This window comes from Pseudomonas sp. GT1P32, from assembly GCF_054897805.1.
In genome coordinates this window covers 6,374,233-6,431,903 of sequence record NZ_CM142704.1, presented here as the reverse complement: position 1 = coordinate 6,431,903, position 57,671 = coordinate 6,374,233, and the positions used below count along the sequence as shown (strand labels likewise).

Here is a 57,671-nt window from a genome sequence, read left to right as displayed (position 1 = left end):
CCGTTGAGGCGCAAGTCCCAGACATCGACCGGGGTGAATGTCCGCGCCGGGCCGGTGTGGCCGTCGAATTCGCCGGCGATCAGGCGCAGGCTGCCGGCCTCATCCTTGAGCGGGATGCTCGGAATGTCACCGTCGAGAATCGTCTGGTACCCGGCGTCGGCCATTTTGTCTTTGGCCGGCAGGTTGACCCACAGCTGGACCATTTCCAGGGTGCCGCCGGTTTTGGCGAAGCCTTCGGAGTGGAATTCTTCGTGGAGAATCCCCGAGGCGGCGGTCATCCATTGCACATCGCCCGGGCCGATCTTGCCGCCGCTGCCGGTGGAGTCGCGGTGCTCCAGTTCGCCCTTATAAACGATAGTCACGGTTTCGAAACCGCGGTGCGGATGCTGACCAACGCCACGACGCTCGGTGGTCGGGGTGAATTCAGCAGGGCCGGCGTGATCCAGCAGCAAAAACGGGCTGATGTGTTTGCCCAGGTTGTCGTAGGAAAACAGCGTACGAACCGGAAAACCGTCGCCGACCCAATGGGTCCGTGGGCTGGTGTAGATGCCGATGATGTTTTTCATGCTGCCTCCGAAATTTGTGGTTTGACGCGATGGACAAAGCTTAAAACCGAACCCTTTGGTGCGCTAGACTGCAAAAATCAGCCTTAGCGTTCTATATGGAGAACGATGGTGGAAGACCTCAACACCCTCTACTACTTCACCCAAGTGGTGGAACATCAGGGTTTCGCTGCAGCCGGACGGGCGCTGGACATGCCGAAATCGAAGCTCAGCCGACGCATCGCCGAGCTCGAAGAACGCCTCGGTGTGCGTCTGCTGCACCGCACCAGCCGGCATTGTTCGCTGACCGAAATTGGCCAGGCCTATTACCAGCGCTGCCTGGCCATGCGCGTGGAAGCGGAAAGCGCCGCCGAACTGATCGAACGCAACCGCTCCGAACCGCAAGGCCTGGTGCGCATCAGTTGCCCGACCGCGCTGCTCAACTCCTGGGTCGGGCCGATGCTGACCCGCTACATGCTCAAATACCCGTTGGTGGAGTTGTTCATCGAGAGCACCAACCGCCGGGTCGACCTGATCCACGAGGGTTACGACATCGCCCTGCGCGTACGCTTTCCGCCGCTGGAAAACACCGACATGGTGATGAAGGTGCTGGGCAACAGTACCCAAAGTCTGGTGGGCAGTCCGGCCTTCGCCGAGCGCTTGTCGACGCCCGCCTCCCCGGCCGACCTCAGCGGTTTGCCCAGCGTGCATTGGGGCGCGGCGCAGCGTGAATATCAGTGGGAATTGTTCGGTGCAAACGGCGCCAGCGCGCTGATTCGACACGCACCGCGCATGGTCACCGATGACTTGCTGGCCTTGCGTCACGCGGTGCTCGCGGGGATTGGCGTCGCGCACCTGCCCAGCGTGGTGGTGCGCGATGACATTGCCGCCGGACGCCTCGTCGAACTGGTGCCGGGCTGGGCGCCCAAGTGCGGGATCGTCCATGCGATCTTCCCTTCTCGTCGAGGGTTGCTGCCGTCGGTGCGGACGTTGATCGACTTTCTCGGTGAGGAATTCAGCTACTCCGATATTGCTTGAGAAACGCGACACGCGGGGCTGGCGGAGTTTTTATTTCGGACATAATATTAGCGAAGATTACAACCATAATATCTGCGCCCGTCCGAGGACACTGAACATGCAAAGCCCCAACCGAGAAGCCACCCTCGCCCAATGGATTGCTCAGGAAGACGCCATCCGCGCACGTCTGGCCGGGCCCGGCAGCCTGTCGCTGGCCGAAGTCAGCGCGCTGTCGCCGGCCGAGTTCTTCGAGGGCATCGGCAACGGTGAACTGCCCTCGCCGCCGATTGGCACGTTGATGGATTTCATCCCTATCGAATGGTCGGCCGGGCTGTTCATCTTCCAGGGCTCGCCGGATTCACGGCACTACAACCCGCTGGGCAGCGTGCATGGTGGCTATGCGGCGACCTTGCTGGATTCATGCATGGGCTGCGCGATTCATACGCAGCTGAAAAAGGGCCAGGGGTATACGACGCTGGATCTGCGCATCAGCTATGTCCGCGCGTTGACCGGCGCCAGCGGACCGGTGCGTGCCGAGGGCAAGATTGTGCACCTGGGACGTTCGACGGCGCTGGCCGAGGGGCGGATTTATGATGTGGATGGGCGGTTGTATGCGACGGGGTCGACCACCTGCATGATTCTTGAGGCTCGGGGGTAAGATCCGAAACCGAGGCGCGGCCTTCGCGGGCAAGCCTCGCTCCTACAAGAACATCACACGCCCCTGTAGGAGCGAGCGGTGCGGCGATCCGACTTGCCCGCGAAGGGGCCAGACCGGACACCATCAATTTCGCAGACATCCCACCATTCATGACTTGCGGTAAACATTGCTTTGCCCATCCAGCGGTTTTTCTCAAGGATGCAGGCACGGATACTCGTGCCCATTCCCACTGCAACCCCTGGAGTCATTGATGTCTATTCCCGCATTCGGTCTTGGTACGTTTCGCTTGCAAGGCCAGGTGGTCATTGATTCGGTGAGCACTGGCCTGGAACTGGGCTACCGCGCCATCGATACCGCGCAAATCTACGAGAACGAAGCCGAGGTCGGCGAGGCCATCGCGGCCAGCGGCATTGCCCGTGAAGAGCTGTTCATCACCAGCAAGATCTGGGTCGCCAACTTCGCCAAGGACCGCTTGATCGACAGCCTCAAAGAGAGCCTGCAAAAACTGCAGACCGACTACCTCGACCTGACGCTGATCCACTGGCCATCGCCGGAAAACCAGGTGCCGGTCGAAGAATTCATGGGCGCGTTGCTCGAAGCCAAAAAACTCGGATTGACCCGGCAGATCGGCGTCTCCAACTTCACCGTCGACCTGATGAAGCAAGCCATCGCCGCCATCGGTGCCGAGCACATCGCCACCAACCAGATCGAATTGCACCCTTACCTGCAAAACCGCAAGGTCGTCGAGTTCGCACAGAGCCAGGGTATCCAGATCACCTCCTACATGACCCTGGCGTACGGCGAAGTGCTGAAAGACCCGGTCATCCAGCAGATTGCCGAGCGCCTGCAAGCAACGCCTGCGCAAGTCACCCTGGCCTGGGCCATGCAATCGGGTTACGCGGTGATCCCGTCGTCCACCAAACGCGCCAACCTGGAAAGCAACCTCAAGGCCTGCGCCCTGACCCTCAGCGACGCCGACATGGCGCTGATCGCCGGCCTTGAACGCGCCCACCGCCTGACCAGTCCCAAAGGCATCGCGCCGAACTGGGATTAAGCGTCGCCCTGCGCCAGGCGTTGGTCGAGGCGCGTCATGGCCTGCTGCAACTGATCGACGGCTTCGTCGATCAGCCCCGCACGGCCATCACCGCAGGCACGCTCGAGGTCCTCGCAGCATTCGATCAGACTGACCGCCCGCACCATCAGCGCCCCGCCCTTGATGCGGTGCGCCAACTTACGCAGGGCATGCTGTTCGCCACTGGCATGGGCCTTGAGCAACTCGTCCCGATCCGTGCGATTGGTCGCGGCCAGGTCACTCAACAGTTGATTGATCAGCTCGTAGTCCTCGCCGACGTAGCGCTCCAGACCGCTCAAGTCGAAGTCGGCGGTTGAGGGTGTTTCGAGGGGCGGCACCGGTGATCCATCGGCAAACCTGGACGCCAACCAGGCGCCCAGATCCGCCAGGCGGATCGGTTTGAACAGGCAGTCGTCCATCCCCGCTTCCAGGCAACGGGCCTTCTCCTCTGGCTGCGCATTGGCGGTGAACCCAAGAATCAGGATCGGTTGCAATCCCTGAGCCCGCTCTTCATCGCGGAGGGCCCCGGCCAACTCATAGCCGCTGAGCACCGGCATGTTGCAGTCGGTAATCAGCACATCAAACTCATACTCGCGCCACCGATCAAGACCTTGCTGGCCATCCTCGGCGTCCATCACCCGGTGGCCCAGATAGCTCAGCTGCCGTGAAAGCAGCAATCGATTGGCCGGGTAATCATCGACCACCAGAATGGTCAGCGGCCGGGTCTGCGCCTGTTCCTCACGGCCAGGTAACTCGCTGGACGGCAACGGTTGCAACGCAGGCAGATCCAGGCAGACATCAATCCGCGTGCCCTTCCCCAACACGCTGGCAAGCTGCAATTGACCGCCCATCATTTCGCACAACGTGCGGCTGATCACCAGCCCCAGACCTGAGCCGTTTCGACCTGATTGCTGGCTGTTTTGCGCCTGCACAAACGGGCTGAACAGTCGCTGCCGATCGATCTCGCTGATACCGATGCCCGTGTCTTCAATGCGCACGGAGACCGCCAGTTGCCCGGCCGCACGGGGCTCGACCCGCAGCGCCAGGCGCACTTCACCTTCTTCGGTGAACTTGATCGCGTTGCTCAGCAGATTGGACAGCACCTGCTTGAAGCGCGTGGGGTCGATCAATACGTCGGCGTCGCTGTGCTCGCCCAGGTCGACGCGCCACTCCAGGTTCTTCTGCCGGGCCAGGCCTTCAAACACCCGGCACACCGATTCGACCAGCGTGCGCAGGTTGGCCCGTTCCGGCGTCAGGGACAAATGCCCGGATTCGATGCGGGCGATGTCCAGGATGTCGCCAATCAACGCCAGTAATTGCTTCCCGGCATTGGCCGCCACCTCGATTGCCGACCGGTCGGTGACGCCTTCATCCGCTCGCATCAGCGCCAATTCGAGCATGCCAAGCAGCGCATTCATCGGCGTGCGGATCTCATGGCTCATGGTCGCCAGAAATGTGGTCTTGGCACGGTTCGCCTCATCCGCCGCGTCCTTGGCGTCCTGCAGTTGTCTGAGCAATTGCTGACGCAGGCGGATCTGCCGGCGCTGCCAGGCGATCCAGGCCAGCGCCAGCAACAGCAAGACGCCGGCACCGACAAAGGCCTGGAGAATGTCCTGCCGGTGACGCAGCCAGAAGCTCTGTTCAACCATCAGGTCATTGCGCCAATAACCGGTCATTTCATCGATTTCTTCAGGGGAGATACTCAGCAGCGCCTTGTCCAGGATCGAATGCAGCTCAACGGCCTCACGACTGGTCGCCAGGGTGCTGCGGGCCGGATCGGTGCCGACGGTGCTGGTCACTTGCAGGCGGTTGCGGTATTGCCGGGAAATCATGATCCGGGCGCCGATCAACGAGTTGATGGCGCCGTCCGTCCTGCCCTCGGCGACCATTTCCATCCCGTCCGCGGTCAACGGCGCAGTGACCAGTTCGACCTGCGGGAAATGCTGGCGAATGAATTCGCCGGCACTGTTGCCCTGGGTGATGGCCAGTTTTTTGCCCGCCATCTCATCCAGTGTCCGCGGACTGTCGGATGCGATGCGGGTCACCAGCACATTCGGGCTGGTCAGAAACGGCCGGGTAAATCGCAGTTCTGTTTCACGCTCAATGCTGGGGCTGATCCCGGCGACCACGTCAACACGACCGCTCCTGATCCACTCGAACAATTCGGCCACTGACCGGGTTGGCTGAATGTCGAATTTCAAACCTGTACGCAAACTGATTTTCGCCAGCACATCGATGCTGATGCCCCGGTAATTGCCCCCGTCATCGACAAACGAAATCGGCATGAGGTTTTGATTGATCGCCACTCGTACACGTGGATGATCATCGAGCCAGCGTTGCTCGGCGACACTGAAGTGCAGGGCTTGCGTGCCGGCAATGGAAGCCCCGCTGCCGCCCCATCGCCGCAGGATATTCATTCGTTCATTGGTCGGGATCGCCGCCAGCGCCCGGTTGACGATGCGTTGCAACTGGAGGTTGTCGAGGTTCATCGCAAACGCGAAACGCCCGGACTCCATACGGGAAAAATCCGCCAGTTGAACGTTGTTGAGGTAATTTTTGCTGATCAGGTGATTGACGCTGATGGCGTCCCCCAGATAGGCGTCCGACTGACCAAACGCAACGGCGCCCACCGCGCCCAGCGTCGAAGGGAACAGCTGCACATTCGCCTTGGGATAAAAGGCCTGCACTTGCTGCTCGGGCAAATAGTGGTACAGCATCGCCAGCCGTTTACCGGCAAGGTCCGGGTCCAGTGGCAGGGATGAATCGGTGCGCGTGACCAGCACCGGTTGATCATCGGCATAGGCACTGGACATCCGCAGTTTTGGATCCTCGACCTCATAACGGTTGGCCGTTCCCAGCAGGTCAGCCGCGCCGTCCTTGATCGCCCGCACCGCCTCGTCCCGCGATGCGTAGCGCTGAACATCGATCTCAACGTTCAATAGCTGTTTGAGCAGCCCGGCATAGTCAGCCGTCAGCCCTTCGTAGTCGGTGCCGGTGGTGGTGATGTCGAAGGGCGGATAATCCGGCGCCGAGACGGCCAGCACCAACCGGCCTTTCTGCCGCAGCACACGCGAATCGGCATCCGACAGTTTGACGTCGTAGCCGTCCACGCTGGATCGTCCGAGCAGGGTCAGTGATTGCGGCTGGGCGCAGGCAGTCGATACCCACAAACAGACCGGAAGTACGAGGTATATCAGCCAACGCAATTGCCGAGAGGTACTCACTCAAATCAGACCGTTACGCTGGGCGGTCTCTCTCAAGTGAACCTTGGATTCCACATTGAGTTTTTCCGTCAAACGGGTTTTGTAGGTGCTGATGGTCTTGTGGCTCAGGTTCAAGAGTTTGGCGATTTCCTTGTTGCTTAATCCCTCGGCCAGGTACCGGAATATGGTCAGTTCACGGTCGGAGAGCTTGTCGATCCTCTCCATCTCGCTGAGTTGCACTGTGCTCAACGACACCGAACTCGATGGCAGCTCGGCGAAATAGGTGTAACCGGCCATCACCGCCAGCACTGCCTCGTGCAAATGCTTCAAGTCTTTGGCCTTGGAAACATAAGCCCTGGCGCTGGCACGCATGCAGCGGTCCTGATAAAACCGGGGATCTTGCCCGGTGAAAACCAGTACTCGACATCGCTCGTCACTGGCCTGAATGCGGGCCAACACTTCCAGCCCGCCGAGACGGGGCATCATCAGATCCAGCACCACCAGATCGGGTTGATGCTTACGGATCGCTGAAAAGACCTCGTTGCCGTTGGATACCTTATGAATCAGTTTGAATCCCAGCTGTGTAAGCAGCATCGTGACTGCAGCGCACACCACCGGATGATCGTCTGCTATTACCGCTGACTTCATGGCAACTCCCCGTGCAAATACAAGACGATTGGGTAATGAATGCCCATGGGCCAGACCCAGGTTAGACGCAGCAGCTGCGCGAAGACTCTTGCATGGAAAAACGCGCCCGACTACCTGACAGAAATGACAGTGCCGACGAACGGTAGCTGAGGATCAACGGTCGCCATCAGCCGTTGAATGCACGCCAGATCGGGCAATGCAGCATCACTCACCTGAACCATTTGCTGCCCGCAAGCCGGGGTCGGCAGCCCGTTATAGATCAAGGCGTGATGAACCTGTGGGTGATCGAGGAAGAAGTCGCGCAGGTCCAGGGCCCCATCCGCCAGCGCGGCATTGATGACCACCAGGTCGAAAGTCACGCCGCCGTACTCGATCAAGGTCAACAGTTCGGCAAGGTTTTGCACGGGGGCCACGCGGTAATAGTCGAGCCGGTTGAACAGGCGCTCGATTCTCATCCGCTGAAAATGCTGCTCGTCGACAATCAGGATACGTAACGCTTTGTTCGACAACCGGGGCCCCCAGGAGGGTTTCAGATTCGTGAGGCCGCAAGGCTACGGAAGAGCCGTTGAGCTTTCTGTAGGACTATTCCTAAAAACCGGGGCGCTACATCCGGTAGAGGGGGGGAAAAAAGACAAAAGATCGCAGCCTGCGGCAGCTCCTACAGGATTGCGGCGTACCTCGGTAGGAGCTGCCGCAGACTGCGATCTTTTACCTCCATACCATTATTCCGTCGTACTCGGACTCCAGAACGCCTGCACCACCAGCGTCGATGTCGAAATCCGGGCCACCAGCGCATCCAGTTCGTCGCCGTCCACGGACGTCGTCGCGAGAGTCGCCTCCACCTCGATTTCATCTGCGCCGAACGCGTGTACATCGACATCGCTCGCCGGGTAATTGCTGCGCTCAAGTTCCGCTTCCAGCAGCGCCAGCACGGCTTTTTGTTGTGAGCGGCGGGCGATCACGTAAACGATGTTGGTGACTTCAGCCGAAATCACATCCAGCGGCTGACGGTTGATGTTGTTGACGATCGGCCGCAGCAAGGTATTGGCCGCCAGTACGAACAGCGTACCGAGCAAGGCCTCCAGGACCAGATCGGCCCCCGCGCAGGCACCGACCGCCGCCGAGGCCCAAAGCGTTGCTGCGGTGTTGAGGCCACGCACGTTGCCCTCTTCGCGCATGATCACCCCGGCACCGAGGAAGCCGATGCCGGAAACCACGTAAGCGACCACCCGCACCGCGCCTTCGGCTCCGCCGAGGCGGTTGGCCATGTCGACGAAAATCGCCGCCCCCACCGCGACCAACACGTTAGTGCGCAGGCCGGCGGTGCGTTGGCGGTATTGGCGCTCGAAGCCGATCAGGCCACCGAGGATGAAGGCCGCGCTGAGGCTGACCAGGGTGTCGACCAGGGAGGTCAGGTTGATGTTGTTGAGTGCTTGCATGATGAATCCTTTGAAAAACACACGATCCCTGTAGGAGTGAGCCTGCTCGCGATGACGATCTGACATTCACGTGGATAGTGATCATCAGACCGCTATCGCGAGCAGGCTCACTCCTACATCTGGCAGGATTACTGCCAGCCGAACCGGCGGATGTAGAAGCCCTTCACCGCCTGGGTGAGCGCCATGTACGCCAGCAGAATCACCGGCAAAAACACAAAGTACAGCGACGGCAGTGCCTGCAATTTGAAGTAGTGCGCCAAGGGTCCCATCGGCAGGAAAATCCCCACGGCCATGATGATTCCGGTCATCACCAGCAGCGGCATGGCGGCGCGGCTTTGCAGGAACGGAATCTTCGGCGTGCGAATCATGTGCACGATCAGCGTCTGGGTCAGCAGCCCGACCACGAACCAGCCGGACTGGAACAGGGTCTGGTGGTCCGGGGTATTGGCGTCGAACACGTACCACATCAAGGCAAACGTGGTGATGTCGAAGATCGAACTGATCGGGCCGAAGAACAGCATGAAGCGCCCGACATCCGCCGGTTGCCAGCGCTGCGGTTGCTTGAGCATTTCTTCATCGACGTTATCGAACGGAATGGCGATCTGCGAAATGTCGTAGAGCAGGTTCTGCACCAGCAGGTGCATCGGCAGCATCGGCAGGAACGGGATGAACGCGCTGGCCACCAGCACCGAGAACACGTTGCCGAAGTTCGAACTCGCGGTCATCTTGATGTACTTGAGCATGTTGGCGAAGGTCCGCCGCCCTTCCAGCACGCCCTCCTCCAGGACCATCAGGCTTTTTTCCAGCAGGATGATGTCCGCCGCTTCCTTGGCGATGTCCACGGCGCTGTCCACCGAAATGCCGATGTCGGCGGTGCGCAGCGCGGGGGCGTCGTTGATGCCATCGCCCATGAACCCGACCACATGGCCGTTGCCCTTGAGCAGACGGACGATGCGTTCCTTGTGCGACGGCGTCAGTTTGGCGAAGACGTTGGTGGTCTCCACCGCCAGCGCCAGTTCAGCATCCGTCATGCGCTCGATGTCGTTGCCCATCAACAGGCCTTGCTGCTCCAGGCCGACTTCGCGGCAGATTTTCGCGGTCACCAGTTCGTTGTCGCCGGTCAGCACTTTCACCGCCACGCCATGCGCGGCCAGCGCTTTCAAGGCCGGTGCGGTGCTTTCCTTCGGCGGATCGAGAAACGCCACGTAACCGATCAGCGTCAGCGCCTGCTCATCCGCCAGGCTGTAAGTCTCGCGCCCCTCGATCATTGGCCGCGCGGCAACCGCCACCACCCGCAACCCCTCCGCATTGAACGAGGCGGTGACCTGACGAATCCGCGTCAGCAGTTCATCGCTCAGTGCTTCATCGCGTTCGCCGTGACGCACCCGAGTGCACACCGCCAGCACCTCTTCCACCGCACCTTTGCAGATCAACAGATGCGGTTGACCGCGCTCGGCAACCACCACCGACATACGCCGCCGGGTGAAGTCGAACGGGATCTCGTCGACTTTGTGAAACGCCGTGCCGACTTTCAGTTCGCGGTGGATTTCGACGTGTTCGAGCACCGCCACGTCCAGCAGGTTTTTCAGGCCGGTCTGGTAGTAGCTGTTGAGGTAGGCCATTTCCAGCACGTCGTCGGAGTCATTGCCCCAGACGTCGACGTTGCGCGCCAGAAAGATTTTGTCCTGAGTCAGGGTGCCGGTCTTGTCCGTGCACAGCACGTCCATGGCGCCGAAGTTCTGGATCGCGTCGAGGCGCTTGACGATGACTTTTTTGCGCGACAGGAACACCGCGCCTTTCGCCAGCGTCGAGGTGACGATCATCGGCAGCATTTCCGGGGTCAGGCCCACGGCAATCGACAGTGCGAACAGCAGCGCTTCGGTCCAGTCGCCTTTGGTGAACCCATTGATGAACAGCACCAGCGGTGCCATGACGAACATGAAGCGGATCAGCAACCAGCTGACTTTGTTGACCCCGGTCTGGAACGACGTCGGCGCGCGATCGGTGGCGCCGACCCGCTGGGCCAGCGCGCCAAAATAGGTGCTGTTGCCCGTGGTCAGAATCACTGCGATCGCCGTGCCGGACACGACGTTGGTGCCCATGAACAGGATGTTGTCCAGATCCAGCGGATTGCTGGTGTCGCTGTCCTGCTGGTGGCGGAATTTTTCCACCGGCATCGATTCGCCGGTCATCGCCGCCTGGCTGACGAACAGGTCCTTGGCGCTGAGCACCCGGCAATCGGCGGGAATCATGTCGCCGGCCGAGAGCACGATCAGATCGCCCGGCACCAGTTGTTTGATGGGGACTTCGGTGCGCAGGGCATCGCGACGCATCACCGTGGCGGTGTTGCTGACCATCGCCTTGAGCGCGTCGGCTGCCTGGTTGGATTTGGTTTCCTGCCAGAAGCGCAGCAAGGTCGAGAGCACCACCATCGAGAAAATCACAATGGCGGCTTTCATGTCCTCGGTCAGCCACGAGATGACCGCGAGCAATGTCAGCAGCAGGTTGAACGGGTTTTTGTAGCAGTGCCACAGGTGAGTCCACCACGGCAGCGGTTGCTCGTGCTCGACTTCGTTGAGGCCGAATTGCACGCGCAGCGCATCGGCTTCGGCTTCGCTCAGACCGTCGGTGTGGCTGCCGAGGTTGTGCAGCAGTTGGCCGGTGTCGCTGTTGGCGGCGCTCACCAGGGTTTGCGCCAAGGTGGGCGGCACCTCGCGGCTGACCGTGGTGTCGGTGAAGGTTTCCAGCAACGCCAGGCGACGGAAGTGTCGGGCGATGTGACGGGTGCGCAGGAATCCGGCAAAGAATTCTTTGAGCAGGTTCAGGTTCATGGCAGTTCCCCCAGGGTCAGCCGGGAAACCTTCCAGCAGGCGTGTCGGTGCACCGCGATGACGACAAAAAGTCGAACATCACGCACGGTTCAGCGTCGATGAGAGGACGTCGGGACACGGACCAGGACTGGCCGCGATCGGGATGCCGCTGCTCGCTATCAGGCGAGACAACGGCACAAAAGGTTGCGCGTTATCTTGCCGGGTTGTTGCCGGTTATCGAAACCGGCCGACTACTGTCACTCGAACAAGTACCCACTGTGGGTCTCCGCTATTGATGAAAACGCGCGAAGCTTACGCCCCGATTTGTGGAGAGTAAACGATGCATTGGCAAGTCGTCGGGGAATTGCGGGGTTCTTCAGGGAGGGTTCAGGATTCGGCATTTGGGGTGTCTTTGAAGACGCCATCGCCAGCAAGCCGGCTCCTACAGGTAATCGCATTCCCCTGTAGGAGCCGGCTTGCCGGCGATGGCGGCGCGACAGACGCCAAAAATCTTAACTGGCAGTCGCCAACAACAAATCCACCACCGAACGGCCATGCCCACGGTGCTTGCCATGGTCATACAAAGACCCGGCAATCTCGTCCGCACGAATCGGCAGGATCGACAGCAACGTGTCGCTCAAACCATGGCTCGCCTGGCAGAAGCCCTGCATGTAGATGCCGGCCTTGCAGCGTTCGTCGGTGATCAGCTTGTAGTTGCGGTCCACCTCGAAATCACCGAGGTATTGCTCCAGCGGAGCCAGCAGTTTGCGGTGCATCTGACGCTCATAACCGGTGGCCAGTACCACCGCGTCGTAATGCCGAACCGTGACTTCGCCGGTGGCGTTGTTGCGCACTGCCAGTTCGATGCCGCGCTCGGTGGCGGTGGCCTTTTCGATGGTGGTCAGGGTACGGAACGCATGACGGGCGATGCCCGAGACTTTCTGGCGATAGAAGATCCCGTAGATGCGTTCGATCAGGTCAATGTCCACCACCGAATAGTTGGTGTTGTGGTACTCGTTGACCAGACGCTCGCGCTCGCTGCTCGCCTGCTGGAACACCAGGTCGGTGAACTCCGGCGAGAACACTTCGTTGACGAACGGGCTGTCGTCCGCCGGCTTCAGCGCCGAGCCGCGCAGGATCATATCGACCTGCACCGACGGGAAGCTGTCGTTCAGATCGATGAAGGCTTCCGCCGCGCTCTGCCCGCCACCGATGATCGCAATGCTCATCGGCTGATTGTTCACGCACGGTTGCTTGGCCATCTGCGCCAGGTACTGCGAATGGTGGAACACCCGACCGTCATCCTTCAGCGCCTTGAACGCTTCGGGAATGCGCGGTGTACCACCGGCGCTGACCACCACCGAACGGGCGGTGCGCACGTGTTGCTGGCCCTGGGTATCGCGGGAGATCACGCGCAACGCTTCGACCTGCTGGTTGTGCAGCACCGGCTCGATGGTCAGCACCTCTTCGCCGTAACGGCTCTGCTCGGCGAATTGCCCGGCGACCCAGCACAGGTAGTCGTTGTATTCCATGCGGCACGGATAGAAGGTGCCGAGGTTGATGAAATCCACCAGACGACCGTGGTGCTTGAGGTAGTTGACGAAGGAATACGGGCTGGTCGGATTGCGCAGGGTCACCAGGTCCTTGAGGAAGGAAATCTGCAATTCGCTCTGGGTCACCAGGGTGTTGCCGTGCCAGCGATAGTCCGCCTGCTTGTCGAGAAACAGTACATCCAGCTCGCCCTGGCTCGGCCCGCGCTCTTGCAGTGCGATGGCCAGCGCCAGGTTCGAAGGGCCGAAACCGACGCCGATCAGGTCGTGAACGATGGGCGATGCAATTGCCTGTGTCATTTCCAGTGTCCTCTGGATGAACCCCTCAACAGTGGGGCGTAAGCCTAAGTGACCTGACCAGCCTTGGGCAGGACAGCAGGTCGTCTGTTGATAGGGAACGAGGACAATGAAACAAAATTTAATATTGTTTTTTTACCAGCCGGAGAAGATCAGTGGGCATCCCACTGGCGCATCCGCACGCGGCAATGCTTCATCGCATTGACGATGTGCTTCTCGACCAGCGCCCGGGAAATCCCCAGGCGTTCGGCGATTTCCGGGTGCGACAGGCCATCGATCTTGCGCAGCAGGAAACTCTCGCGGCACAGCCGTGGCAATTCCGCCAGGGCACGCTGGAGCATTTCCAGGCGCTGGCCGTGGTCGAGGCTGTTGTGCGGGGACGGGGTGAAATAGCGTTCTTCGTTGTCGAGCACTTCCAGCGATTCGACCTGACGCAAGGCATTGCGCCGATGGTCGTCGATCACCAGATTGAGCGCGGTGCGATAAAGGAATGCCCGGGGTTGCTCGATCGGCGTGTCGCTGGAACGTTCCAGAACCCGCACATAAGCGTCATGCACCACATCTTCGGCCACCTGACGGTTGCCCAGCTTGGCGTTGAGGAAACACACCAGCTCGCGATAGTAGTTTTCCAACCATGACTCCCGGCCGCACGGGTGCGGTTTCTATCCTTGAGCCACATCGACGACCGCCGAAATGGGCAGTGGCACGATAGTGGCAGTTCGAGGTGCGTAATTTATAGTAATTCTCATATAGATTTAAAGTATTGCTTCAATTTGCCCGATAAATAGTCTTCGATCTGTTTAATACTCCCTGCTTGCAACCGGCTATTTTATGCACCCGATCCCCTGTAGGAGCCGGCTTGCTGGCGATGGTCGTTAACGATAACGCGTTCTGCCTGAATCAACGCGGCGCACTTTCGTCCATCGCCAGCAAGCCGGCTCCTACAAAGTTTTGTGTTGTGAATACGATCCCCGCCGCTCCCGCAATGTGATTGTGTCGGGTTGTGTCGAGAGCTAAATTCCCCGCCGCTTTCCTCGTATAAAGGACAGCTCCCCGTCTCTGTCGGCTTCCCGACAGCGTTCAACTGTTGCCGGATTTTGTGCGCAGGCTGAGCGACGGGCCGATATCCATTGGCCGGAACCCTGCATGAAACGTCCCCGACACACCCGACGCGCCCTGCTTGTAGCACTTTGTCTGATCCCCGTTATCGCCGTGGCTGCCTGGCAGGTCATCCCGCCCGGCCGAGACAAATTCGCCACCGTACAAGTCAGTCGAGGTGACATCGAAAGCAGCGTCACGGCGCTGGGCACCCTGCAACCTCGACGCTACGTCGACGTCGGCGCGCAGGCGTCCGGGCAGATCCAGAAGATCCATGTGGAAGTCGGTGACGTGATCAAGGAAGGCCAGTTGCTGGTGGAAATCGATCCGTCCACGCAACAGGCCAAACTCGACGCCGGGCGTTTTTCCGTCGAAAACCTCAAGGCGCAACTTGAGGAACAACGGGCGCAGCACGAACTGGCCCGGCAAAAATTCCAGCGCCAGCAGAACCTCAAGGCCGGCGGCGCCACCCGCGAAGAAGACGTGCAAACTGCCCAGGCTGAACTGCGCGCTACCCAGGCGCGCATCGACATGTTCCAGGCGCAGATACGCCAGGCCCAGGCCAGCCTGCGCAGCGATCAGGCCGAACTCGGTTACACGCGAATCTACGCGCCGATGTCCGGCACCGTGGTTGCACTCGACGCCCGGGTCGGCCAGACCCTCAACGCGCAACAGCAAACACCGCTGATCCTGCGCATCGCCAAGTTGTCGCCGATGACAGTCTGGGCCGAAGTCTCGGAAGCCGACATTGGCCACGTCAAACCCGGCATGACAGCGTGGTTCACCACCCTCAGCGGCGGCAAGCGGCGCTGGAGCAGCACCGTGCGGCAAATCCTGCCGGTGCCGCCCAAGCCGTTGGACCAGACCAGCCAGGGCGGTGGCAGCCCGACCAGTTCGAGCAAAAGTGGCAGCGCTCGCGTGGTGCTGTACACCGTGCTGCTCGACGTCGATAACGCCGACAACGCGCTGATGGCGGAAATGACCACACAAGTGTTCTTCGTGTCCGACCAGGCGAAAGACGTGCTCACCGCGCCCATCGCTGCGTTGCAAGGCGGCACCCAACCGAACATCCAGACCGCTCAGGTCGTCGCCAAAAACGGCCGCATAGAGCAACGCGACGTTCGCACCGGCATCAGCGACCGCCTGCGGGTGCAAATCCTCGACGGCTTGCAGGAAGGCGATCACCTGTTGATCGGCCCGGTCGACGGGAGTGGCGGCTAGATGCTGACGCCCCTGATCGACCTGCAGGACATCCGCAAATCCTACGGCGGCGGCGATTCACCGCAAGTCCACGTGCTGCGCGGCATCGACCTGTCGATCCACGCCGGGGAATTCGTGGCGATTGTTGGCGCGTCCGGTTCCGGCAAGTCGACGCTGATGAACATCCTCGGCTGCCTCGACCGCCCGACGTCCGGCGAATACCGCTTCGCCGGGGAGAACGTCGCCGGGCTCGACAGCGATGAACTGGCCTGGCTGCGCCGCGAAGCCTTCGGATTTGTGTTCCAGGGCTATCACCTGATTCCGTCCGGTTCGGCCCAGGAAAACGTCGAGATGCCGGCGATCTATGCCGGCACCCCGGCCGCCGAACGCCACGCCCGCGCTGCCGCCCTGCTCGACCGCCTCGGCCTCGCCTCACGCACCGGCAACCGCCCGCACCAACTCTCCGGTGGCCAGCAACAACGGGTGTCCATCGCCCGCGCCTTGATGAACGGCGGCCACATCATCCTCGCCGACGAACCCACCGGCGCCCTCGACAGCCACAGCGGCGCCGAGGTGATGACGCTGCTGGATGAACTGGCGAGCCAGGGCCACGTGGTGATCCTCATCACCCACGACCGCGAAGTCGCGGCCCGGGCCAAACGCATCATCGAAATCCGCGACGGGCTGATCATCAGCGACAGCGCCCATGACAACCCCGACGTACAAACCTCGGCCAACCCCGGCGCCCTGCAAGCCGTGGATTTGCGCAAGCGCCTGAGCGAAGGCGCAGAGGCTACCGGCGCCTGGAAAGGCGAACTGGTGGACGCCATACACGCGGCCTGGCGGGTGATGTGGATCAACAAGTTTCGCACCGCGCTGACGCTGCTCGGGATCATCATCGGCGTTGCGTCGGTGGTGGTGATGCTGGCCGTCGGCGAAGGCAGCAAGCGCCAGGTGATGGCACAGATGGGCGCGTTCGGCTCGAACATCATTTACCTCAGCGGCTCGGCACCGAACCCGCGAACACCGCTGGGCATCATCACCCTCGATGACGTCGCGGCGGTCGGCAGCCTGCCGCAGGTGACGCGCATCATGCCGGTCAACGGCCAGGAGGCCGGGGTGCGCTTCGGCAACCTCGACCACTCGAGCTACGTCGGCGGCAACGACACCAACTTCCCGGCGATCTTCAATTGGCCGGTGGTGGAAGGCAGTTACTTCACCCAGGACGATGAACGCAACGCGGCGGCCGTCGCAGTGATCGGGCACAAGGTGCGAACCAAATTGCTCAAGGACGTGGCCAACCCGATCGGCCAGTACATCCTGATCGAAAACGTGCCGTTCCAGGTGGTCGGCGTGCTTGCGGAAAAAGGTGCCAGCTCCGGCGACAGCGACAGCGACGACCGCATCGCCATCCCGTATTCCGCCGCGAGTGTACGGCTGTTCGGCACCCACAACCCCGAATACGTGGCCATCGCGGCGGCCGATGCACGCAAGGTCAAAGAGACGGAAATCGCCATCGAGCAGTTGATGTTGCGCCTGCACGACGGCAAAAAGGATTTCGAACTGACCAACAACGCGGCGATGATTCAGGCCGAGGCCCGCACGCAAAATACCCTGTCGCTGATGCTCGGCTCGATCGCCGCTATTTCGCTGTTGGTGGGCGGGATTGGCGTAATGAACATCATGCTCATGACCGTGCGCGAACGCACCCGCGAGATCGGCATCCGCATGGCCACCGGCGCCCGCCAGCGCGACATCCTGCGGCAGTTCCTCACCGAAGCGGTGATGCTCTCGGTGGTCGGCGGCCTCGCCGGCATTGCCCTGGCGCTGATCGTCGGCGGCGTGCTGATTCTCAGCGAAGTGGCCGTCGCGTTCTCTTTGATAGCGGTACTCGGTGCCTTCGGCTGCGCCCTGGTCACCGGTGTTGTCTTCGGCTTCATGCCGGCCCGCAAAGCTGCCCGGCTCGACCCGGTCACGGCCCTTACCAGTGAATGATCGATCTATGAAAGCGCCACTCAGCCTGTTGACCCTCTGCGTGTTGCTCAGCGCGTGCGCCAACCCGGACCCACGCCCGAACAGTGGCCTGCAACCGCCGCCCACCTGGCAGTCGGCACACCATGAAAACGCCTTGATGCAGAACGCCCAGTGGTGGACGCACTTTGGCAGTCCGCAGCTCGACCAACTGATTGAACAGGCCCGCGTCGGCAGTTATGACCTGGCGGCCGCACTGGCCCGGGTGCGTCAAGCCCAGGCCACCACCGTGATCGCCGGCGGTTCGCTGTTGCCGGAAGTGAAGGCCGCGGGGAACGCCAATCGCCAGAAGCTGATGCGCGGCAACGGCTACAGCCAACTGGACGCCGACAACAGCAACAAAGCGGTGGATTACTTCGACGCCAGCCTCAGCGCCAGTTATGAAATCGATTTCTGGGGCGGCCAGCGCGCCTCCCGTGACAGTGCGCAATTCGGCCTGCGAGCCAGTGAGTTCGATCGCGACACGGTTGAGTTGACGCTGCTCAGCGCGGTCGCCAGCACCTACGCGCAAGCGTTGTCATTGCAGGAACAGCACCGTATCGCGCAGCTCAATCTGGCGAATGCGCAGAAGGTTTTGAACCTGGTACAAACCCGCTTCGACTCAGGCTCTGCCACGGCGCTGGAACTGGCCCAGCAAAAAAGCCTGGTGGCCGCGCAACAACGGCAGCTGCCGCTGGTGCAGCAACAAGCTGAAGAAGCACGAATCACCCTCGCCGCCCTCCTCGGCCGTCCGGTTCAGGAACTGAAGCTCGACGATCAGCGCTTCGACCAGCTCAGTTGGCCGGTCATCGGTGCGGGCGTGCCCAGCGAGTTGCTCAACCGTCGCCCGGACATCGCTCGCGCCGAAGCGCAGCTGGCGGCCGCACGCGCCGACGTGACCGTGGCCCGGGCGAAAATGTTGCCCACCGTGACATTGAGTGCCCAGATCGGTTCTGGCGCCGACACGTTCAGCGATGTGCTGCGCAGCCCGTTCTACAACCTCACCGCCGGATTGGTCGCGCCGATTTTCAACAACGGTCGCCTGGGTGCCGAACGTGATAAAGCCACGGCGCACCAGGAAGAGCTGCTGGAAACCTACCGTGGCGCGATCATCAACGGCTTTGCCGACGTGGAAAAAGCCCTGACCGGCATTCGCGGACTGGACGCCCAGCGCCAGTGGCAAAGTGAAGAATTGAATCAGGCGCAAACGGCTTTCGACATTGCGCAAAGCCGCTATCAGGCCGGGGCCGAGGATTTGCTGACGGTGCTGGAGACCCAGCGCACGCTGTATGCCGCGCAGGATTTGAATGTGCAGCTGCGGTTGGCGAGGTTGCAGGCGAGTGTTGCGTTGTACAAGGCGCTTGGGGGTGGGTGGCAGGTTTTGTAATGTGCGGCGTTTGTGAGTCCGCCATCGCGAGCAGGCTCGCTCCCACAATGGAACTGTGCACACAGAACTAATGTGGGAGCGAGCCTGCTCGCGATTGAACGATAACGCGGTAAGCCTGATTAACTGGTCATCGATTTAGCCTTCAAATTCCGCGCATACCAAGGCCGTTGCGGCACCTTGCGGAACAGATCTTCCAACTTCTTCTCGTCTTCACCAAAGGTAATCCGCAGCGCCAGTTTCATGGTTTCCGGGTCCATTTCCACCGACTTGCCCGCCTGCAACCCCGGCGTGGTGTTGCAGCCGTGGGTGCTCGGGCCGAGCCACGGATCGTCGATCTCGACCCAACGACCGGGCGCAAACCACTGCACACCATTGACCTCCAGCCGACTGACTTCCCCCGGATGAAAGCGCTCATGCGCACGAAACCAGTCTTCGAGACGGTCATCGATCCAGCCATGGAAATGCCAGAACACCGGATTCACATGGGAGGAAAACGGGTCGCCAAGAAAGTCGTTTTCCGCCGCGAACCAACGGGCGGAAAAGTCCGCGGTGTCCCGGGCGAACGGCACAGGCTGGCCGTTGGACGGATCACGGGGTACCGACGCCCAGCGCATGTGCAGCCAGTCATGCAGCCCGAGTTCGACCTCGGAACCGAACTGCCCCAAGGTTAATTTCGACAAGTAACGCGGGTCACGGTATCGCGATTCCCAGACCTGAAAATTGCTGTGATAGGTCTCGGCGGTCTTGAGATCGGCGACCCACTGCGAGTATTCGTCATCGTCTTCGGCGCGCCAGGCCGGCGGCAAAGCGGTGCCGTCGTGGTTGTCGAAGTAACGGGCAAAGCCCTGGCGATCACGCACCAGCTCCGGTTGCGGCAACGGAAATTGTTGCCACGACGGCAAGTCTTGCAGGGAGCGCGCGGTGCCGAGCATGTGCCGGTGCATGAAGAAAAAGTCGATGCCCGAGCCATTGCGGTCCTTGCGCGGCCCGCGCGCATCGCGCTCCTTGTCCCGAAGCCCCGGCTGCCAGCCAATGCCGCGCAAGGCGTTGCGCTTGTCTTCGGACAAGGTGTGCCATTTATCGCGGGAGGCATGCCAGAGCTGATGGAACAAGCGGTGCTCGGGCGAAATCAGCCACGCCAACAACGCCGGGCCCAGGCCCGTGCGCTCACGCGCTTCAGGGAACACCTGTTTGACCGCGACGAAACGATTGTCCTGAGCGGTCAGGGCCAACGGACGATCCAGACGCAGCACACGCCCACTCAAGGTGCCGCTGCCGGCATTGCCGAATGCGGCCCAGACTTCGTCCAGCTTGAAGGTGAATTCGTAGTCCGGCGTCCCGGTCGGGGATCGGGAATCGATCAGGCGCCAGCTCAGCTCTTTGTTATCTACGCCCGTCAGATCGCCGAGGACGCGATAGCGAGGCTTCGGTGCGGCACGCAGCGCCTCGAAAGTATCGAGAAAACCGTTGAGCCCACGGCCCTTGTGACCGACGTCGAGCAGCAGTTGCAAACCCTCGCGAGGCAAGCCGTCGAGCCCCGCGTCACGCCCCTCGAAGCGAATGTCCCAGACGCCCTGCAAGGTGTTGGCCAAACGCTGACCGGCCACATCCGCGACGTCGAATGACGCTTCGCCGGGAGTAATGGTCGGGTCCGGTTTTGTCAGTTCGCGATGCCCGTAATACGCCGCAGGCAGGGCGGCACCGGTCAGTGCCAGACCCGCCAGGAACCATCGTCGAGAAATCGTCATTGCCCTACCTGTGTCAGCCATGGAGCAGGCTTTATCCAAGCTAGAACGTTTGTTGCCCCCACAAATTTAGAAGCTTCGCGGGCAAGCCTCGCTCCTAAAGGGTTTGTGCGTTGACCTGTAGGAGCGAGGCTTGCCCGCGAAGAGGCCCTCAGCCTCACTAAATTTTCCAGCCAGCCACTCGTTCTTCCCAGATAGCAAAGGCCCCCGCGCCTGCACCCTCGACGGCGAACCTGACTGAGATGGCAATGACAAAACCTCGTTCGAAAAAGGCTCTTTTCATTGGCCTGCCCCTGGCACTGGCCATCGCTGGCGCGGCAGGGTTTGCGGCCTGGGATTACTGGTTCAACGACAACCCCGGCTACCCGGTCGCGGTGATGAAGCAGGCCGATGAACTGCAAGAACGCATCCTCTCTTTCGACAGCCACATCACCGTGCCCATGGATTTCGGCACCGCCGAAAACGAGGCCGACAAGGACGGCAGCGGCCAGTTCGACCTGGTCAAGACGGCGCGTGGTCGCCTGTCAGGCGCGGCGCTGACCATTTTCGGCTGGCCCGAAATCTGGAACGGCGACAACGCCCCGCACCGCCCGACCGCCGGGTTCATCGACGAAGCCCGTCATGAGCAGGAGACCCGCTACAAAATCATCACCACCCTGGTGCGCGACTTCCCCAATCAGGTGGCCATTGCCTACACCCCGGACGATTTCCGACGCCTGCACGGCGAAGGCAAGTTCGCCGTGTTCATCAGCATGCTCAACGCCTACCCGCTGGGCAACGACGTCAACGCTCTGGATAAGTGGGCCGCGCGCGGAATGCGCATGTTCGGTTTCAGTTACGTGGGCAACAACGCCTGGGCCGATTCGTCCCGGCCGCTGCCATTTTTCAATGATTCCCGTGATGCGCTGGGCGGCCTGTCAGAGCTGGGCAAGCAAGCGGTGCATCGCCTGAACGACCTCGGGGTCATCATCGATGTGTCGCAAATGTCGACCAAAGCGCTTGAGCAAGTCAGCCAATTGAGCCGCGCACCGATGGTCGCCTCGCACTCTGCGCCACGGGCGCTGGTGGACATCCCGCGCAACCTCAGCGACAGCGAAATGCAGCTGATCAAGAACAGTGGCGGCGTGGTGCAGATCGTCGGTTTCCCGACCTACATCAAGCCACTGAGCCAGGGCACCCAGGACAAACTCAACGCCCTGCGTGCGCGTTTCGACCTGCAACCGCTGCAAGGCCTCGAGATGGCGCTGATGCCGGGCGACCCGGTTATCACCGTGTGGTCGGAACAGCGTTTCGGCGAATACGCCAGTCAGCTCTACGGCATTGTCGATGAAGAACCCAAGGCCACCCTCAAGGATTACGGCGACGCCATCGACTACGCAGTGAAAAAAATCGGCATCGATCACGTCGGCATCAGCTCCGACTTCAACGACGGTGGCGGCCTGAACGGCTGGAAAGACGTCAGCGAGGCACGCAACGTGACCGCCGAGCTGATCAGCCGCGGTTACAGCGAAGCCGACATCGCCAAGCTCTGGGGCGGCAATTTTCTGCGGGTCTGGGATCAGGTGCAGAAGTCCTCCAGACCCGTCGCCAAACACTGACATTCACTTTGCCAAGCGAACCGAATTCATGACCAACCGTCGTACATTCCTCAAGCAGGCCGGCATTGTCGCGGCCGCCATTCCCCTGGGTTCAGCGGTCAGCCTGCCGGCACTGGCCGCCACGCCGGCGCCGCTGCCCAAAGACAAATGGGCGCAGTTTCGCCAGCTGTTCAATCAGGATCCCGATTACCTGCATTTCGCCAACTTCCTGGTGACCTCACACCCACGTCCCGTGCGCGAAGCCATCGAGATGCACCGCGCTAACCTCGACCGCAACCCCGGCCTGGCGATGGACTGGCATCGCGGCGAAACCGAACGCCGCGAAGAAGACGTGCGTGTGTGGGCGGGCCGTTACTTGAAAGCCAAGCCTTCGCAGATCGCCCTGACCGGCAGCACCACCGAAGGCCTGGCGATGATTTACGCCGGCATTCATGTGCGTCCGGATCAGGAAATCCTGACCAGCGAACATGAGCACTACGCCGCCAACAGCGTGTTTGAATTCCGCACCCAAAAGGACGGTACGAAGGTCCGTAAAATCAAATTGTTCGAAGACCCGTCCAAGGTTTCAACGAAAGAAATACTGGCCTCGATTGCCCGCAACATTCGCCCTGAGACTCGCGTGCTCGGTATGACCTGGGTGCATTCCGGCAGCGGTGTGAAGCTGCCCATCGGCGAGATCGGCAAACTGGTCGCCGAGAAAAACCGCGACCGCGAGGACAAGGATCGCATCCTTTATGTGGTCGATGGCGTCCACGGTTTCGGCGTGGAAAACCTCGATTTCCCGGACATGCATTGCGACTACTTCATTGCCAGCACCCACAAATGGATGTTCGGCCCGCGAGGCACCGGGATCATCTGCGCGCGCTCCGATGAAATGAAGGACCTCACGCCGACCATCCCGACGTTCTCCGAAGCGACCACGTTTTCCACGGTCATGACGTACGGCGGCTATCACTCGTTTGAACACCGCTGGGCGCTGACCGAAGCGTTCAAATTGCATCTGGACCTGGGCAAGGCCGAGGTTCAGGCACGCATCCATGAAATCAACAACTACCTGAAAAAGCGCTTGCAGGAGCACCCGTCGGTGGAGCTCGTCACGCCGTTGTCGCCCGAGTATTCCGCCGGCTTCACGTTCTTCCGGATCAAGAACCGCGACTGCGAAGAAGTCGCCAATTTCCTGATGGACCAGCGCGTGGTCTGCGATGCCGTCGACCGCGATGTCGGCCCGATCATTCGCCTGTCGCCGGGCCTGCTCAACACCGAGGCGCACATCGATCGCGTCATGACGCTGTTGGCCAGCAAGCTCTGAAACACCGATTTCCTTTAGCGAGAATGCATATGAAAAACATCCTGCACAGACTCGGGTTGTCGCTCCCACAACTGGGGACGCTGACCATCCTGGCATTGCTCGGCGCCGCGTTGCCCGGCGCTGCCCAGGCCACTACTGCGCCGCTGCCGGGCAAGGTGTTCAAGGATTGCCGCAACTGCCCGGAAATGGTGGTGCTGCCCGCCGGCACCTTCACCATGGGCACGCCGGAAGGTGAAGTCGGTCGCGAACCCGATGAAGGCCCGATGCACGAAGTGACATTCGCCAAGCCGTTCGCCATGAGCCGTTACCAGATCACCGCCGGCGAATGGGACCAGTACCTCAAAGAAACCGGGATCACTATTCCCGACGGCGACACCCGTCCCGGCCGCGAGTGCATCAACAGCAAGCCGCGTTATCCACAAAGCCCGCGTCAGCCGGCGGTGTGCATGAACTTTGCCGAGGTCAGCGCGTATGTCGCGTGGCTGTCGCTCAAGACCGGCCAGCACTACCACATCGTCAGCGAGGCTCAGCGCGAATACGCCGCCCGCGCCGGTTCAACGGGGCCGTTCCCGTTCCCGTTCGATGAGGGCACCGAGTACAGCATCGCCACCCATGCCAATACGTACGGGCCAACCGACGGCTACAGCTACACCTCCCCGGCCGGCAGCTACCCGCCGAACGCCTTCGGCATGTATGACATGCACGGCAACGTCTACGAGTGGATCGCCGACTGCGAACACAGCGATTACGTAGGCGCCCCCACCGACGGCAGCGCGTGGGTCGAACCCAACTGTGAAGCCTTGCAGATTCGCGGCAATGACTGGGGCGAAGCGCCGGTGTTCTCGCGTTCCGGCAACCGCAACAACATCTACCCGCAGACCCGTGGCGACTGGATCGGTTTCCGCGTCGTACGCGAACTTCCGTCCAAAGGCTGACACCCCTTCCCCCCGGCCGCCGCCAGTCGGCGGCCGTCTAAATTAAACGCCTGACCACACGTTCTACTGGGTATCTGCCTCACGACCCAAGGAACCCTTTCCTCATGACCCAGCCTACGCGCGGTGCAATTCAAGAATTGTTCACCCTCCTGAAACCGTTCCGGCTGGTGGTCAGCCTGTCGATCATTCTGGGCATGGTGGGCGGTCTGAGCGTGACGGTGCTGCTGGCCACGATCAACAATGCTCTGCATTCGGAAAGCGGCCTGACCCAAGGCGTGGTCGCACTGTTCGGCGGCCTTTGCCTGTTGGCGCTGGCGAGTTCGATCTGCTCGGACATCGGCACCAACTACGTCGGCCAGCACATCATCGCCAAGCTGCGCAAAGAGCTGGGGGAAAAGGTGCTGTCGGCGCCCATCGAACAGATCGAACGCTATCGCAGCCACCGACTGATCCCGGTGCTGACCCATGACGTCGACACCATCAGCGACTTCGCGTTTGCCTTCGCGCCGCTGGCCATTTCCCTGACCGTGACCCTCGGCTGCATGGGCTACCTGGCCCTGTTGTCGTGGCCGATGTTCCTGATGATGGTGCTGGCGATCGCCATCGGCACCGGCATCCAGTTCTACGCACAGGGCAAGGGCATCAAGGGCTTCATGGCCGCCCGTGACGCCGAAGACGAATTGCAAAAGCACTACAACGCCATCGCCGGCGGCGCCAAGGAGCTGCGCATTCACCGTCCGCGCCGCCAGCGCATGTTCACCTCGGGCATTCAGGGCACGGCGGATTTCATCTGCAACACCCAAGTGCGCTCGATCAATACCTTCGTGATCGCCAAGACTCTGGGGTCGATGCTGTTCTTCGTGGTCATCGGTCTCGCGCTCGCCCTGCAGTCGTTCTGGCCCAGCGCCGACAAGTCGGTGATGAGCGGTTTCGTCCTGGTGCTGCTGTACATGAAAGGCCCCATCGAGCATCTGGTCGGCACCTTGCCGGTGGTCAGCCGGGCGCGGATTGCCTTCCGCCGCATCGCCGAACTGTCGAGCCGGTTTTCCTCGCCCGAGCCGCACTTGCTGCTCAACGACACCGGCAAAAAACCGGCTGTGGTCAACAGTCTGCAACTGGACAACGTCAGCTATGCCTTCCCGGCTGCACCGGGCAGCGAAGCGTTCCGCCTGGGGCCGGTGAACCTGACCATCGAACAGGGCGACATCATTTTCATCGTCGGCGAAAACGGCTGCGGCAAGACCACGCTGATCAAGTTGCTGCTGGGGCTATATGCACCGCAGCAAGGCGCAATCCTGCTCAACGGCGAAGGTGTCGATGCGCAGAACCGTGACGACTATCGCCAACTGTTCACCACGATTTTTGCCGACTACTACCTGTTCGATGACGTGGTGCAGGGCGATCAGCACATTCCCGAAGACGCCAACAAATACCTGCAACGCCTGGAAATCGCGCACAAGGTCAGCGTCAAGGACGGCAGTTTCACCACCACCGACCTGTCCACCGGCCAGCGTAAACGCCTGGCACTGGTCAATGCCTGGCTGGAAGAACGCCCGGTGCTGGTGTTTGACGAATGGGCGGCCGACCAGGACCCGACCTTCCGCCGGATCTTCTACACCGAGCTGCTTCCGGACCTGAAGCGCCTGGGCAAAACCATCATCGTCATCTCCCACGACGACCGCTATTTCGACATGGCCGATCAACTGGTGCGCATGGAATCGGGCCGCGTGGTGACGGAACGGGCGACCGCCTGAGCACCGTTGAATCCATATACCTCGACGATTTCCGGAGTTTGTTTTCCGGTTTCGTCGGGGTGATGCGTCTAATAATAATTATCATTAACTAAAAAAATCTGCACACCTTAGGAGCGATTTGAGCAATGCAAAGCCCTACCCTGTCCCGCGCGCCGTTGGCTCTGGCCATCGCGCCGCAAAAGAAATTCCGAACAGTCGTACCGGGTGCGTTGCTGACCCTGTTGCTGCTGGGCACCTCTCAGGTCCAGGCAGCGCCGGTGAACGTCAACGTGCCTGCGCAATCGCTGGCCAGCGCGCTGCAGCAACTGGGTCAACAGACCGACCTGCAGATTCTGTACAGCCAGGACATGGTCAACGGCCTCAAGTCCACGGCGGTTTCCGGCAATCTGGAGCCGGAACAGGCATTGAATACGTTGCTGCTGGGGAGCGGCATTACGTTTCAACTGACTGGCAACACCGTTTCGCTGATTCCGGTCGCGGGTAACTCCAGTGCGCTGCAACTGGGTGCGACCGCCATTTCCGGCGTGGCGCCGGGGCCTACCACCGAAGGTACGCATTCCTACACCTCCGAAGAAGTCAGCATCGGCAAGGGCAACATCAAGCTCAAGGATATTCCGCAGTCAGTGTCCGTCGTCACGCGCCAGCGCATGGACGACCAGAACATGAACAGCCTGCAAGACGCGATGCGCCAGGTCACCGGCGTCACCATCAAGACGTACAACTCCGGTTCCAGCCTGAACGACGTCTACATGCGCGGCTTCCTCGTCGACCAGGTGCAGGTTGACGGCGTATCGCAACCGACCGGCCAGGGCGACATGGGCACCAGCTTCGACCTCGCGATGTACGATCGTGTCGAAGTGCTGCGCGGCCCATCCGGCCTGTATCAAGGCGCTGGCGAACCCGGCGGCACCATCAACGTGGTGCGCAAGCGCGCCCTGAACAAATTCGCCCTCGGCGGCGAGCTGGGCGCAGGTTCCTATGACCACTACCGCTCGATGGTAGACGTCACCGGTCCGTTGAACGATCAGGGCACCGTGCGCGGTCGCTTCATCACCGCTTACGAGAACAACAAATCCTTCGTCGACTCCGCCCAGAACGAACGCCCGATGGTGTACGGTCGCCTGGAATTCGACCTCGACCCATCCACCACCCTGTCGGTCGGCGGCGCCTACCAGCAGAACCACTCCACCCCGGCGTTCGGCTTGCCGGCCTTTGCCGACGGCAAGTTGCTGGACGTGCCGCGCTCGACGTTCGTCGATGCCAAGTGGAACACCCTGAACGAGAAAGTCTGGGAGTCCTTCGCCGAGGTCGATCACGCGCTGGACAACGGCGGTCAGTTCAAGACCACCGTCACCTACCGCGACGCGGAAACGCCACAGCGTAACTTCACCTGGGCCGACGGTGCCGTCGATCCGGCTACCGGTGACAGCTGGGCCGTGGCGTACGACTACTACACCCACATCAAAACCATCGGCGTCGACAGTTTCGTCACCACGCCGTTCGAATTCGCGGATCGCAGACACGAGTTCACCGTGGGCGCCGAGTACCAGCACCTGGACAGGGATTTCACCTACGGCGGCGGCGAGTACTTCCCGATCAACGTCTACAACCCGGGCAGCATCGACATTCCCCACAACGACTATGTGCACAACAACGGTAACTGGTCCAAATCCGATCAGTACGGCCTCTACACCCGTGCCAAGTTCAACGTCACCGACTGGCTCGATGTCATCGGCGGCAGCCGCGTGACCTGGTACGAAAGCGACGCGAAGAACGCCAACACCTTCTTCAACAATTTCGGCGAAGCCCACACCAGTATCAACCGCAAGGTTGTGCCTTACGGCGCCATCATCGGCAAGATCACCCCGGAACTGTCGGCCTACTTCAGCTACACCGGCGTGTTCAAACCACAGAGCGAAATCGGAACAGACGGCGAGCCGGTCGGCCCGCGCAAAGGCAAGCAGTACGAGATCGGCCTCAAGCGCGAGTTCTATGACGGTCGCCTGAACGCCAGCATCGCCGCCTTCCGCATCTACGATGAAAACCGCGCCGAATACGACAACACCTCCGGAGCCTACATGACCGAAGGCAAGGCACGTAGCGAGGGTTGGGAAACCGAGCTGAGCGGCAATCTGACCGAGAATTGGAGCATCGTCACCGGTTACGCCTACACATCGACCAAGTTCCTGGACGGCGATAAGGCCAACAAAGGCAAGACCTTCAGCACCATTACGCCTAGGCACAACTTCAACCTGTGGACCAAGTACGAGTTCACCGACGGTCCGCTCAAGGACTTCAGCGTCGGCGGTGGCGTGCGTGCGGTCAGTGACACCTACTACCAGCGTGACGTGAAGTTCCAACAAGGCGGCTATGCCATCACCACGGCGCAGGTCGGCTACAAGTTCAACGAAAACCTGTCGTCGACATTGACCGCCAACAACCTGTTCGACCGCAAGTACTACGATCGAGTGGATGCTTCGTGGGGGACAAACTTCTACGGCGATCCGCGGAACTTGACGTTGACGTTGCGGGCTAACTATTGATTGTTGGGGTAGGTAATTGCTAAATACCACTGGGCCGCTTGCGGCCCAGTTTTGGTTTTGGGGGGTGACTGATTAGAGTGGAGCAAATTCGCATACCTGGTTGGTCGCCAAGATGACACCAGCCGCCATAAAAAAATGCGATAAGCCGTGTTTTTCTGTGAATGGATTAAACGTCGGTAATGAACTGACCGAGGGAGGACAACTTGAACGTTTTTAGTTTGAAATCAGATCCTGACAACCCCCTGCCGCTGACGGAGCAGGGCTACAACCAGAAAACCCGCCGAGATTACCCCTATGTGCAAGAGATAAACGGGCAAATCAAACCGTTTGCACTGTGTCCAGCTTGTAAAAACCCGATACTTTTAGTTAACCGAACAGTCCCGACCACTCAAGCCCAGATCCTGTACGCAAAGCATACGGGCTACGACGTGAAAGGCTTGGCCAATCATGTCGAAGCCGAGTATCTGGACTGTGAGCTTGCGAACCCAGCGAAATTTGACAATCAGGCTAGACGCACTAACGGGAAGCGCAACAATGCCGTACGGGATGCTATGCGGCATCACCTGGATCTTGTCATTCAGACCTTGGAATCCACTATTGGCATTAAATTCACCGATGATGTTATCAACGCAATGGTGAGTGACTTTGCCGGCAATCGTGGCTACGAGTACCAGGCAATCACGCTTTTTAACCTTCCCTTCGGCTTTGCATACATGACCGAGGCTAAGGATTTATATGGTTGCAAAGTAAAAGATGAGATAGCCAAGTCAATTGATGAAAAATCTCAAGGGTTTTCCTTTAAGAAATATTTTGAGAATTACACGGTGACACGCATTCCGAATAGAACTGGCACCAACCTGCGCCTGTATTTCAATCAACACAAAACGGGTGAGCTGCCAGGAAAGGATTCGATCCAAATGGTTGTGATTGAAAAGGGTCCCGCCGTCGACCAAGCCAAAGAGCTATACAAAGCAACCGTTGAGTTCGATGGTGCAAAATTCTATAACTTTTATCGACGAAAAGAGCGGTTACGGCGGATTGCTGAAGTTATCTAGAAGACTCCGACGTTAACTGTCCTATCGGGATACACCAAAACGGTGACAGACTTGTTTACAGAGAATATAGATCTGTCACCTTTAGCCACATATCAGCCATCACCTGATAATGCGGGACATTCGGTCGTGGATCATCGAGCGAAGCTTGCACTTTGGCACGAAACCAAAGGTCGTAACTGGCAGCCTGCTCTTCGGTTTCGAACTCTGAAACAATGGGGGAAAGTTCGGCACTCATAGTCAGCTCCGGTGCTCAATATTCAGCAGCCTAATGGGTATGCGGCTGGCTGCCCAGCTGGGTGCAGGCCATTCGCTTCAATACCCTGCCTAGTAGAAATCGTAGTAAAGCACCCACTCCCCCGTACTTTTGCTCTTCCAGAACATCAGGCTCCCGCAATCCACCACGTTCAGGTTTATTTTCGTGTCGGAGGAAATCTGGAACACGAACTCAAAATCATCACCAAGGTCCACGCCGGACTGGCAGAACGAGGGGTAGCCGCCAATCTTGTGTTCGTAGGTATGAGTCACGAGGTCTGAGTAGCTTTCTATCTCGCCCGTCCGCTGAAGGTTGCAAATTTCCTCTTCAAGGTCCGCCGGTGCGCCACCGCCATCCCACAGTGGAAAGTCCTCTGCGACCCGTTCGGCCAGCAACGGAAAGGGCTTGAGGTATGAGCCTGCTACCGGCAGCTCTTTGCGGACAAGTACATCGTCAAATCCGTACTCCCTGATCAGCCAGTTGTTCCCCATCGGGTCCAGTGCTTCCGGCAAGGGATTGGAAACAAACAAGGTAAGGACGCGAACGCCGTCCAGTGCCGGACTGTTAAACGGCAAGCTGGGGAGGTGGAATTGTGCAAAGGGATGCAGTTCAACTCCGGCGTCGTTTCTCGGGACGCCTTCATCCGGGCGAAACAGGAATACGTTTCCAAGCCAGCTTTCGTCATTCCCATGGGTAGGACGAAATCCGCCGGCGATGAATTTTGTGGCGGGCCTGGCCAAGCGTGTTTTGATTTCCTGGATGTTCATACCGGTACATCACTCCATTGCCAACTGCAGGGAGCCACAACGCTATACGTCGAACGTCCGAGCGCCAACCCTAAAAAGATGTCGGAAATTTCCCCAGAGTTTTCGCGTTTTACCTTGGGTGTAGGAACCCGGTGAATGGCGCGGTAGGCGGTCAGTCAGACCGCGTTATCGTTTATCGCCAGCAAGCCGGCTCCTACAGGGATTGCGTAGGTTGTAGGAGCCGGCTTGCTGCGGGCGGCGTTCCGACGATGCAGGCGACGCGGTTTGTCTGATTCACCGCGGTGGGGCCATCGCCGGCAAGCCGGCTCCTACAGATCACGATTAACCCAGGCTTTCAGTGATCTGCGCCGCCAGTTGTTCCAGCATTGCCGGCACTTCCTGAACCATCTCCCCCATCCGTGCGAAGTCGTGGGTCATGCCGGCCTTTACGTCGAGCACCACGGGTTGTCCGGCGGCACGCAATTTTTCGGCCCAGGCCAGGCCTTCATCCAGCAGCGGATCGTATTCGGCCAGCCACAGTAAGGTCGGTGTCAGCCCTTGCAGGGCTTCGGCGAACAATGGTGAAAAGCGCCAGTCGCGGCGATCATCGGCACTGCGTTGATACTGCTGATAGAACCATTCCAGCGTGGTCGCTTCCAGCAGGTAGCCTTCGGCGAAACGTGCAAGCGACGGGCGTTTTTCCACGGCGTCGATCACCGGGTACAACAACACTTGCAGCCGTGGCGTGAGCAGCCAGGCCTGTGGGTCCTGGGCGATAGCAATCGACAAGGAAGCCACCAGGCTGCCGCCGACGCTATCCCCTGCCAATGCGATACGTGCCGGGTCCAACCCGAGGGCTCCGGCGCCGGTGGTGGCGAGCCAACGCGTCACGTCTTCGGCATCCTCGTAGGCGACAGGAAAACGGTGCTCCGGGGCCAGTCGATAATCCGCCGACAGCACCGCAAAACCACCCGCCAGCGCCAGTCGGCGGCACAGGGTGCCGTGGGAATCGAGGCTGCCGACCACGTAACCGCCGCCATGAAAATACAGCAGCACCGGGCGCTCCTGCGTGCCCAGTGATGGGCGAGCATAGAGGCGAGCATTGAGCAGATGGCCGTCGCGGGCCGGAATGCTGACCGCAGTCACGGTCAGCGCGCCCATCGGTGCGGCGTCAAGCAGCTGCGAGGTTTGTTCGAATTGCTGGCGCGCTTCGGTCGGGCTCAGCTCGTGCATGGGCAGGCTTTTGCCGGTGAGGCGGCCGAACTCGGCCAGCTCTAGAAAACCTTCGATGTCCGGGTGCAGTGCCATGGGCGGTGGTCTCCAAAAAAATAAAAAGCTCGCCCTATAAACGAACCGTGAGGGCCGTTCATTAGGGCGAGCTTGTTTTGGCGCGGTAAAACCTTAGTCCTGCGCCACCACCTCGCGACCGAGTGCCGTCACCACGGCGCTCAGGCATTCATCCCGTTGCAGGATATCGAAGTGGCTGGCGGTGACGGTTTGCACTTTGCGCAGCCGTGGTTGCTGGCGCTCCAGCGTCGCGCGTTCGGCCGTCGGGTTGCCATCCGCCCACCAGCAGCACAGTTCGGCGCGCGGCAGCGGCAAGGTTTCGACCTGCCGCGACAACGCCTTCAAGCGCGTGCTGACCATGAACGTCTGCGCCAACTCATCGGCACCGAGCAATGCGTAACCGCTGGCCTGCTCGCCTTCGGTGTCGATCACCGTGCGAATGATCCGCGCGACAGCGTCCTGATCACCCGTGGTTTCGACACTCAACGCCTGGGCAATGGCATCGCTGTCCATGCTCAAGGTGGCACCGAGGAACTCGCTCAGGTCCGCGCGCCACTCATCAACACTGGCAACGGCATTGGCCTGGGTCGGCACAAAGCTGTCTACCAGGCCGACGAATGCCACACGCTGGCCCTGCTGTTCAAGCAGGTCGCCGACCATCAACGCCAGCGCCCCGCCCAACGACCAGCCCAGCAAGTGATACGGGCCTTGCGGTTGCTTGCGGCGGATCGCTTCGACGTAGTCCGCAGCCATTTGCTGCAGCGAAGTGTCGTGCCACTGGCGGTCGAGCAGCATGCGGCATTGCACGCCATACACCGTGCGCTGGCCTTCCAGTCGACGGGCCAGCGGTTCGTAGTCGAACACCGTGCCGAACCCGGCGTGCAGGCAGAACAGCGCCGGCTGATCGTCCACTGGCTGGTTCAACAGCAACAGCGGTTCCGGGCTCTGTTTGAGCGGTTGCTCATCGACACCGGACAACCCGGCGATGGTCGGTTTGGCCATCATGTCGCGCAGTTTCAACTGGAAGTCCGGCTGATTCAGCGCCCGCACCTTCGAGATCACTTTGAGGGTGCGCAGCGAGTCGCCGCCCAACTCGAAGAAGTTGTCGGTGATGCCGACCTTGTCGACGCCCAGCACTTGCTGCCAGATCTCGGCCAGCGCCCATTCCAGCGGCGTGCGTGGGGCCACGTAGTCGCGGCCCTCGAAGGTCGGGTCGGGCAAGGCCTTGCGGTCGAGCTTGCCGTTTGGTGTCAGCGGGAAACGCGGCAACACCACGACCTGCGTCGGCACCATGTAATCCGGCAGGCTTTCACGCAGGGCTGCCTGGCAACGCAGGCCCAGGCCGTCGTCTTCAGCCGCGACCACATAGCCGATCAGTTGCGGCCCCTGCCCGCCGTCACGCACCACCACCAGCGCGTCGTTGACCCCGACGTGCTCGCGCAGACGGGCTTCGATTTCGCCCAGTTCGATGCGGAAGCCGCGCACTTTGACCTGATGGTCGATGCGCCCCACGTAATCGAACACGCCATCCTCGCGGCGACGCACCAGGTCACCGGTGCGGTACAAACGGCCGCCGTCACTGCTGAACGGGTCGGCGACGAAGCGCTCGGCGGTTTGCCACGGGTGACGGTGGTAGCCACGCGCAACGCCACGACCGCCGATGTACAGTTCGCCGACCATGCCCACCGGCAACGGATTGAGGTCCATGTCCAGCACATGCAGGCTGCGGGTGCCGACGCGGCGGCCAATCGGCGCATACATCGCCTCGCAGTGACCGTCGGCAGCGATTTTCCACAGCAGCGGCGTGACCACGGTTTCCGTCGGGCCGTAACCGTTCACCAGGTATTGCGGTTTGAGCGTGTGCTTGACCCGTTCGAACGTGGCGTCCGGCACCGCATCGCCACCGAAGCAATAGATGCGCACCGGCGGTGGATGGCCGCCCTGCAACTCGGCGTGTTCGGCCAGTTGCAGCAAGTACGCCGGCGGGAAGCAGGCGACGGTGATGCGTTGACGGTGCAACACCGCCAGGGTCTGTTCGGCGGTCCACAAGGTGTTGTCACGCACCACCAAAGTCGAGCCGCTGATCAACGCGGTGATCCAGCGTTCATGGGCACCGTCGAAGGCGAACGACATGAAATGCAGTTCACGGTTGCCCGGGTCCATTTCGTACAACTCGGCAATCGCCTGCACGTGCATGCTCAACGGCCCGTGGGCCACGGCCACGCTTTTCGGTTTACCGGTCGAGCCCGAGGTGTAAATCAGGTAGGCCAGTTGCTCGGCGTGTACGTTGTTTTGCGGCGCCGTCACCTCGACGTCGAGGTTCAAGCGATCCACGGCGACCATCGGCGTGCCCGGATTGAGTTGCGCCGTGTCACGCAAACGCTCCTGGGTCAGCAGCAAACGCATGTCGCTGTCGGCCATCATGTAGCGCAGGCGTTCCTTCGGATATTGCGGGTCCAGCGGCACATAAGCGGCGCCGCACTTCATCACCGCCAGCAGCGAAACCACCAGCTCCAGCGAGCGTTCCATGAACACGCCGATCACGTCTTCGGCCTGCACGCCCTGCTCCAGCAGGTGCACCGCAAGTGCGTCGGAACGCCGATCCAGCTCGGCATAACTCAAGTGTTCGGCGTCGCGGTCGGCGTAGCTGAGCACCAACGCGGTGTGCTCCGGTTGCAGCCGCGCACGCTCGCGGATCAGCTCGTGCACCGGCCGTTCGTGGTCGTCGGCCAGCGTCGGCAGCTCGCCGTCCAGTTGCCGGCCTTGGTCCAGCGTCAGCAAACCGATCTCGCCCACGGCGCGCCCGGCGTTGTCGCACAGGCGTTGCATCAGGCTTTCCATGTGGCTGCGCAGCACTTCGACGGTGGCGAGGTCGAACTGATCGCGCTGGTGCATGTACTCGATGCGCAACCCTTCATCGAGGCTGACCATCAAGTCCATGGCGAAGCTGGTCAGGCCGAAGTCGGAGACGTCTTCGAAGCGCAGGGAATCGCCGTTCCACTCGCGCAACGTGCGGTCCACCGGCTGGTTTTCGAAAACGATGATGCTGTCGAACAGCGACTGCCCGCCCTGCCCGGCCCAGCGTTGAATGTCGCTGAGCGGGGTTTGCTGGAAGTCGCGGATGTCGAGGTTATAGGCCTGGATCTCGCGCAGCCAGTCACCGACGCTCGCTTCGGTCGGCACGCTGTTGACCACCGGCAAGGTGTTGATGAACAGCCCGAGCATGTTCTCCGAACCGTTGAGGGTTTCCGGTCGGCCCGACACCGTGGCGCCGAACGTCACCGTGCGCTGGCCGGTGTAGCGCTGCAACAGCAGCAGCCACGCGGCTTGCACCAGGGTGTTGAGCGTGACTTGCTGTTGCTGGGCAAACGCCTGCAAACGTGCGGTCTGCTGCGCATTCAGGTGCGTATAGATCGCGTGATAACCCGCTTGCGGCGCCTTCACCGGTAATGCGCGGGCCAGGTGCGTGGCGCCTTCGAGGGCGTTGAGTCTGGCTTTCCAGAACGCTTCGCTGACCTCGGCGACTTGCTGGCCGAGCCAGTCGATGTAGTCGCGATACGCGGCCACCGGTTCCTGCGCGTCGCCACTGTAATGACGCAGCACTTCACCGATCAGGCGCGACACACTCCAGCCGTCCATGAGGATGTGGTGATAGGTCCAGATCAGGCGATAGCGGTCGTCTTCCAGACGCACCAGCAGCAGGCGCAACAACGGCGCACGATTCAGCGAGAAGCCACGTTCACGTTCATCGGCGGCCAATTGGCGCACACGCTCGGGCTGGTTATCCAGACCGCGCCAGTCCAGCTCGGTCAGCAGCGTCGGCGCATTGCGCAACACCACTTGCAGCGGCTCCTTGTCGCCCTCCCACAGGAATGCGGTGCGCAGGATCGCGTGACGCTGCGCGGCGTCGGCCCAGGCTTCGCGGAAACGCGGACCGTCAACGCCACGCACGCCCACTTCGATCTGGTTGACGTACAGCCCCGAGTCGCCGTCCTGCACCGAGTGGAACAGCATGCCCTGCTGCATCGGCGACAGTGGATAAACGTCGTCCACCTCGTCTGCCGTCAATGCCAGCGCCTGATATTGCGCTTCGCTCAGCTCGATCTTCAGCGCCGGCACAGCAACTACCGGCGCGGCTTCCTCGGTTTCCACAGCCTGGGCGACGGTCGCCAGTTCGGCGATGGTCGGGTGGCTGAACACGTGTTTCGGCGAAATGCTCAGACCGGCCTTGCGTGCACGGCTGACCGCCTGGATCGACACGATGGAGTCGCCGCCCAGTTCGAAGAAGTTGTCCTGAATGCCGACCGGCACTTCGAACAGCGCCTGCCAGACCTCTTGCAGCGTCGCCTCCACGGCATTGCGCGGCGCGACGTATTGACGAACCTGCTGATCAGGTTGCGGCAACGCGCGGCGATCAAGCTTGCCGTTCGGCGTCACGGGCAGTTGCTCAAGCAACATCACATGGCTCGGTTGCATGTGCTCGGGCAGCGCGTTGCGCAGGTGCTGTTTGAGCGCATCGAGCACCAACGACTGGCCGACCACGTAAGCCACCAGTTGCTTGGACTTGCCGACATCCAGCGCGATCACCACCGCCTCGCGCACCTGTGGATGCTCCAGCAGGCACGCTTCGATTTCACCCAGTTCGATGCGCAAGCCACGGATCTTCACTTGATGGTCGATGCGGCCGACGTATTCGATCACGCCGTCATCGCGATAACGCGCCAGGTCGCCGGTGCGATACAGCCGCTCGCCCTGTGCGCCGAACGGGCTGGCGACAAAACGCTCCGCCGTCAGGTCTGGACGGCGATGGTAACCCCGCGCCAGACCGATGCCGCCCAAGTACAGCTCACCGACGCAACCCACCACTTGCGGTTGCAGGCTGTCGTCGAGAATGTAGGTCACCAGGTTGGCAATCGGGTAGCCGATCGGCACGCTGATCGAGCCGTCATCGACGCACGTCCAGTGGGTCACGTCGATGGCGGCTTCGGTCGGCCCGTACAGGTTGTACAAACCGACGCCGGGCAGCACGCGGAACAGGCTGTTCTGCAAATCCGCCGACAGCGCTTCGCCGCTGCACATGATCTGCCGCAGGCTGGCGCAACGCTCAAAGCCTTCGCCCTGAACAAATGCTTGCAACATCGACGGCACGAAATGCAGGGTGCTGACCTGATATTGCTCGATCAAACGCACCAGCTGCGCCGGGTCGCGATGGGCGCCCGGTTCGGCCACCGCAAGTCGCGCACCGACCATCAGCGGCCAGAAGAACTCCCACACCGACACGTCAAAACTGAACGGAGTCTTTTGCAGCACGGTGTCGCGACCGTCCAGCGGGTATGCGCCCTGCATCCACTCGATGCGGTTGAACAACGCATCGTGACGGTTGGCCGCGCCCTTCGGTTTACCGGTGGAGCCGGAGGTGTAAATCATGTAGGCCAGCGACTGCAACTCGACCACGCACGGCAGGTTTTCCTCGCTCAAGCCTTGGACCAGTCGAGCGCTGTCGTCCAGGCAGATCGCCGTGGTCCCGGCGGGAATCGGCAATTGCGCCAGCAGATGACGCTGGGTCAGCAGCACGTGCACGCCGCTGTCCTCGAACATGTGTTCCAGGCGCTCGCGCGGGTAATCCGGGTCCAGCGGCACATAGGCGCCACCGGCCTTCATGATCGCGAGCAGACCGATCACCAGTTCCAGCGAACGCTCGGCGGCAATCCCCACCAGCACTTCGGCGCCGACACCTTGGGCGCGCAGGTAGTGCGCCAGTCGGTTGGCCTGCTGGTTGAGTTGGCGATACGTCAGGCTCTGACCGGCAAACACCAACGCCTGGGCGTCCGGGGTTTTCAGCACCTGGGCTTCGAAGCACAGGTGGACCGGACGCACGTCGGGCCAGGTCACGGCGGTGTCGTTGAAGCCTTGCACTTGTTGCTCGGTCTGCGCAGCGTCGAGCAGGCTCAGGCGGCCCAAGGCTTGTTGCGGCTCGCGCACCATGGCATCGAGCAACGCCACCAGACGCTTGCTCAGGCCGTCGATGGCCTCGGCGGTAAACAGTGTCGTGTCGTAATTGAAGCGCAGGTCCAGGCACTCGCCCAGCTCGGCGGCGATGGCCAGCGGGAAACTGGTCTGATCGTGATTGCTGATACCGGAGAACTTCAGCGCACTCGGATTACCACCCTCCAGCGCCTCGGCGACCGGGTAGTTTTCGAACACCAGCAGCGTGTCGAACAGCGACTCGCCCGAGTGCCCGGCCCAACGTTGCACATCGGCCAGCGGCGTGTATTCGACATCGCGCAATTTGAGGTTGAGCGCCTGCACCTCGTCCACCCACTGGCTGACCGTGCGCTCGGGATGCGGCGTGGCGATCACCGGCAAGGTGTTGATGAACAGGCCGATTTGCTGCTCGATCCCCTGCAACTCGCTCGGACGACCCGACACCGTGGCGCCGAACGCGACGGTGCGCTGGCCGGTGTAGCGCTGCAACAGCAACAGCCACGCCGCTTGCAGCAAGGTGTTCGGCGTCACGCGGGCCTGACGGGCAAAGCCGCTCAGGCGTTCGGTGGCCGCCCGGTCCAGGCTCAGGTGAACGGTGCGATGACCGTCGCCCTGCCCTGCGACCGGTCCCGGCATCGCACCGGCCAAACGGGTCGGCTCGTTGAACGCCTGCAACTGCTCCAGCCAGAACGCTTCGCACGCAGCGCGATCACGCCCGCCCAGCCACGTCATGTAATCACGATAACGACCGCCGCTCGCCACCGGCATCACACCGGAGTAACGCTGCAACACTTCGCCGAACAGCTGCGAGGTGCTCCAGCCGTCCAGCAGAATGTGGTGGTTGGTGAAGATCAGGTGATGGGTGTCGTGCGAGGTCTGCACTAGGGTCAGGCGCAGCAACGGCGCGACTGTCAGGTCGAAACCGCGCAGGCGATCGTCTTCGGCCAGACGTTCCAGGGCGTGTGCCTGATCCGCTTCATTGCGCCAATCAAGCACGGTCACAGGCAGCGTGGCGTTGGCCAGAATCACTTGCAGCGGACGCGAGCCATTGCTCTCGCTGAAGAACGCGGCGCGCAACACTTCATGGTTTTCCAGCGTCTGTTGCCAGGCGCTGCGGAACGCCTCGACCTCGATGCCCTGCACGTCCACGCGCATTTGCGGGATGTAGGCGCCGGCATCCGGGGCGAACAGGCTGTGGAACAACATGCCTTCCTGCATCGGCGACAGCGGGAAGATGTTTTCGATCTCACGCGCCGCCAGCGGCAGTGCATCGAGTTGCGCCTGATCGACGCTGACCAGCGGCACGTCACTCGGCGTCAGGCCACCGGCACCGCTGAGGCAATGTTCGATCAGTTGTTGCAGCTCAGCGGCATAGGCCTCGGCCAGACGCTGCACGGTGTGCTCGGCAAAGACTTCGCGGCTGAAGGTCCAGCTCAGGCGCAGTTGCCCGGCGTAGACCTGACCGTTAATGCTCAGGCCACGGTCCAGCGAAGCCGAAGCGCCCTGCTCGGAGCCGCCGCTTTCACCGGCCGGGCGCCACGGTGCCTGCTCATCGAAACTGGCATCGAACTGGCCCATGTAGTTGAACGTGATCTGCGGCTGCGGCAAATCCTCAAGACCGGCCTGCGCCAGATACCGCAGGATGCCGAAACCAATGCCTTTGTCCGGCACGGCGCGCAGCTGTTCCTTGACCGCCTTGATGCTCCCGGCCAGATCGGCGGCCGGGGTCAACTTGACCGGGAATATTGAGGTGAACCAACCCACGGTGCGGGTCAGGTCGATGTCGTCGAACAGGTCTTCACGACCATGGCCTTCCAGTTTGACCAGGGTCGATGGCTGGCCGGTCCAGTCGCCCAGCACCCGCGCCAACGCCGTCAGCAACAGGTCGTTGACCTGTGTGCGGTACGCCGCTGGCGCGTCTTGCAGCAGTTGGCGGGTGAAGGTGCTGTCGAGCACGGTTTCCACGCTCACGGCGTGTTGGCTGGCGAGGCTGCCTTGCGGATTATCGGCGGGCAGGTCCACCACCACGTCGTGGTATTGGCGCTGCCAGTAAGCCGCTTGGCTCGCCAGTTCGGGACTTTGCGCATGGGTTTGCAAACGCGCCGCCCACGCTTGATAGGCGCTGGATTTGGCCGGCAGGCGCAGGGGTTGAGCCTGACGCGCCTGGTCGTAGGCCGTTTGCAAATCTTCGAGCAACAGACGCCAGGACACACCGTCCACCACCAAATGATGCACCACCAGCAGCAAGCGCTGACCGCCCGCGCCCATGTCCACCAGCAAGGCGCGCAGCAGCGGACCGTCGTGCAAATTCAGGCTGGCCTGTGCGGCGTTGCAGTGATCCAGCAACTCGTCGGCATTCGCAGCCTGACGCTGCCACAGCAATTCGGCGCTGTTCCAGTGCTCGGCCTGAGCCTGTTGCCACAGGCCATTCACTTGATGCAAACGCAGGCGCAGCGCGTCGTGATGGTCCAGCAGCGCGGCCAATGCCTGTTGCAGGCACGCGCTGTCCAGCGGCTCGCGAAGTTCCAGCAGCACCGATTGGTTCCAGTGGTCCCGGGCTTCAATGGCCTGCTCGAAAAACCAGTGCTGGATCGGTGTCAGCAGCACGTCGCCGCGCACCGGGCCCTGATCGATGACCAGACCGGCGCTGCGCTGCGCGACCTTCGCCAGACTCTGCACGGTCTGGTGTTGAAACAGGTCGCGAGGGGTGATGCGTATCCCGGCCTGACGCGCACGGCTGACCACCTGAATCGAGATGATCGAATCGCCGCCCAGTTCGAAGAAGTTGTCGTCGATCCCCACACGCTCAAGCTTGAGCACGTCTTGCCAGATCGCCGCCAACTCGGCTTGCAGGTCGTCCACCGGCGCCGTGTAAACCTCCTGCGCCAGGGCAGCATCAGGCTTGGGCAACGCGTTGCGGTCGAGCTTGCCGTTGCTGGTCAGCGGCCACTGGTCGAGCTTGAGCAAATGCGCCGGCACCATGTAATCCGGCAGACCGGCCTGCAAATGTTCACGCAGCGACTGACGCAAATCGGCGACGTCCTGGGTGACGGTGAACCAGGCGACCAATTGCTGACTGCCATTGATCTCGGGCGCCAGCACCAGCGCTTGTTCAATGGCCGGGTGACTTTGCAGACGGTCCTGGATTTCCCCCAGCTCAATGCGGAAGCCACGAATCTTCACTTGATGGTCGATACGCCCGGCGTACTCGATGCTGCCATCGGCGCAATAGCGCGCCAGATCGCCGGTGCGATACAGACGTGCACCCGCCTCGGCGGCGAACAGGTCCGGGACAAACCGCGTGGCGGTCAGATCGGCGCGCTGGTGATAACCCCGCGCCAGACCTGCGCCGCCAACGTACAGCTCGCCGACGCAGCCCTTGGCCACCGGGTTCAGGCGTGGGTCGAGCACGTACCAGCGCAGGTCGGCAATCGGCTCGCCCAGCGGCGAACTGTTGACCCCGTCGAGATCGGCGCGGGACAACGGCCGGTACGTCACATGCACCGTGGTTTCGGTGATGCCGTACATGTTGATCAGCAACGGCTGCTGCTCGGCGAACGCGTCGTACCACGGACGCAGGCTCGCGACGTCCAGCGCCTCGCCGCCAAACACCACATAACGCAGGGCCATGCCCTGGGCATTGGCGCAGGCAAACGGCATCAACTGACGGAACGCCGACGGGGTCTGGTTGAGCACCGTGACCTGCTCATCACACAGCAGGCGGGCGAACTCTTCCGGGGAACGGCTGATGGCGTGCGGCACCACCACCAGCTTGCCACCGTAGAACAAGGCGCCAAAGATTTCCCAGACGGAGAAGTCGAAGGCGTAGGAATGGAACAGGCTCCAGACATCGTCCGCGTTGAAACCGAACCAGTGTTCGGTGGCGCTGAACAGACGGGTCAGGTTGCTGTGCGGCAACAAGGTGCCTTTGGGTTTGCCGGTGGAACCGGAGGTGTAGATGACGTACGCCAGGTTTTCCGGACGGGTCAGGTTCGGCAGGTTCTCGACGGACGCCTCATTCAGCCAGTCACTGGCGTGGTCGAGGCAAATCACTTCGATGCCTTCGGACAACGGCAGACGCGGCAGCAGCGCGGAATCGGTCAGCAGCAAGCGCGTGCCGCTGTCGGCCAGCATGTAGGCCAGACGATCCTGCGGATATTCCGGGTCCAGCGGCACGTAGGCGCCGCCAGCCTTGAGGATCGCCAGCACGCTGACGATCATTTCCAGCGACCGCTCCAGCGCGATCCCCACCAACACGTCCGGCCCGACGCCGCGTTCGCGCAGACGCTGGGCGATGCAGTTGGCCTGTTGGTTCAGTTGCGCGTAGCTGAGGGTCGCGCCGTCGCAGGTCACCGCGATGTTGTGTGGGTGCGCGGCGGCCTGGGCTTCGATCAGTTGATGCGCGCACAGCGTGTTCGTGGCCTGCGAAGCGGCGCTTCGGTTCCAGTCCAGCAAGGTGGCGTGCTGCTCGTTTGAGGAAAGCATGCTCAGGTCCGCCAAGGCGACCGAGCCGTCGGCGCAGATGGCTTGCAACAGATTCAGCCAATGCTGGCCGAGACGCTCGACGGTTGAAGCGTCGAACAATTCGGTGGCATAGACGAACGAGGCGTGGATGCCGTCGTCGCTCTCCACGGTGTCGAGCATCAGCTCGAACTTGGTGGTTTTTTCGTCCCAGATCAGCGGCTCGACGCTCAGGCCCGGCAAGTCCCAGCGCTGTTCGCCGCCAGCATCGCGCTGGTGGTTGAACATCACCTGGAACAACGGCGTGTGGCTCAGGCTGCGTTCGACATCCAGCCCATCGACCAACTGCTCAAAAGGCAAATCCTGATGCGCCTGCGCGCCCAGTGCCGCCATCTTGACCTCGGCCAGCAATTGCAAAAATGGCTGGTCGGCATGGGGTTGGGTACGCAGCACCTGAGTGTTGACGAAAAAGCCCAGCAGGTTTTCCACATCCTGACGGGTACGGTTGGCAATCGGCACGCCGACGCGAATGTCCTGCTCGCCGCTGTAGCGATGCAACAGGGTTTGCAACGAGGCCATCAGCACCATGAACAGCGTGCAGCCTTCGCGACGGGCGAGATCTTTCAGAGCAGACGCCAGGGACGCCGGCACATTCAGCTCGACGCTGGCGCCCTGCTGGCTCGGGATCGCCGGGCGACGGCGGTCGGTCGGCAGGTTCAGCAGCGGGTGCTCGCGACCCAGTTGTTCACGCCAGTAAGCAAGCTGACGCTCGGCCTCGCCGGCCTCCAGCCACAAGCGCTGCCAGCGCGCAAAATCGGCGTACTGAATGCCCAACTCCGGAAGTTGCGGCGCTTGCCCGGCGCTGAGTTGCGCGTAGAGCTGGGTGAATTCCTGCAACAGAATCGGCAACGAGCCGCCGTCGGTGACGATGTGATGGAACGTCAGCACCAGCACATGCTGCTGCGCGTCGAGGCGGATCAACCGGCAGCGCATCAGCGGACCGTGCTGCAAGTCGAATGGCTGCTCGGCGTTGAGGGCGATCTGGCGATGCAGTTCGGCCTCGTCGGCGGCGTTGGCCTCGACCAGCGGCGCGTCCATCTGCGGGTGGATTTTTTGCAGCGCCTGCTGCTCATCGAACACGAAGGTGGTGCGCAGCACTTCATGACGCTGCACCAGCGCAGCGAGGGTTTGCGCCAGCGCGGCGCGGTTGAGTTCACCGCTCAGGCGAAAGGCACCGGTCAGGTTGTACGCGGTCGCCTGCGGCTGCATCTGCCACAAAAACCACAAGCGCTGCTGCGCGTACGACGCCGGCAACGTGTCGACCGCCGGGTCCCTTGGCGGGATCGGCAGCAGCTCAAGGGTCAGGCCTTGCGCGTGCATCTTTTCTTGCAAGGCACGCCGCGCGTCCAGGCTCAAGCCGCAGAAACGCTGGGCCAGGGTCATCATTCTGTCCGGTGCAGCACTCATCGCGTGTGTTCCTCATCCACTTCGTCGAACAACGCTTCCAGCGCGTCTACATCGTTTTCTTTGTGTTCACTGTGCTGACGGAACTGCTCGATTTCCGCCGCCAGGCGCTCCAGGGTGTCGCCTTCGAAGAACAGCTTCAGCGGGATCGCCAGGTTCAGTTCTTCCTGAATCCGTGCACGAATCCGCGTCGCCAGCAGCGAGTGGCCGCCCAGCTCGAAGAAACTGTCGTTCACGCCGACACGCTCCACGTGCAGCGCTTCGGCCCAGATCGCCGCCAGGACTTTTTCCAGGTCGGTGCGCGGGGCGACGAAGGCACTGCGGCGCACGTCGAGGTCGAGCAAGGCCTGGCGGTTGAGTTTGCCGTTGGGCATCAGCGGGAAGCGTTCCAGCACCTGCAAGCGCGCAGGTTGCATGTGCTCCGGCAGCGCTTCGCTGAGGTGGCTGCGCAATTCGTTGAGGCGGATGTCGGCGGTGTCGGCCGGGGAAATCACGAAGCCCAGCAGTTGCGGACCGGTCGGCGTTTCACGGGCGATCACGGCGGCGTCTTCGATGCCGGGGGCGCTGCGCATGGCGGATTCGATCTCGCCCAGTTCGATGCGGAAGCCACGGATTTTCACTTGATGATCGACCCGGCCGAGGTACTCCAGCACACCGTCGGCGCGATAACGTGCAAGGTCGCCGGTGCGGTACAGGCGTTGACCGGCCTGCTTCGCAAACAGGTCGGGCACAAAACGTTCGGCGGTCAGCGTGGCACGCTTGAGATAGCCCCGGGCAATGCCGGCGCCGCCAACATACAGCTCACCTTCGACGCCCACGGCCACCGGCGTCAGATCCGGGCCCAGCACGTGAATGCGCATCCCCGGAATCGGCTGGCCAATCGGAATGGTGTCGTCGTCCTGACCTAGCGGCAGTTCCCACGCCGAACACCAGACCGTGCCTTCGGTCGGCCCGTATTCGTTGACCAGCGCCACCTGCGGCAGGGCCTCGCGATGTCGCGCAACCAAGGCGTTGCTGCATGCTTCGCCGGCCACGATCACACAGGCCAGGGCATGGTCGCCGAGGTGTTCGAGAATCTGCGCGTGGTAGGACGGCAAGGTCAGGTAATGGGAAACCTCTTCACGCTGGATCAGCGCCGCCAGCAGCGCCGGGTCCTTGTAGCTGTCTTCGTCCGGCAGGCACAGGGTCGCGCCCTGCCCCAACGCCCAGAAAACCCCGGCCACCGAGCTGTCGAAGGAGAACGACGAGAGCATCAGGAACGCGCGCAAAGGCTGACGATAAAACGTGCTGCGTGCGAGAGTCGAGGCCACCGCGTTGGCGTGACTGATCATCACGCCCTTGGGTTTTCCGGTGGAACCGGAGGTGTAAATCACGTACGCGAGATTGGCACTGTCGCCCAGCGGCACCGGCTGCTCCTGCGATGCGGACCAGACTTCGGCCTGCGGCATCAGCGAAATCACCCGCTCGCCGTGCAACGCTTCCGGCAGCGGCTGGCAGGCCAGCACCTGACGCGCAGCGGCGTCCTGCAACATGAACGCCAGACGCTCGATCGGGTAGTTGGGATCGAGCGGCAAGTAAGCGGCGCCGGCCTTGAGTGTGCCGAGCAGTGCAATGACGATTTCCAACGAGCGCTGGCCGTAGACCGCGACGATTTCATCCGGTGCCACGCCTTGGGCGCGCAGGGTATTGGCGACTTGGTTGGAGCGTGCATCCAGTTCGGCGTAGCTCAGGCGTTGGCCATTGACGCTGACGGCGATGCGCTGCGGATGCAGGCGTGCCTGTTCGCTGAACAGGTCTTGCAGGTAGCAATGCGGCAGTGCTTGCTCGGCGGCCAGCGGGTTGAAGTCTTCGATCAAACGGGTCAGTTGCACCGCGTTGACCTGCGTCGCCTGGCCCAGGGTCAGCTCGGGCGAGGCCAGCAACTGGCGGCTGAACTCGACAAACTGTTCCAGCCACGCCGCCAGCATCGACTCGGGCACCGCGCCGGCCAGGCACGACAGCTGCAAGTGTTCACCCTGAACCCGCAGGCGCAGGACTTCCGGGTTGGCATCGTCCACTTCAATGTTCACGTCGGCATCGGCCTGATACACCAGGCCATAACGCAGCGGCGTCGCGACTTCGGCGCTCAGTTCGAACTCGTTGAGGCAGTCGAGCCAGGACAGCGATTGCTCGACGTTGCCAGCAAACGAGGCCAGCGCTTGCGCCAGGGTTTCGTGGCTGCGGTGATCGAACGCCACTGGCAAACGACGGGCGAAACGCCCGAGGGTCGCTTCGGTCTGCTCGGTGCGCCCCGCCACTTCCCAGCCCATCAGCAACTTTTCCTGATTGTCGATGCGCGCCACAAACGCGCTCCACAGCAACAACGCCACGCGCTGCGCTTCGACGCCCTGAGCCTCGGCCACCCGTTGCACACCGGCCAGCCATGCCGCGTCACCGAGCGTCGCCTGATGGCGAGCCAGCGTCACTTCAACGGCCTTTTCGAAAGGCAGATGATGGGCCTGCGCGAACTGCTGTTGCAGGTTGCGCCAGAACGCGGCGCCTTGATGGCCGATGTCTTCTTCGCGCAGTTCTTCCTGCCACGCGGTGTAATCCAGGTACTGCAAATCTTCCTGATTGTCGGCCAGTGTTTCGCCGCGCAGCAGGCTCGCCAGTTCCACCGACAGAACCCGCAACGACGCTTCATCGAGGCTGCTGGCCGGCGCCAGCAACGTGACGAAATGCTGACCGTCCGTGGTTTCCACGTGCGCCACCACCAGCACCCGACCCGGTGCCTCAGCCAGGGCTTCACGGCTGCGACTCAACGCTTCGGCCAGCGAAGACACACGACCCAGCAACGTCACCGGCAGCTCGTCGCACAGACTTTGCACAGGCCATTTCATGCCCGGCAGGCGACGATAGATCGTGCGCAGTGTTTCATGGCGCTGGCCCAGTTCATCCAGTGCCGCGCGCAATGCCGGCGCCTCCACAGCCTGGGCGACCGGCACGGTCAGGGCGGCGAACAGCGGCTGTCCGCCCAGCTCCTGAGCGCGCAAATAAAAGGCCTGCTGAGCCGAAGTCTGGAAAACGTCTACCGAAGGTTCGAGGGCGGTGGTGTTCATGTCGAGGGTCCTTATTCCTGATCCAGGTCGGCGCTTTTCTGCGCGATGGCCATGGCCGTGAGAATTTTTCTGTAGCCAGTGAATTCGTTGCGCGCATGCACGCTGAGGATGTTGTCCAGCAGGACCACGTCGCCCTTCTCCCAGGCGAACTCGACCATCACGTCGCGGTAGATGCCTTGCAGGTGGCGGATCACGTCATCGGGAATGACCGAGCCGTCGCCGAAGAAGGTGTTTTGCGGCAGGTCCAGCGGGCCGAATTCACGCAGCAGGTTGTCGCGGATGCTGTCCGGCAGGGTCAGCGCGTTGAAGAAGGTGCCGTGGTTGAACCAGATGCGCTCGCCCGTCAGCGGATGGCGCACGATGGCCGGGCCGTTTTGCCGGGTGCGCAGGCGATTGCCCGATTTCCACTCGGCCTGAATGCCGATCTTCGCGCAGTAGGCTTCGACTTCGCCGCGATCTTCGCTCTGGAACACGGTCTGCCATGGCAGCCCCATGCCGTCGCCGTAGTTACGCACGTACATGATGCGTTTACGCTGAAACTCCTCGCGCACGGCCGGGTCGATTCGCGCGAGGATTTCGCGGGTGTCGCCGAACGGGGTTTCGCCGCCGGTGGTCGAGGGCGTGTCGCAGTAGAAGTACAGGTGACGCGGGAACACCGGCGAATAGGAATGCTCGTTGTGCGGGAAAATTTTCTCTGCCGCCGGGTAATCGGTGGAGCTGTAGATTTTGAACTGACCGGTGATCTGGGTCCGTGGCGAGGCGCGGAACAGGTACTCCAGGGCGCCGTCGGAAATCGCCGCCACGCAACGGTTGAATTCAGCGATGTCAGCCACCTGGAAGCCACGGAACAGAATCACCGCGTGATCAAGCAGCTTGCTTTCGATCAGGGCGCGATTCTCTGTCGCCCACTCCACCAGGCTCACACCAGGCACTGCCGGGCGGCACACCAGCGGCATGCTGGCACCGTCGAACATCGGCGCAAAACTCACCAGCCGGGTCGGGTCGGTGGACAGGCTCTTGCGCGCACCGCGGCCGATTTTGGGAATGGACTTGGTGGTTGAAACAGTCATAAACCCCTCCAGAAAATGATGACGGCGGCGCCCGGTTGGCGCCGCCGCAATGAATCAGTCCGCCGCGCCTTGCGTTGCCGGCGTGCCGCGACGACGCTTGATCGCCATGCGCCCGCCCAGCAATGCCTTGCGCTGCTCGTTCAATCGCGCATCGGCACGGCGCTGCACCTCGGTGGCCAGTTCCAGCAGATCGCTGACCATCAGCTCGTCGGCGCGCAACAACGCTTGCAGTACCGCCTCGATTTGTTCGAACAGGCTTTGCAGCGTGCTCGGCAAGTACTGTCCGGCGGGTGTTTCGAAACTCAGGTGAATGTGTTCGGCCTCGTTGTAGAACGCAGCGACCATGCCGATCTCGGCAGCTTGCCGGCCCGACGGGAAGTCCTCGACCAACAAGCCGTCCATGGAGGGCAAGCGACCGACGCCTTCCTGATAGATCAACTTGATGTCGAACAACGGCGAACGCCCGGCCCGACGCGGCAAACGCAACGCCTCCACCAGCCGCTCGAACGGCAGGTCCTGATGGTCCGAAGCCTCCAGAACCGCACGACGACAGGCTTGCAACAGTTGCTCGGCAGCCTGGTCAGCATCGACCTCCACTTGCAGCACTAATTGGTTAACGAAGAAGCCGACCATTTGTTCAAGCTCAACTTGATTTCGGTTGGCGATATCGGTGCCGATGCGCACGCGATTGACCTCGGTGCGCTGGCGCAACACCAGGGTAAAGCCGGCCAATAGCACCATGAACAGCGACAATCCACGCTGTTGGGCGAAGTCGCGCAACTGCTGACTCAAGGTCGAATTCAAGGTGAAATGTTGGCTCGCGCCTTCTTGCGCCTGACGCTGATCGCCGTCGCCCGGCAGCTCCAGCACGGCTTGCGGCTGGCCGAGGCGCACCTGCCAGTAATCGAGCTGACGTTGCAGCTCGCCGCCCTGCTCCAGCCACTGACGCTGCCATTTGGCGAAGTCGGCGTATTGCACGACCTGCTCCGGCAACTGCACGACACCACCCCGGTTCAGGGTCGGGTACAACGTGACGAATTCATTGATCAGTATCCGGAACGACCAGTCATCCGCCGCGATGTGGTGCACCGTCAGCAGCAGCACATGTTCCTGATCCGCGACCTGCAACACCCGCACCCGCAGCAACGGCCCGTTGCGCAAATCGAACGGCCGGGCGACTTCTTCGCGGGCCAACTGCGCGGCTTCGACGTCCGGGGCCGGCAAGTGCCGCAGGTCGCTGATGGCGAAATCCAGCGGCAGTTCGGCGTGTACCCGCTGCCAGGCCTGGCCGTCTTCCTCATAGAACGTGGTGCGCAACACGGCGTGGCGTTGCACCAGGGTTTCGAAGGTTTGCTGCAGCGCCGACAGGTTCAACGCGCTGCGCAACCGCAAGGCGCCGGGCATGTTGTACATCGAGCTGTCGGGTTCGAGGTTCCACAGGAACCACAACCGCTGCTGGGCAAAGGACAACGGCTGGCGTTCGCCGGAGTGGTCCGCCAGCAGCGCCGGGCGTTCGCAGACATTGGCGGCGTGCCGCAGGCCTTGCACCTGAGCCGCGAAATCCTGCAGACGCGGGTGTTCGAACAGGCTGCGCAAACTCACCGACAAGCCCAGACGCTGACGAATCTGCGAAACGATCTGCGTGGCCAGCAACGAATGACCGCCCAACTCGAAGAAGCTGTTTTCGCGATCGACACGGGCAACCTGCAACACCTGCTGCCAGATCTGCGCCAGTTCAATCTCAAGCTCACCTTGCGGCGCGGTGCCGGCCACGGCTTCCCAGACTTCGGGTGCGGGCAGCGCCGCGCGGTCGACTTTGCCGTTGCGGTTGAGCGGCAATGCGCTCATCACCACCAGTTGCGCCGGGAGCATGTAGTCCGGCAGACGCTCGCCCAATACGTGACGCACGGTTTCGGTCAATTGACGGGAGTCGGCGTTCGGCAACACTGGCACGACATAACCGATCAGTTGCTTGCCGCCGACGCCTTCGTGCACCAGCACCGCGGCTTCGCTGATCATCGGCAAGCCTTGCAGGTGCGCTTCCAGTTCACCGAGCTCAACGCGGAAACCGCGAATTTTCACCTGATGGTCGATGCGTCCCAGGTATTCCAGCGCGCCGTCCTCGCGATACCGCGCCAGGTCGCCGCTGCGGTACAAACGTGCGCCCGGCGTGGTGGAAAACGGATCGGCGATAAAGCGTTCTGCGCTGAGCCCCGGACGCTGGTGATAGTGCTGGGCAATGCCGGCATCACCGCCGATGCACAACTCGCCCACGCAACCGGTTGGCAGCAGATGGCCCTCGGTGTCCAGCACGTACAACGCCCGGCCCGGCAAGGCGCGGCCAATCGGCACGCCGATCAGGTTTTGCGTGTCGGCCAAGGTGCACAGGTGAGTGCTGGAGACCACGGTGGCTTCGGTCGGCCCATAGGTGTTGAGCAGGCGTACGTCGCCGAGACCGGCGGCATGCCAGAGCTTCAAGCCTTCCAGCGACATGGCTTCGCCGCCGACATGCACCTGCCGCAACCGACCTTTGTCGCGTTGCGGCTGCGCGGCCCATTCCTGAGCCAGCAAATACCAATAGGCTGCCGGCAAGTCCGCCAGGGTCACGCCCTGCTCGATGATCTGCCGGTACAAGGTGTCGGTGTCCCACAACTCATCGCCGCGCAACACCAGCGCCGCGCCCACGCACAGTGGCGGGTAGCATTGCTCGACAAAGCCGTCGAAGCTGAAGGTGGCGAATTGCAGCACGCGGTCGTCGGCACTGAGTTGCGAATAGTCCGCCGCAATCACGCAAAACTCGCGCAGTGCGGCATGGGCCAGGCACACGCCTTTCGGCCGCCCGGTGGAACCGGAGGTGTAAATCAGGTACGCGAGGTCTTCGGCACAGGCAAGGTTGACCGGGTTGGCCGTGGAGTAGCCGGCCAGCGACGCCGTCGTCAGCGCCAGGCGCGGCAAGCCTTCGGGCAGCGCGACATCGTTCAGCAGCTCCGGTTGCGCCAGCAGCAGGTCCATGCCGCTGTCTTCGATCATGTAGGCCAGGCGTTCGGCCGGGTAGTCCGGGTCCAGCGGCACATAACCGGCGCCGGACTTGAGGATGGCCATGAGGCTGACGATCATCTGCGCATTGCGCCGCACAGACAGGCCGACCCGCTGCCCCGGCGCCACACCGTGTTCGCGCAGGCGATGGGCGAGCTGGTTAGCCTGGGCGTTGAGCTGTGCATAAGTCAGTCGCTCGTCGCCGACGATCACCGCCCATGCATCGGGCGTGCGGGCCGCTTGCTGCTCGAAACGCTGATGCGCCAACAGCGGACTGTCCAGCAGCGGCGCGGCGGGACGCGAACCCAGCAACACCTGGGCTGTTTGCTTGGCGTCCAACAGGCTGACGGCGCCCAGCACTTGCTGCGGCTGTGCAACGAACTGCTCCAGCACATGCAGCAGGTTCGCACTCAAACGATCGATCTGCGCGGCGCTGAACAAGGCCCGGTCGAAACTGAATTCCAGACGCAGGCTGGCGCCGACTTCGATGCCGAGGGTCAGCGGGTAGCTGGTGATTTCGTGATTGCGCAATGCGCCGAAGGTCAGGCCCGCCGGTGCACCTTGCTTCAGCGCTTCGGCCACCGGGAAGTTTTCGAACACCAGCAAACTGTCGAACAGCGCGTTGCCCTGCTGCCCGGCCCAGCCCTGAATGTCGTAGAGCGGCACATGCTCGAACTCGCGCAGGCTCAGGTTCAGCGCTTGCAACTCATTGAGCCATTGGCTGACCGGTTGCGCGGACGACGGCGCGGCGATGATCGGCAAGGTGTTGATGAACAGGCCCAACTGCTGCTCGATACCCGGCAACGGTGCGGATCGCCCGGCAATCGTCGCACCGAACGCCACGCACGATTGACCGGTGTAGCGCTGCAACAACAGGCCCCACGCGCCCTGCAACAAGGTGTTGAGGGTGATTTTCTGCTGCCGGGCAAACTCCGCTAGACGCTGCATCGCGGCGCTTTCGAGCGTCAGGTGATGCTCGCCCATGCCGTGCCCTTCGACCGGCGTCGGCAAGGCTTGCGCCAGCAAGGTCGGGGTTTCGAGTGCGGCCAGCGCCTGTTTCCAGAACTGTTCGCCCGCCGCCGGTGGCTGCTGCTGAATCCAGCCGAGGTAGTCGCGGTATTGCCCCAAAGGTTTGGCCAGTGTCTGCCCGGCGTAATGCTGAATCACCTCGCCGAGCAACTGCGCGTTGCTCCAACCGTCCATGAGGATGTGATGACTGGTGTAGATCAGGTGCCAGGCGTCGCTGCTCTGGCGCACCAGCATCAGGCGGAACAGCGGCGCCGCACTGAGTTCGAAGCCACGGCTGCGCTCTTCGGCGGCCAGTGCATCGAGGTCGATATCGGCCGCTTCGATCACCTGCAATTGCAGATCGATCTGGCGATGAATCACCTGATGCGCAGCTTCCAGGCCCAACCAGTGGAAGCTGCTGCGCAGAATGTCGTGACGGTTGATCGCCGCCTGCCACGCCCGACCGAAGGCCGCCAGTTCCAGCCCCTGAATATCCAGGCGCAGTTGATTGATGTAGGCCTCGGCCTGCGGTTCATACAAGGTGTGGAACAGCATGCCCTGCTGCATCGGCGTCAACGGATAAATGTCTTCAATGGCCGGGGCTGCAACGGGCAAGGCGTCCAGCTGCGCCTGATTGATCCGTGCCAGCGGGAAGTCCGACGGCGTGACCTGGCCCGCCGGCGTGGCGCAGCAGTGTTCGATCAGCGCAGTGAGTTCTTCGGTGTAGGCGTCGGCCAGTTTTTGAACGGTGCTGTCGGCGAACATGTCGCGACTGAAGCCCCATTGCAGCGAGAGTTGACCACCATAGACCTGGCTTTCCAGCGTCAGCCAGTTGGCCAGCGGCGCATCGTCACCCTGGGCCTGACCGCCGCTTTCCGCTGCGGGCACAAACAGCGCGTCTTCATCGAACTGGCGGTCGAACTGGCCAAGGTAGTTGAAGGTGATGCGTGGCGCCGGCAACCCTTGCAACGCGTCACGCTGGGCCGGTTCGCCGAGGTAACGCAGCAGGCCATATCCCAGGCCTTTGTCGGGGATGGCGCGAAGTTGCTCCTTGATCGCCTTGATCGCGTTCGCCGTTTGCGCGTGAGGTTGCAGGCGCACCGGGAACAGGCTGGTGAACCAGCCCACGGTGCGCGTCAGGTCGAGGTCGTCGAACAGGTCTTCACGGCCATGGCCTTCGAGCTGGATCAGCGTCGAGTTGTGCCCGGTCCAACGGCAGATCACCCGCGCCAGTGCGCTCAGCAGCAGGTCGTTGACCTGAGTGCGATAGGCTGCCGGTGCCGTTTGCAGTAATTGCCGCGTCAACCCGGCGTCGAGCTTCGATTCGATTTTGTGGCCGTGGCGATGCTGCAGGCTGCCCAGCGGATTTTCACACGGAAGGTCGCCGGCATCGGCGTGTTGTGCCTGCCAGTACGACAGTTGCTGATCCAGCGTGCGGGCATGCGTTTTCAGGTGTTTGGCCCAGTGTTGATAAGCGCTGGTTTTGCCCGGCAACGTTGCGGCGCTGCCACCCGCCAATTGCGCGTAGGCCTGCTGCAGGTCTTCGAGCAGCACCCGCCAGGACACGCCGTCCACCGTCAGATGATGGACCGCCAGCAGCAGGCGTTGCGAGCCATCGTCGAGGTTGATCAGCAGTGCGCGCAGCAACGGCCCGTCGGCCAGATCGAGACTGCGTTGTGCTTCGTCGCACAGGGCCGTCAACGCCTCGGTCGACGCCGCGCGCCGCTGCCACAGTCCCGCTGCTTCAACCGGCGATCCGTGACGCTGCTGCCAGCCATCGACACTCGCGGTAAACCGCAGGCGCAAGGCATCGTGATGGTTGATCAGCGCCACCAGCGCGGCTTCCAGTGCTTGCGGGTTCAACGCCTCGCGCGGCGTCAACAGCAAGGACTGGTTCCAGTGTTGCGGTTGCGCGACGGCCTGTTCGAAGAAGTAATGTTGCGCCGGGGTCAGCAGCACTTCGCCGCAGACCGGCCCTTGCTCAATGGCACTGCGGTTGTCGAATGCCGCTACCAGCGCCAGGCTACGTACGGTCTGGTACTGAAACAGGTCGCGAGGGCTGAGACGGATGCCGGCCTGACGGGCGCGGCTGACCACTTGAATGGAGATGATCGAATCACCGCCCAGTTCGAAGAAGTTGTCTTCAAGGCCCACACGTTCCCGGCCCAACACGTCCTGCCAGATCTGCGCCAATGCCATCTGCATCGCATCTTGCGGCGCGACGAACGCTTGTTGCGGCGCCGCGTCCGGTTGCGGCAGGGCCTTGCGGTCCAGTTTGCCGTTGGCGGTCACCGGCAAGGCATCCAGTGGCATCAGGTAGGTCGGCACCATGTATTCCGGCAAGCTATTGAGCAGCCAGCCCTTGAGGGTTTCTGGCCACTGCGCCTCGGCGTTTTCCAGCACCAGGTACGCCACCAGATGCTTGCCGCCCTGCACCAGGACCACCGCCTCGCGCACCAGCGGATGCTGCATCAGGCGGGTTTCGATTTCCCCCAGCTCGATACGCAGGCCGCGCAGTTTCACTTGATGGTCGAGGCGACCGAGGTATTCGATCACCCCGTCGGCACGCTGGCGTACGCGGTCGCCGGTGCGGTACAGGCGTGCACCGTCATGGAACGGGCACGGCACAAACCGCTCGGCCGTCAGCCCCGGACGCCGGTGATAACTGCGCGCCAGCCCCGCGCCGCCCAAGTACAACTCCCCCGCCACGCCCGCCGGCACCGGCAGCAACTGCGCGTCCAGCACGTGGGTGCGCAGGTTGGCAATCGGCCGGCCGATGGGCACGCTGTCGGCGCCCTCGTCAACGCACGTCCAGTGGGTCACGTCGATGGCCGCTTCAGTAGGCCCGTACAAGTTGAACAATCCGGCGCCCGGCAACCTGGCGAACACCTGAAGCTGGGCATCCAGCGGCAGGGCTTCACCGCTGCACGCGATGCGCTTGAGGCTGGTGCAGGCTTCAACGCCCGGCTCGTGGATAAACGCCTGAAGCATCGATGGCACGAAGTGCAAGGTGCTGATGCCGAACTCGCCGATGAGTCGAATCAAGCGCGCCGGTTCGCGGTGCGCACCCGGCGGCGCCACCACCAGACGGGCTCCGGTCATCAACGGCCAGAAGAATTCCCAGACCGACACATCAAAACTGAACGGGGTTTTCTGCAACACCGAGTCGCTGCCATCCAGCCCGTACGCCTGTTGCATCCAGCACAAACGGTTGACCAGCGCCGCATGGCTGTTGCCGGCGCCCTTGGGTTTACCGGTGGAACCAGAGGTGTAAATCACATAGGCCAGGTTCAGCGGATTCACCGACACCTGCGGGTAGGTTTCGCTGTAAGCGGCCAGCCAGTCCTCGTCCTGATCCAGTGCGATGACCTTGATGTCCTCGGTCGGCAGCGTGCCAGCCAGGGCACTCTGGGTCAGCAACACAGCAATCGCACTGTCTTCGATCATGTAGGCCAGACGCTCCGCCGGATATTCCGGATCGAGCGGCACATAGGCGCCACCGGCCTTGAGAATCGCCAACAGGCCAATGACCATTTCCAGCGAACGCTCGACGGCGATCCCCACCAACACATCGGGGCCGACACCCTGCTCGCGCAGGTAATGCGCCAATTGACTGGTGCGTGCATCGAGCTGTGCATAAGTCAGCTGACGATCGCCAAACACCAGCGCCGGCGCCTCGGGTGTGCGCAAGGCCTGGGCGTGGATCAGCTCATGAATGCATTGCTCGACGGGATAGGTTTCGGCGGTGCGGTTCCAGTCATGCACCAGCACCTGTTGTTCATCCGCCGCCAGCATCGGCAGCTCGCCGACCCGTTGATGTGTGTCGATCACCATCGCCTGCAACAGCCGCGTCCAGTGCTGCGCCATGCGCGTGATGGTCGGCGCGTCGAACAGGTCGCTGGCATAGGTCAGCGCGGCGTGCAGCTTGCCGCCCTTTTCGTAGGTGTCGAGGGTCAGGTCGAACTGCGTGGTGCGCCCTTTCCACTCGATCGCGCCCAGCACCAGGCCGGAGGCGGTGCTGATGCTGGACATGTCCGCGACCTGCGGCTGGTGGTTGTACATCACCTGGAACAGCGGCGTGTGGCTGAGGCTGCGCTCCAGTTTCAGCGCTTCGACCAGACGCTCGAACGGCAAATCCTGATGGGCCTGGGCACCGAGCGCAGTCTCCTTGATGGCGCGCAGCAGATCGTCAACGCGGGTGTGACCATCGAGCCGGGTGCGCAGCACTTGGGTGTTGACGAAGAAGCCGATCAGGCCTTCGATTTCCGCTCGGTTGCGGTTGGCAATCGGCACGCCGACACGGATGTCGGTCTGCCCGGTGTAGCGATGCAGCAGCGCGTTGAACGCACCGAGCAACAGCATGAACAGGGTGATGTTGTGTTTCTGCGCAGTGGCGCGCAGTTGCTCGGCCAGTTGCGTGTCGACGGCGAATTCGTAGCGTGTGCCGCGATAGCTCGGCATCGCCGGGCGCGAGTGGTCGGTCGGCAATTCGAGCACCGGGTGTTCATCGCCGAGTTGCGCTTGCCAGTATTCGAGTTGGCGCGCCTGCTCGCCCGCCTCCAGCCAGCGGCGTTGCCACAACGCGTAGTCGCTGTACTGGATCGGCAACGGCGCGAGTTGCGGTTGTGCACCGGCCTCGAAGGCGTCGTAGCAGCGGATGAATTCGTCGATCAGCACGTTCATCGACCAGCCATCGGAGACAATGTGGTGCAGAGTCAGCAGCAGGACGTGTTCCTGCTCGGCGAGTTTTAGCAAGGTCACCCGCAGCAGCGGGCCGATGGACAGATCAAAAGGCAGCACCGATTGCTGTTCGGCCGCCTGGGCGACGGCACGTTCGCGCTCCGTTTCCGGCGAGGCGCTGAAGTCCACATGTTTGATGATCAGCGGCGCGCTGGCCGGCACTTGCAGCAAGGTGTCGTCGGCCTGGTGCTGGAACACCGTGCGCAGGGTTTCGTGACGTGCCACGAGGCTGACGAAGGCTTGTTCCAGCGCCGACAGGTTCAGCGTTCCGGTCAAACGCACCGCACCCGGCAGGTTGTAGGCGCCACTTTGCGCGTCCAGTTGCCAGAGAAACCACATGCGTTGCTGGGCATACGACAGCGCCTGGCGATCCTCGGCCTCGACGCCGGCAGGAATGGGGAACCGGGCGAAATCAATGCCTTCCTTTTGCAAGGCCGCAAGGAACATCTGGCGCTTTTCCAGGGGCAACCCGATAAACCGGCGAGCAAGTTTCAAGGAGTCATCAGCATTCATTTCTAAGCATCCGGATCAGTGGCGGGAAGCACAAAGGCACGTCGTCCCTATAAAACGAATGCAGACCGGAAAAATTAGCGAATGAGAATAAGTGTCAGCGGGGAGACAAATCGGGCGTTCCCTTGTAGGAGCCGGCTTGC

The 57,671-nt window shown here is 61.8% G+C and carries 28 protein-coding genes (1 of these 28 running past the window's edge); 12 read left to right on the top strand and 16 right to left on the bottom strand.

Annotation, left to right across the window (positions count from 1 at the left end; translation table 11 throughout):
- Positions 1–566 carry the 5' portion of a pirin family protein gene (locus ACYZUC_RS29350; protein ID WP_461992123.1) on the bottom strand. 301 nt of this gene lie to the left of the window's left edge, so the window shows 566 of its 867 coding nt (coding positions 1–566); it begins with the start codon at positions 564–566; the stop codon falls past the left edge of the window.
- A 105-nt stretch (positions 567–671) separates the two neighbouring features.
- Between ACYZUC_RS29350 and ACYZUC_RS29345 the strand changes: the two genes are divergently transcribed.
- From ACYZUC_RS29345 to dkgB, 3 genes are all read left to right on the top strand, one after another.
- Positions 672–1,580: a LysR substrate-binding domain-containing protein gene (locus ACYZUC_RS29345; protein ID WP_461992121.1), complete on the top strand. Its 909-nt coding sequence runs from the start codon at positions 672–674 to the stop codon at positions 1,578–1,580.
- Between the two features lie 97 nt (positions 1,581–1,677).
- Positions 1,678–2,217: a PaaI family thioesterase gene (locus ACYZUC_RS29340; RefSeq protein ID WP_461992119.1), complete on the top strand. Its 540-nt coding sequence runs from the start codon at positions 1,678–1,680 to the stop codon at positions 2,215–2,217.
- A gap of 250 nt (positions 2,218–2,467) precedes the next feature.
- Entirely contained in the window at positions 2,468–3,271 is an 804-nt protein-coding gene (gene dkgB / locus ACYZUC_RS29335; protein WP_461992118.1) for a 2,5-didehydrogluconate reductase DkgB, read from the top strand.
- Here the strand turns inward: dkgB and ACYZUC_RS29330 are convergent.
- The 7 genes from ACYZUC_RS29330 to ACYZUC_RS29300 all read right to left on the bottom strand — a co-directional run bounded on the left by ACYZUC_RS29330 (position 3,268) and on the right by ACYZUC_RS29300 (position 13,868).
- Positions 3,268–6,495 carry a transporter substrate-binding domain-containing protein gene (locus ACYZUC_RS29330; protein WP_461996783.1) on the bottom strand — a complete coding sequence of 1,076 codons (3,228 nt, stop codon included), beginning with the start codon at positions 6,493–6,495 and terminating at the stop codon, positions 3,268–3,270. The two genes, dkgB and ACYZUC_RS29330, sit on opposite strands and share 4 nt — an antisense overlap.
- A gap of 18 nt (positions 6,496–6,513) precedes the next feature.
- Positions 6,514–7,140: a response regulator gene (locus ACYZUC_RS29325; protein ID WP_461992116.1), complete on the bottom strand. Its 627-nt coding sequence runs from the start codon at positions 7,138–7,140 to the stop codon at positions 6,514–6,516.
- Between the two features lie 110 nt (positions 7,141–7,250).
- A complete protein-coding gene (locus tag ACYZUC_RS29320) occupies positions 7,251–7,649 on the bottom strand; it encodes a chemotaxis protein CheY (RefSeq protein WP_461992114.1) in 399 nt (132 codons plus the stop codon).
- 213 nt (positions 7,650–7,862) lie between these two features.
- Positions 7,863–8,579 carry an MgtC/SapB family protein gene (locus ACYZUC_RS29315; protein WP_008032341.1) on the bottom strand — a complete coding sequence of 239 codons (717 nt, stop codon included), beginning with the start codon at positions 8,577–8,579 and terminating at the stop codon, positions 7,863–7,865.
- A 128-nt stretch (positions 8,580–8,707) separates the two neighbouring features.
- A complete protein-coding gene (gene mgtA, locus ACYZUC_RS29310) occupies positions 8,708–11,410 on the bottom strand; it encodes a magnesium-translocating P-type ATPase (protein ID WP_461992112.1) in 2,703 nt (900 codons plus the stop codon).
- 491 nt (positions 11,411–11,901) lie between these two features.
- Positions 11,902–13,239: a lysine N(6)-hydroxylase/L-ornithine N(5)-oxygenase family protein gene (locus ACYZUC_RS29305; protein WP_008039987.1), complete on the bottom strand. Its 1,338-nt coding sequence runs from the start codon at positions 13,237–13,239 to the stop codon at positions 11,902–11,904.
- A gap of 149 nt (positions 13,240–13,388) precedes the next feature.
- Positions 13,389–13,868 carry a sigma-70 family RNA polymerase sigma factor gene (locus ACYZUC_RS29300; RefSeq protein ID WP_008032335.1) on the bottom strand — a complete coding sequence of 160 codons (480 nt, stop codon included), beginning with the start codon at positions 13,866–13,868 and terminating at the stop codon, positions 13,389–13,391.
- A gap of 514 nt (positions 13,869–14,382) precedes the next feature.
- On the opposite strand from ACYZUC_RS29300, the gene ACYZUC_RS29295 reads away from it, so the two are divergent.
- From ACYZUC_RS29295 to ACYZUC_RS29285, 3 genes are read left to right on the top strand one after another with little or no spacing between them, the layout of a single operon-like run.
- Positions 14,383–15,555, top strand: coding sequence for an efflux RND transporter periplasmic adaptor subunit (locus tag ACYZUC_RS29295; RefSeq protein ID WP_223554101.1), 1,173 nt, complete (start codon positions 14,383–14,385; stop codon positions 15,553–15,555).
- Positions 15,556–17,529: a MacB family efflux pump subunit gene (locus ACYZUC_RS29290; protein WP_461992109.1), complete on the top strand. Its 1,974-nt coding sequence runs from the start codon at positions 15,556–15,558 to the stop codon at positions 17,527–17,529.
- 7 nt (positions 17,530–17,536) lie between these two features.
- A complete protein-coding gene (locus ACYZUC_RS29285; RefSeq protein WP_461992107.1) occupies positions 17,537–18,931 on the top strand; it encodes an efflux transporter outer membrane subunit in 1,395 nt (464 codons plus the stop codon).
- A 119-nt stretch (positions 18,932–19,050) separates the two neighbouring features.
- Here ACYZUC_RS29285 and pvdP read toward each other — a convergent pair whose 3' ends face one another.
- On the bottom strand, positions 19,051–20,679 hold the full coding sequence (pvdP, locus tag ACYZUC_RS29280) for a pyoverdine maturation tyrosinase PvdP (RefSeq protein ID WP_461992105.1): 1,629 nt from the start codon (positions 20,677–20,679) through the stop codon (positions 19,051–19,053).
- A gap of 245 nt (positions 20,680–20,924) precedes the next feature.
- Between pvdP and pvdM the strand changes: the two genes are divergently transcribed.
- From pvdM to ACYZUC_RS29250, 6 genes are all read left to right on the top strand, one after another.
- A complete protein-coding gene (pvdM, locus tag ACYZUC_RS29275; RefSeq protein WP_008032325.1) occupies positions 20,925–22,274 on the top strand; it encodes a pyoverdine-tailoring dipeptidase-like protein PvdM in 1,350 nt (449 codons plus the stop codon).
- 28 nt (positions 22,275–22,302) lie between these two features.
- On the top strand, positions 22,303–23,583 hold the full coding sequence (pvdN, locus tag ACYZUC_RS29270) for a pyoverdine-tailoring periplasmic protein PvdN (protein ID WP_461992103.1): 1,281 nt from the start codon (positions 22,303–22,305) through the stop codon (positions 23,581–23,583).
- A 29-nt stretch (positions 23,584–23,612) separates the two neighbouring features.
- On the top strand, positions 23,613–24,518 hold the full coding sequence (gene pvdO, locus ACYZUC_RS29265; protein ID WP_461992101.1) for a dihydropyoverdine dehydrogenase: 906 nt from the start codon (positions 23,613–23,615) through the stop codon (positions 24,516–24,518).
- 104 nt (positions 24,519–24,622) lie between these two features.
- On the top strand, positions 24,623–26,272 hold the full coding sequence (locus ACYZUC_RS29260; protein ID WP_461992099.1) for a cyclic peptide export ABC transporter: 1,650 nt from the start codon (positions 24,623–24,625) through the stop codon (positions 26,270–26,272).
- A gap of 125 nt (positions 26,273–26,397) precedes the next feature.
- Entirely contained in the window at positions 26,398–28,815 is a 2,418-nt protein-coding gene (locus tag ACYZUC_RS29255) for a TonB-dependent siderophore receptor (protein WP_461992097.1), read from the top strand.
- 203 nt (positions 28,816–29,018) lie between these two features.
- Positions 29,019–29,870 carry a hypothetical protein gene (locus ACYZUC_RS29250; RefSeq protein WP_461992096.1) on the top strand — a complete coding sequence of 284 codons (852 nt, stop codon included), beginning with the start codon at positions 29,019–29,021 and terminating at the stop codon, positions 29,868–29,870.
- Between the two features lie 55 nt (positions 29,871–29,925).
- Here ACYZUC_RS29250 and relB read toward each other — a convergent pair whose 3' ends face one another.
- The 7 genes from relB to ACYZUC_RS29215 all read right to left on the bottom strand — a co-directional run bounded on the left by relB (position 29,926) and on the right by ACYZUC_RS29215 (position 57,531).
- Positions 29,926–30,105: a type II toxin-antitoxin system RelB family antitoxin gene (relB, locus tag ACYZUC_RS29245; RefSeq protein WP_461992094.1), complete on the bottom strand. Its 180-nt coding sequence runs from the start codon at positions 30,103–30,105 to the stop codon at positions 29,926–29,928.
- Between the two features lie 89 nt (positions 30,106–30,194).
- Positions 30,195–30,890 carry a DUF1963 domain-containing protein gene (locus ACYZUC_RS29240; RefSeq protein ID WP_461992092.1) on the bottom strand — a complete coding sequence of 232 codons (696 nt, stop codon included), beginning with the start codon at positions 30,888–30,890 and terminating at the stop codon, positions 30,195–30,197.
- Between the two features lie 321 nt (positions 30,891–31,211).
- A complete protein-coding gene (locus ACYZUC_RS29235) occupies positions 31,212–32,177 on the bottom strand; it encodes an alpha/beta hydrolase (RefSeq protein ID WP_461992090.1) in 966 nt (321 codons plus the stop codon).
- 93 nt (positions 32,178–32,270) lie between these two features.
- A complete protein-coding gene (locus tag ACYZUC_RS29230; protein ID WP_461992088.1) occupies positions 32,271–44,069 on the bottom strand; it encodes an amino acid adenylation domain-containing protein in 11,799 nt (3,932 codons plus the stop codon).
- Entirely contained in the window at positions 44,066–47,164 is a 3,099-nt protein-coding gene (locus ACYZUC_RS29225; RefSeq protein ID WP_461992087.1) for a non-ribosomal peptide synthetase, read from the bottom strand. The genes ACYZUC_RS29230 and ACYZUC_RS29225 overlap by 4 nt, the downstream gene beginning before the upstream one ends.
- 11 nt (positions 47,165–47,175) lie before the next feature.
- Entirely contained in the window at positions 47,176–48,234 is a 1,059-nt protein-coding gene (locus ACYZUC_RS29220; protein ID WP_461992085.1) for a TauD/TfdA family dioxygenase, read from the bottom strand.
- 54 nt (positions 48,235–48,288) lie between these two features.
- The gene (locus tag ACYZUC_RS29215) at positions 48,289–57,531 is read right to left on the bottom strand and encodes an amino acid adenylation domain-containing protein (protein WP_461992083.1); all 9,243 of its coding nucleotides are present in this window, start codon (positions 57,529–57,531) and stop codon (positions 48,289–48,291) included.
- Positions 57,532–57,671 lie beyond the last annotated feature (140 nt).

Coding starts and splice junctions, on each gene's coding strand:
- ACYZUC_RS29345 (WP_461992121.1), top strand. CDS start 672: ATGGTGGAAGACCTCAACACCCTCTACTACTTCACCCAAGTGGTGGAA.
- ACYZUC_RS29340 (WP_461992119.1), top strand. CDS start 1,678: ATGCAAAGCCCCAACCGAGAAGCCACCCTCGCCCAATGGATTGCTCAG.
- dkgB (WP_461992118.1), top strand. CDS start 2,468: ATGTCTATTCCCGCATTCGGTCTTGGTACGTTTCGCTTGCAAGGCCAG.
- ACYZUC_RS29325 (WP_461992116.1), bottom strand. CDS start 7,140: ATGAAGTCAGCGGTAATAGCAGACGATCATCCGGTGGTGTGCGCTGCA.
- ACYZUC_RS29315 (WP_008032341.1), bottom strand. CDS start 8,579: ATGCAAGCACTCAACAACATCAACCTGACCTCCCTGGTCGACACCCTG.
- mgtA (WP_461992112.1), bottom strand. CDS start 11,410: ATGAACCTGAACCTGCTCAAAGAATTCTTTGCCGGATTCCTGCGCACC.
- ACYZUC_RS29305 (WP_008039987.1), bottom strand. CDS start 13,239: ATGACACAGGCAATTGCATCGCCCATCGTTCACGACCTGATCGGCGTC.
- ACYZUC_RS29295 (WP_223554101.1), top strand. CDS start 14,383: ATGAAACGTCCCCGACACACCCGACGCGCCCTGCTTGTAGCACTTTGT.
- ACYZUC_RS29290 (WP_461992109.1), top strand. CDS start 15,556: ATGCTGACGCCCCTGATCGACCTGCAGGACATCCGCAAATCCTACGGC.
- ACYZUC_RS29285 (WP_461992107.1), top strand. CDS start 17,537: ATGAAAGCGCCACTCAGCCTGTTGACCCTCTGCGTGTTGCTCAGCGCG.
- pvdP (WP_461992105.1), bottom strand. CDS start 20,679: ATGACGATTTCTCGACGATGGTTCCTGGCGGGTCTGGCACTGACCGGT.
- pvdM (WP_008032325.1), top strand. CDS start 20,925: ATGACAAAACCTCGTTCGAAAAAGGCTCTTTTCATTGGCCTGCCCCTG.
- pvdN (WP_461992103.1), top strand. CDS start 22,303: ATGACCAACCGTCGTACATTCCTCAAGCAGGCCGGCATTGTCGCGGCC.
- pvdO (WP_461992101.1), top strand. CDS start 23,613: ATGAAAAACATCCTGCACAGACTCGGGTTGTCGCTCCCACAACTGGGG.
- ACYZUC_RS29260 (WP_461992099.1), top strand. CDS start 24,623: ATGACCCAGCCTACGCGCGGTGCAATTCAAGAATTGTTCACCCTCCTG.
- ACYZUC_RS29255 (WP_461992097.1), top strand. CDS start 26,398: ATGCAAAGCCCTACCCTGTCCCGCGCGCCGTTGGCTCTGGCCATCGCG.
- relB (WP_461992094.1), bottom strand. CDS start 30,105: ATGAGTGCCGAACTTTCCCCCATTGTTTCAGAGTTCGAAACCGAAGAG.
- ACYZUC_RS29240 (WP_461992092.1), bottom strand. CDS start 30,890: ATGAACATCCAGGAAATCAAAACACGCTTGGCCAGGCCCGCCACAAAA.
- ACYZUC_RS29235 (WP_461992090.1), bottom strand. CDS start 32,177: ATGGCACTGCACCCGGACATCGAAGGTTTTCTAGAGCTGGCCGAGTTC.
- ACYZUC_RS29230 (WP_461992088.1), bottom strand. CDS start 44,069: ATGAGTGCTGCACCGGACAGAATGATGACCCTGGCCCAGCGTTTCTGC.
- ACYZUC_RS29225 (WP_461992087.1), bottom strand. CDS start 47,164: ATGAACACCACCGCCCTCGAACCTTCGGTAGACGTTTTCCAGACTTCG.
- ACYZUC_RS29220 (WP_461992085.1), bottom strand. CDS start 48,234: ATGACTGTTTCAACCACCAAGTCCATTCCCAAAATCGGCCGCGGTGCG.
- ACYZUC_RS29215 (WP_461992083.1), bottom strand. CDS start 57,531: ATGAATGCTGATGACTCCTTGAAACTTGCTCGCCGGTTTATCGGGTTG.